The organism is Paracoccus wurundjeri (assembly GCF_030678915.1).
Lineage (GTDB): Bacteria > Pseudomonadota > Alphaproteobacteria > Rhodobacterales > Rhodobacteraceae > Paracoccus > Paracoccus onubensis_A.
In genome coordinates this window covers 1-55,811 of sequence record NZ_JAUUTZ010000021.1, presented here as the reverse complement: position 1 = coordinate 55,811, position 55,811 = coordinate 1, and the positions used below count along the sequence as shown (strand labels likewise).

56 protein-coding genes (1 of these 56 running past the window's edge) are annotated in these 55,811 nt (G+C 61.7%); 27 read left to right on the top strand and 29 right to left on the bottom strand.

Going from position 1 to position 55,811, the window contains the following annotated elements; all coding sequences use genetic code 11:
• The 3 genes in view from addB to tsaE are tightly spaced (each overlapping or abutting the next) and all read right to left on the bottom strand, a layout consistent with a single transcriptional unit that may run on beyond the window.
• Positions 1–540 carry the start of a double-strand break repair protein AddB gene (gene addB, locus Q0601_RS18225; RefSeq protein WP_305291324.1) on the bottom strand. It extends 2,409 nt beyond the left edge of the window, so only the first 540 of its 2,949 coding nucleotides appear in the window; its start codon is at positions 538–540; the stop codon falls past the left edge of the window.
• Entirely contained in the window at positions 533–1,204 is a 672-nt protein-coding gene (locus tag Q0601_RS18220; RefSeq protein WP_305291323.1) for a nucleotidyltransferase family protein, read from the bottom strand. Before Q0601_RS18220 ends, addB begins: the two co-directional genes overlap by 8 nt.
• Complete coding sequence (tsaE, locus tag Q0601_RS18215; RefSeq protein ID WP_305291322.1) at positions 1,189–2,601, bottom strand: tRNA (adenosine(37)-N6)-threonylcarbamoyltransferase complex ATPase subunit type 1 TsaE; 1,413 nt, start codon at positions 2,599–2,601, stop codon at positions 1,189–1,191. The genes Q0601_RS18220 and tsaE overlap by 16 nt, the downstream gene beginning before the upstream one ends.
• Positions 2,602–2,688: 87 nt before the next feature.
• Here tsaE and Q0601_RS18210 point away from each other — a divergent pair, with 87 nt between their 5' ends.
• A complete protein-coding gene (locus Q0601_RS18210) occupies positions 2,689–3,315 on the top strand; it encodes a COG3650 family protein (protein WP_305291321.1) in 627 nt (208 codons plus the stop codon).
• Positions 3,316–3,372: 57 nt separating this feature from the next.
• Here Q0601_RS18210 and rplT read toward each other — a convergent pair whose 3' ends face one another.
• The 4 genes from rplT to pyk form a co-directional block, all read right to left on the bottom strand.
• Positions 3,373–3,732 carry a 50S ribosomal protein L20 gene (gene rplT / locus Q0601_RS18205; protein WP_305291319.1) on the bottom strand — a complete coding sequence of 120 codons (360 nt, stop codon included), beginning with the start codon at positions 3,730–3,732 and terminating at the stop codon, positions 3,373–3,375.
• Positions 3,733–3,749: 17 nt separating this feature from the next.
• The gene (gene rpmI, locus Q0601_RS18200) at positions 3,750–3,950 is read right to left on the bottom strand and encodes a 50S ribosomal protein L35 (protein ID WP_119752081.1); all 201 of its coding nucleotides are present in this window, start codon (positions 3,948–3,950) and stop codon (positions 3,750–3,752) included.
• Positions 3,951–4,089: 139 nt separating this feature from the next.
• Positions 4,090–4,395: a hypothetical protein gene (locus tag Q0601_RS18195; protein ID WP_305291316.1), complete on the bottom strand. Its 306-nt coding sequence runs from the start codon at positions 4,393–4,395 to the stop codon at positions 4,090–4,092.
• Positions 4,396–4,428: 33 nt separating this feature from the next.
• Entirely contained in the window at positions 4,429–5,874 is a 1,446-nt protein-coding gene (pyk, locus tag Q0601_RS18190) for a pyruvate kinase (protein WP_305291315.1), read from the bottom strand.
• A 113-nt stretch (positions 5,875–5,987) separates the two neighbouring features.
• Between pyk and Q0601_RS18185 the strand changes: the two genes are divergently transcribed.
• On the top strand, positions 5,988–6,728 hold the full coding sequence (locus Q0601_RS18185; protein WP_305291351.1) for an N-formylglutamate amidohydrolase: 741 nt from the start codon (positions 5,988–5,990) through the stop codon (positions 6,726–6,728).
• Positions 6,729–6,735: 7 nt separating this feature from the next.
• Here the strand turns inward: Q0601_RS18185 and Q0601_RS18180 are convergent, their stop codons facing one another.
• Positions 6,736–7,566 carry a DUF2268 domain-containing putative Zn-dependent protease gene (locus Q0601_RS18180; RefSeq protein WP_305291314.1) on the bottom strand — a complete coding sequence of 277 codons (831 nt, stop codon included), beginning with the start codon at positions 7,564–7,566 and terminating at the stop codon, positions 6,736–6,738.
• Here Q0601_RS18180 and Q0601_RS18175 point away from each other — a divergent pair.
• Positions 7,559–7,720, top strand: coding sequence for a hypothetical protein (locus Q0601_RS18175; RefSeq protein WP_305291313.1), 162 nt, complete (start codon positions 7,559–7,561; stop codon positions 7,718–7,720). The genes Q0601_RS18180 and Q0601_RS18175 overlap by 8 nt on opposite strands.
• 9 nt (positions 7,721–7,729) lie before the next feature.
• Here Q0601_RS18175 and Q0601_RS18170 read toward each other — a convergent pair whose 3' ends face one another.
• The 4 genes from Q0601_RS18170 to Q0601_RS18155 all read right to left on the bottom strand — a co-directional run bounded on the left by Q0601_RS18170 (position 7,730) and on the right by Q0601_RS18155 (position 13,332).
• A complete protein-coding gene (locus Q0601_RS18170) occupies positions 7,730–10,384 on the bottom strand; it encodes a DNA translocase FtsK (RefSeq protein ID WP_305291312.1) in 2,655 nt (884 codons plus the stop codon).
• Between the two features lie 17 nt (positions 10,385–10,401).
• The gene (locus Q0601_RS18165; protein WP_305291311.1) at positions 10,402–11,595 is read right to left on the bottom strand and encodes an aminotransferase class I/II-fold pyridoxal phosphate-dependent enzyme; all 1,194 of its coding nucleotides are present in this window, start codon (positions 11,593–11,595) and stop codon (positions 10,402–10,404) included.
• 221 nt (positions 11,596–11,816) lie between these two features.
• On the bottom strand, positions 11,817–13,154 hold the full coding sequence (locus tag Q0601_RS18160; RefSeq protein ID WP_305291310.1) for an amidase: 1,338 nt from the start codon (positions 13,152–13,154) through the stop codon (positions 11,817–11,819).
• A gap of 1 nt (position 13,155) precedes the next feature.
• A complete protein-coding gene (locus tag Q0601_RS18155; RefSeq protein ID WP_305291309.1) occupies positions 13,156–13,332 on the bottom strand; it encodes a DUF1674 domain-containing protein in 177 nt (58 codons plus the stop codon).
• A 66-nt stretch (positions 13,333–13,398) separates the two neighbouring features.
• On the opposite strand from Q0601_RS18155, the gene Q0601_RS18150 reads away from it, so the two are divergent.
• From Q0601_RS18150 to Q0601_RS18120, 7 genes are all read left to right on the top strand, one after another.
• Positions 13,399–14,655, top strand: coding sequence for an RsmB/NOP family class I SAM-dependent RNA methyltransferase (locus Q0601_RS18150; protein ID WP_305291308.1), 1,257 nt, complete (start codon positions 13,399–13,401; stop codon positions 14,653–14,655).
• A gap of 92 nt (positions 14,656–14,747) precedes the next feature.
• On the top strand, positions 14,748–16,337 hold the full coding sequence (purH, locus tag Q0601_RS18145) for a bifunctional phosphoribosylaminoimidazolecarboxamide formyltransferase/IMP cyclohydrolase (protein ID WP_305291307.1): 1,590 nt from the start codon (positions 14,748–14,750) through the stop codon (positions 16,335–16,337).
• Positions 16,337–16,975 carry a signal peptidase II gene (gene lspA / locus Q0601_RS18140; protein WP_305291306.1) on the top strand — a complete coding sequence of 213 codons (639 nt, stop codon included), beginning with the start codon at positions 16,337–16,339 and terminating at the stop codon, positions 16,973–16,975. Before purH ends, lspA begins: the two co-directional genes overlap by 1 nt.
• Positions 16,976–17,010: 35 nt before the next feature.
• Positions 17,011–17,535, top strand: a complete 525-nt coding sequence (locus Q0601_RS18135) for a DUF3035 domain-containing protein (protein ID WP_305291305.1) — start codon at positions 17,011–17,013, stop codon at positions 17,533–17,535.
• A 387-nt stretch (positions 17,536–17,922) separates the two neighbouring features.
• Positions 17,923–19,335: a circularly permuted type 2 ATP-grasp protein gene (locus Q0601_RS18130; protein ID WP_305291304.1), complete on the top strand. Its 1,413-nt coding sequence runs from the start codon at positions 17,923–17,925 to the stop codon at positions 19,333–19,335.
• 15 nt (positions 19,336–19,350) lie between these two features.
• Positions 19,351–20,307 (top strand): alpha-E domain-containing protein, encoded by a 957-nt coding sequence (locus tag Q0601_RS18125; protein WP_305291303.1) that lies wholly within the window; start codon positions 19,351–19,353, stop codon positions 20,305–20,307.
• A 3-nt stretch (positions 20,308–20,310) separates the two neighbouring features.
• Complete coding sequence (locus tag Q0601_RS18120; RefSeq protein ID WP_305291301.1) at positions 20,311–21,120, top strand: transglutaminase family protein; 810 nt, start codon at positions 20,311–20,313, stop codon at positions 21,118–21,120.
• A 104-nt stretch (positions 21,121–21,224) separates the two neighbouring features.
• Here Q0601_RS18120 and Q0601_RS18115 read toward each other — a convergent pair whose 3' ends face one another.
• Both Q0601_RS18115 and Q0601_RS18110 read right to left on the bottom strand, forming a co-directional pair.
• On the bottom strand, positions 21,225–22,697 hold the full coding sequence (locus Q0601_RS18115; RefSeq protein ID WP_305291300.1) for an NAD-dependent succinate-semialdehyde dehydrogenase: 1,473 nt from the start codon (positions 22,695–22,697) through the stop codon (positions 21,225–21,227).
• Between the two features lie 106 nt (positions 22,698–22,803).
• Complete coding sequence (locus tag Q0601_RS18110) at positions 22,804–23,265, bottom strand: Lrp/AsnC family transcriptional regulator (RefSeq protein ID WP_119752087.1); 462 nt, start codon at positions 23,263–23,265, stop codon at positions 22,804–22,806.
• A 140-nt stretch (positions 23,266–23,405) separates the two neighbouring features.
• Here Q0601_RS18110 and ald point away from each other — a divergent pair, with 140 nt between their 5' ends.
• A complete protein-coding gene (ald, locus tag Q0601_RS18105) occupies positions 23,406–24,524 on the top strand; it encodes an alanine dehydrogenase (RefSeq protein WP_305291299.1) in 1,119 nt (372 codons plus the stop codon).
• Positions 24,525–24,847: 323 nt separating this feature from the next.
• On the opposite strand, the gene mscL is transcribed toward ald, so the two are convergent.
• Positions 24,848–25,279: a large conductance mechanosensitive channel protein MscL gene (mscL, locus tag Q0601_RS18100; protein ID WP_305291298.1), complete on the bottom strand. Its 432-nt coding sequence runs from the start codon at positions 25,277–25,279 to the stop codon at positions 24,848–24,850.
• A 157-nt stretch (positions 25,280–25,436) separates the two neighbouring features.
• On the opposite strand from mscL, the gene Q0601_RS18095 reads away from it, so the two are divergent.
• Complete coding sequence (locus Q0601_RS18095; protein WP_305291297.1) at positions 25,437–26,339, top strand: ornithine cyclodeaminase family protein; 903 nt, start codon at positions 25,437–25,439, stop codon at positions 26,337–26,339.
• 170 nt (positions 26,340–26,509) lie between these two features.
• Here the strand turns inward: Q0601_RS18095 and Q0601_RS18090 are convergent, their stop codons facing one another.
• From Q0601_RS18090 to Q0601_RS18075, 4 genes are all read right to left on the bottom strand, one after another.
• Positions 26,510–27,208, bottom strand: a complete 699-nt coding sequence (locus Q0601_RS18090) for a 5'-nucleotidase, lipoprotein e(P4) family (RefSeq protein WP_305291296.1) — start codon at positions 27,206–27,208, stop codon at positions 26,510–26,512.
• Between the two features lie 193 nt (positions 27,209–27,401).
• The gene (locus Q0601_RS18085) at positions 27,402–29,357 is read right to left on the bottom strand and encodes a vWA domain-containing protein (protein WP_305291295.1); all 1,956 of its coding nucleotides are present in this window, start codon (positions 29,355–29,357) and stop codon (positions 27,402–27,404) included.
• Positions 29,354–29,890 (bottom strand): RNA polymerase sigma factor, encoded by a 537-nt coding sequence (locus Q0601_RS18080; RefSeq protein WP_305291294.1) that lies wholly within the window; start codon positions 29,888–29,890, stop codon positions 29,354–29,356. Before Q0601_RS18080 ends, Q0601_RS18085 begins: the two co-directional genes overlap by 4 nt.
• Before the next feature lie 211 nt (positions 29,891–30,101).
• A complete protein-coding gene (locus tag Q0601_RS18075) occupies positions 30,102–30,920 on the bottom strand; it encodes a sulfotransferase family protein (protein ID WP_305291293.1) in 819 nt (272 codons plus the stop codon).
• A gap of 167 nt (positions 30,921–31,087) precedes the next feature.
• On the opposite strand from Q0601_RS18075, the gene Q0601_RS18070 reads away from it, so the two are divergent.
• Both Q0601_RS18070 and Q0601_RS18065 read left to right on the top strand, forming a co-directional pair.
• On the top strand, positions 31,088–32,665 hold the full coding sequence (locus Q0601_RS18070; protein ID WP_305291292.1) for a DUF5928 domain-containing protein: 1,578 nt from the start codon (positions 31,088–31,090) through the stop codon (positions 32,663–32,665).
• 11 nt (positions 32,666–32,676) lie between these two features.
• On the top strand, positions 32,677–33,060 hold the full coding sequence (locus Q0601_RS18065; RefSeq protein ID WP_305291291.1) for an HIT domain-containing protein: 384 nt from the start codon (positions 32,677–32,679) through the stop codon (positions 33,058–33,060).
• Between the two features lie 43 nt (positions 33,061–33,103).
• Here Q0601_RS18065 and Q0601_RS18060 read toward each other — a convergent pair whose 3' ends face one another.
• On the bottom strand, positions 33,104–34,027 hold the full coding sequence (locus Q0601_RS18060; protein ID WP_305291290.1) for an ABC transporter ATP-binding protein: 924 nt from the start codon (positions 34,025–34,027) through the stop codon (positions 33,104–33,106).
• 133 nt (positions 34,028–34,160) lie between these two features.
• On the opposite strand from Q0601_RS18060, the gene Q0601_RS18055 reads away from it, so the two are divergent.
• From Q0601_RS18055 to Q0601_RS18045, 3 genes are all read left to right on the top strand, one after another.
• Positions 34,161–34,349: a zinc-finger domain-containing protein gene (locus Q0601_RS18055; RefSeq protein WP_305291350.1), complete on the top strand. Its 189-nt coding sequence runs from the start codon at positions 34,161–34,163 to the stop codon at positions 34,347–34,349.
• Positions 34,350–34,567: 218 nt separating this feature from the next.
• Positions 34,568–36,568: a PAS domain S-box protein gene (locus Q0601_RS18050; RefSeq protein ID WP_305291289.1), complete on the top strand. Its 2,001-nt coding sequence runs from the start codon at positions 34,568–34,570 to the stop codon at positions 36,566–36,568.
• Positions 36,565–37,158 carry a response regulator transcription factor gene (locus Q0601_RS18045; protein ID WP_305291287.1) on the top strand — a complete coding sequence of 198 codons (594 nt, stop codon included), beginning with the start codon at positions 36,565–36,567 and terminating at the stop codon, positions 37,156–37,158. Before Q0601_RS18050 ends, Q0601_RS18045 begins: the two co-directional genes overlap by 4 nt.
• Positions 37,159–37,179: 21 nt before the next feature.
• On the opposite strand, the gene Q0601_RS18040 is transcribed toward Q0601_RS18045, so the two are convergent.
• From Q0601_RS18040 to Q0601_RS24885, 4 genes are all read right to left on the bottom strand, one after another.
• Positions 37,180–37,482, bottom strand: a complete 303-nt coding sequence (locus tag Q0601_RS18040; protein WP_305291286.1) for a hypothetical protein — start codon at positions 37,480–37,482, stop codon at positions 37,180–37,182.
• Positions 37,479–38,408: a LysR substrate-binding domain-containing protein gene (locus Q0601_RS18035; protein ID WP_305291285.1), complete on the bottom strand. Its 930-nt coding sequence runs from the start codon at positions 38,406–38,408 to the stop codon at positions 37,479–37,481. The genes Q0601_RS18040 and Q0601_RS18035 overlap by 4 nt, the downstream gene beginning before the upstream one ends.
• A gap of 108 nt (positions 38,409–38,516) precedes the next feature.
• On the bottom strand, positions 38,517–39,098 hold the full coding sequence (locus tag Q0601_RS24890) for a DUF6456 domain-containing protein (protein ID WP_441848433.1): 582 nt from the start codon (positions 39,096–39,098) through the stop codon (positions 38,517–38,519).
• 6 nt (positions 39,099–39,104) lie between these two features.
• On the bottom strand, positions 39,105–39,545 hold the full coding sequence (locus Q0601_RS24885) for a helix-turn-helix domain-containing protein (RefSeq protein ID WP_441848432.1): 441 nt from the start codon (positions 39,543–39,545) through the stop codon (positions 39,105–39,107).
• Positions 39,546–39,760: 215 nt separating this feature from the next.
• On the opposite strand from Q0601_RS24885, the gene Q0601_RS18025 reads away from it, so the two are divergent.
• Positions 39,761–40,096, top strand: a complete 336-nt coding sequence (locus Q0601_RS18025; protein ID WP_305291284.1) for a DUF6477 family protein — start codon at positions 39,761–39,763, stop codon at positions 40,094–40,096.
• On the opposite strand, the gene Q0601_RS18020 is transcribed toward Q0601_RS18025, so the two are convergent.
• Positions 40,059–41,636 carry a helicase HerA-like domain-containing protein gene (locus Q0601_RS18020; RefSeq protein ID WP_305291283.1) on the bottom strand — a complete coding sequence of 526 codons (1,578 nt, stop codon included), beginning with the start codon at positions 41,634–41,636 and terminating at the stop codon, positions 40,059–40,061. The two genes, Q0601_RS18025 and Q0601_RS18020, sit on opposite strands and share 38 nt — an antisense overlap.
• Before the next feature lie 265 nt (positions 41,637–41,901).
• Between Q0601_RS18020 and Q0601_RS18015 the strand changes: the two genes are divergently transcribed.
• From Q0601_RS18015 to Q0601_RS17975, 9 genes are all read left to right on the top strand, one after another.
• A complete protein-coding gene (locus tag Q0601_RS18015) occupies positions 41,902–42,573 on the top strand; it encodes an HAD family hydrolase (protein ID WP_305291282.1) in 672 nt (223 codons plus the stop codon).
• Positions 42,570–43,526 carry a sugar-binding transcriptional regulator gene (locus tag Q0601_RS18010; RefSeq protein ID WP_305291281.1) on the top strand — a complete coding sequence of 319 codons (957 nt, stop codon included), beginning with the start codon at positions 42,570–42,572 and terminating at the stop codon, positions 43,524–43,526. The genes Q0601_RS18015 and Q0601_RS18010 overlap by 4 nt, the downstream gene beginning before the upstream one ends.
• Before the next feature lie 207 nt (positions 43,527–43,733).
• Complete coding sequence (locus tag Q0601_RS18005; RefSeq protein WP_305291280.1) at positions 43,734–45,050, top strand: ABC transporter substrate-binding protein; 1,317 nt, start codon at positions 43,734–43,736, stop codon at positions 45,048–45,050.
• Positions 45,051–45,294: 244 nt separating this feature from the next.
• Positions 45,295–46,164, top strand: coding sequence for a carbohydrate ABC transporter permease (locus Q0601_RS18000; protein ID WP_305291278.1), 870 nt, complete (start codon positions 45,295–45,297; stop codon positions 46,162–46,164).
• A gap of 1 nt (position 46,165) precedes the next feature.
• The gene (locus tag Q0601_RS17995) at positions 46,166–46,996 is read left to right on the top strand and encodes a carbohydrate ABC transporter permease (protein WP_305291277.1); all 831 of its coding nucleotides are present in this window, start codon (positions 46,166–46,168) and stop codon (positions 46,994–46,996) included.
• Positions 46,997–47,008: 12 nt separating this feature from the next.
• Positions 47,009–48,010 (top strand): ABC transporter ATP-binding protein, encoded by a 1,002-nt coding sequence (locus tag Q0601_RS17990; protein ID WP_305291276.1) that lies wholly within the window; start codon positions 47,009–47,011, stop codon positions 48,008–48,010.
• 102 nt (positions 48,011–48,112) lie between these two features.
• On the top strand, positions 48,113–49,582 hold the full coding sequence (locus Q0601_RS17985; protein WP_305291275.1) for a mannitol dehydrogenase family protein: 1,470 nt from the start codon (positions 48,113–48,115) through the stop codon (positions 49,580–49,582).
• Positions 49,583–49,740: 158 nt separating this feature from the next.
• The gene (locus Q0601_RS17980; protein WP_305291274.1) at positions 49,741–50,469 is read left to right on the top strand and encodes a molecular chaperone DjiA; all 729 of its coding nucleotides are present in this window, start codon (positions 49,741–49,743) and stop codon (positions 50,467–50,469) included.
• 76 nt (positions 50,470–50,545) lie between these two features.
• Positions 50,546–51,031 carry a hypothetical protein gene (locus Q0601_RS17975; RefSeq protein WP_305291273.1) on the top strand — a complete coding sequence of 162 codons (486 nt, stop codon included), beginning with the start codon at positions 50,546–50,548 and terminating at the stop codon, positions 51,029–51,031.
• Between the two features lie 27 nt (positions 51,032–51,058).
• Here Q0601_RS17975 and Q0601_RS17970 read toward each other — a convergent pair whose 3' ends face one another.
• Genes Q0601_RS17970 through Q0601_RS17955 form a run of 4 tightly spaced genes read right to left on the bottom strand, consistent with a single transcriptional unit; the run spans position 51,059 to position 55,657 of the window.
• Entirely contained in the window at positions 51,059–52,987 is a 1,929-nt protein-coding gene (locus Q0601_RS17970; RefSeq protein ID WP_305291272.1) for a 3'-5' exonuclease, read from the bottom strand.
• Positions 52,984–53,352: a response regulator transcription factor gene (locus Q0601_RS17965; protein WP_305291271.1), complete on the bottom strand. Its 369-nt coding sequence runs from the start codon at positions 53,350–53,352 to the stop codon at positions 52,984–52,986. The genes Q0601_RS17970 and Q0601_RS17965 overlap by 4 nt, the downstream gene beginning before the upstream one ends.
• Entirely contained in the window at positions 53,352–53,840 is a 489-nt protein-coding gene (locus Q0601_RS17960) for a hypothetical protein (RefSeq protein WP_305291270.1), read from the bottom strand. The genes Q0601_RS17965 and Q0601_RS17960 overlap by 1 nt, the downstream gene beginning before the upstream one ends.
• 5 nt (positions 53,841–53,845) lie before the next feature.
• Entirely contained in the window at positions 53,846–55,657 is a 1,812-nt protein-coding gene (locus Q0601_RS17955) for a DUF294 nucleotidyltransferase-like domain-containing protein (RefSeq protein ID WP_305291269.1), read from the bottom strand.
• Between the last annotated feature and the right edge of the window lie 154 nt (positions 55,658–55,811).

The following is a 55,811-nucleotide window of genomic DNA, read 5'->3' as shown; positions in this document are numbered from 1 at the left end:
TGCGATACGCTGACGTGCGGGCCGATCGACAACCGGGCCGTCCAGATGAAAACGGGCGGCGATCCGCAGGAAATCAAGCGCGTTCTGCCAGTGCCTTGCATGGTCGCCAGCGTCGATCGCCTCCAGCGCGTCCGGGCCACAGCCTTCGGTTTGCATCTCGGCCATCAAAGACGCCAGCGATTGCGTCAGTGCCGAAATCGAATGCCCCGCCGCAAGATCGGGGCGGCTTGCCATCAATCGGTCGATCAGTTGCGCAAGTTGCAATCTGCGGGCAAGCGGAGGAGCAAGAGGCCCGTCCCGCAACGCACTGCCCGCGCCCAGATCGTTGACGGTCAGAAGGCGCGGCAGCAGCAGCGGACCATGCGCGTCAAACGCATGCCGAAGCGCGGCAAGTGTCTGCGCCGAATTGGCATAGATCGTGACACGGGCGATCGCCTCGGGCGGCTGGCCCTTCATGCGCCGCAGGAAACCGGCCACGAAATGCCCGGCAAAATCCACTCCGGACGGCAGGGCAAAAAGGCCGGACTCCCACTCAGCCATCCAGCAGGTCTTCCGCCAGCGGGATCGCATCGGGGCGGCCCACATCGCACCAGCCGCCCGGATGCACGACACCGAAAGCACGCCCTTCGGAAATCAGCACGTCCCAGATGCGGTTAAGCGAGAACACCTGATCGGATATTCCGGACAGCCGTTCGGGTCGGATTATATGCGCCCCGGCGAAAACGTAATCGCCCCGCCGCGTAATCCGCCCCGCCTCGTCCATATCGAAATCCCCGCCGCCAAGCCGTGCCGTCGCCCGCTGCACCGGAACCAGCATAAGCAGAGCATCCATCCGCTCGTCCCAGGCGTCGCAAAGCGCGATCAACGGGTTCGGCCCGGTCCAGATCACATCGGGATTCAACGTCATCACCGGCCCCTCGCCCAATAACGGCAAAGCCCTGCGCAGCCCCCCTCCGGTGTCCAGCAGCAGATCGGATTCATCGCTGATCGCGACATCCTGTCCGGCCAGATGCACCCTGATCTGATCGCCCAGATAATGACTGTTGACCACGATCCGGCTGACCCCTGCCCCGCGCCCGGCATGCAATGCCCGATCCAGCAGGGTGCGCCCCGCCACCTTGATCAGCGGCTTGGGGCGGTTATCGGTCAAAGGCCGCATCCGCGTACCCAACCCGGCGGCGAAGATCATCAGGGGCGGGCGCATTGCTGATGTATCCTTTCGGTGACGGCCGCGTCGGGGGCAGGCAATTCCCGCATGATCGCGGCCAGAGGCGCAAGCGCGGGATGGCTTACATTGCGCAGAATATAATCCCAGACATGAGGCATAAACGCCAGATAGCGCGGCTTGCCATCGCGAATGCAAAGCCGCGTGAAAATCCCGATCACGCGCAGGTTCCTTTGCGCCCCCATCAGTGCATAGGCCGCGCGAAACCGGCCTTCATCCAATCCCGTGGCTTTCAGATAACGGGCGATATACTCTGCCTCGAACTCCGCCGAAACCGCGCGGCGGGTATCTTGCAGCACCGAGACCAGATCATAGGCGGGATGGCAGGACACCGCATCCTGATAATCGATCAACCCAAGCGGAGCGTCACCCCGCCAGATCAGATTCTCGGCATGGAAATCCCGCAAGCTAAGGACCGGGGGCATATCCGCAGCCAATTCCGCATGAAGCCGCCCGATGACCGCACCAATTTCCGCAGCCGCGCCCACAGGCACGCCTGCCGCCTGCGGATACCATTCGGCAAACAGCCCGACCTGCTCGGCCATCCGGGGACCGTCCAGAGGCAGGACGAAACCGGGAACCGGCAAATGGTGCAGATCCACCAGAAAATCGGTAATCCGATCATAGACCGGCCGTGCCAGATCGGGGGAGCGTTCCAGCACGCGGGCGACCAGATCATCGCCCAGATCCTCCTGCAGCAGGAACCCCGCCGACAGGTCCCGCGCGAAGATCGCGGGCGCGCCAAAGCCCTGATCGCGCAGCCAATCGGTCATGGCCACAAACCGGCCCACATCGCCCGCCGGATCGTCCATCAGCACAGCGCGGCCCGCATTATTCGTCAGCCGGAAATACCGCCGGGCAGAGGCATCCCCGGCCAGGGGCGCAATCCCTGCATCCGCCCAATCCGTCCCTGCGATGAAACCGGCAAGCTGCACCAACCGGTCGGCCCCCGCCCCGATCAGCGTGATCTGGCGTCGGTCGGGGTCGTCATGCATCCGGATCGAGACGGTCAAGGCATCTTCGGGCAACGCCTCCAGCCGGTCGGGCCATTCGATCAGACAGATTGCATTCCCTTGCGCCTCGTCCAGTCCCAACTCGTCCAACTCGGACGGATCGGTCAGCCGATACAGATCGGCATGCCAGATCTCGGTTCCCCGCGGGTCGTCATAGGTCTGGACCAGCGTGAAAGTCGGGCTGGGCACATCCTCGGCCGCTTCGCCCTGACGCGCGCGGATAAAGGCGCGGGCGAAATGCGTCTTTCCCGCACCGACGGGGCCATCCAACAGGATGGTCTGACCCGGGCGGGCGACAGCGGCCATCAACCGCGCAAGAAGGGCGGTCAGGGCGTCATCGGCAATCAGGCTATGCGTCATCATATGCCGCTTCTAACCTGTGGATTCCCCTATGCAAACGATCTTTACAATGCAACGATCGTCCCGGCGACAACATTAATGAGGTTCTGAATGCTGCGAACTGCCCTTGCCCTTATACTGCTTGCGACACCGGCGCTTGCGACGCCGGAATATATTCTTCCGACCCTGTTCGACGTGACTGGCGTCGAAGCGGATGATGTGTTGAATATCCGCGCCGAACCCAGCGCCAACGCCGAAATCATCGGAACGCTTGCACCGGACGCGACGGATATCGAGGTCGTCGAGGAAGGTTTTCAGGGCAAAAGCAGCTGGTTCAGGGTCAATACCGGGGAACGCTCGGGCTGGGTATCGCAAAATTACATGACACCTCATTACGATGTCTGGAAACAGGATGAACTGCCCGATTCCCTTCGCTGTTTCGGTACCGAGCCGTTCTGGAACGTGAAGACGGAATCCGGCAATCTGACCCTGAGCACGCCCGACGCCGGGGACGATACGCGGCCCATTCAGTCGATTCTGGTCAGCGGCTATTATCTGGAGCCCCGACGGGCTGTGCTTGCCCCCGAGATGACGCTGACCGCAACCCCGGAAATCTGTTCGGACGGGATGTCGGATCAGGTTTACGGGATGGATGCCATGCTGATCCTGCACGGCGAAGAACCGCGGCTATTGTCGGGTTGCTGCACGATTCAGCCACGACATGACGACGCTGATTGATCCAAAACGAAAAAGACCCGCCAGAGGCGGGCCATTTCAATTCGCATCGTGGCAGGATCAGGCCGCGGCTTTTGCCTTTTCGACGATTGCGCCGAAAGCTTCGGGCTCGTTCACGGCCAGATCGGCCAGAACCTTGCGGTCAACCTCGATCCCCGCTTTCGACAGCAGGTTGATGAAGCGCGAATAGCTCAGATCGGCGTCCACCAGACGCACAGCGGCGTTGATCCGCTGAATCCACAGGGCGCGGAAATTCCGCTTGCGGTTCTTGCGGTCGCGGGTGGCGTATTGGTTCGCCTTGTCCACAGCCTGCGTGGCGGTGCGGAAATTGCGCGAACGGGCGCCGTAATAACCCTTGGCCTTGTCCAGAACGCGTTTGTGGCGGGCGTGGGTCACTTTGCCGGATTTAACTCGTGCCATTTTTCAGGTTCCTTCGATCAGCGTGCGTAGGGCATGTATTTCTTGACGATCTTGGCATCCGCGTCCGACAGGACCGTGGTGCCGCGCGCATCGCGAATGAATTTCGTCGTGCGCTTGATCATCCCGTGACGCTTGCCGGCCTGGGCGGATTTCACCTTGCCCGAGGCTGTCATCGAGAACCGCTTCTTGGCGGAAGCTTTCGTTTTCATCTTCGGCATTTTCGTCTCCTTGAGTTCAGAGTGAGCGCGCGACTCGGCAATGCCATTCGGGCCGGCCGCGCGGTTGAAGCGCGTCGTATAAGCCTCATGTGTCGGTTTGGCAAGAGCCCCGACAGGGCCTTTCAGTTTGCGGGGCTTTTCAGTTCGCGGGCGCCTCTGCCCCGTCTTCCGCCTCTTCTGTGCCGGTCCCTTCCGCCGGAGCGGTGTCGGTGCCGGCCGCCCCATCACCCCCGCTGACCCGTTGCCATGCGGAAAGGATGCTTTGCGGCTTGAACGGTTCGGGGCTGTAATAAGCGCCGGCGAACAGCAGCACGATCCCTATGACAAGGGTGATCGCCGCTCCGCGCGGTGGTTGGGTCTGCAAGAGCTGGATGACCGCGGCGATAACCGAGATCACGCACAGCGCCACGCCACCAAGCAGCAGCAGATCAGGCCAGTTCGACATGGGTACCCCCGCAATTCTTCGCTGTCCGCAGCCTTATTCCGGATCCGAGGCGAAAATCAACCGTTCGTCGCAAGGCGCGATACGCAGGATATTGGTCGAACCGGCAACGTTGAAGGGCACGCCCGCCAGAATCACCACCTGCCGCGTCTCATCCGCGAAGCCGTGGTCGCGCGCGGCGCGGGTGCCATTGACGACGGCATCCTTGAAGCGATGCAGCGTCGGTGTGATGATGCAATGCGTTCCCCATGTCAGGCACATCCTGCGCACGACGCTTTCGATCGGGGAAAGCGCCACGATCGGCACGCGGGGCCGTTCACGCGCGACCAGATTGACAGTGGTGCCCGACTGGCTGAAGGCGCAGATCGCGGCAACCTCGGTCGTCTCCGCGACTTCGCGGGCGGCAGTCACGATGGCGTCGGCCACCGAATGAAGTTTCGCATGGCGCGACGCCTCGATGATATGGCGGTAGTTCGGATCCGCCTCGACCGAGCGGGCAACACTGTCCATCGTCGTCACCGCCTCGACCGGATAATCGCCCGCCGCGCTTTCCGCCGACAGCATCACGGCATCCGCGCCCTCATAGATGGCATTGGCGACATCGCTGACTTCGGCCCGCGTCGGAAGCGGGCTTTCGATCATGGATTCCAGCATCTGCGTGGCAACGATCACCGGCTTGGCGGCTGCGCGACAGCGGCGCACAAGCCGTTTCTGGATCGGAGGGACCGAATGCACCGGCAATTCCACCCCCAGATCGCCGCGCGCAACCATGATCCCGTCAGACGCCTTGAGGATTTCCTCGAACGCGGTCACTGCGGCGGGTTTCTCGACCTTGGTCATCACGGCGGCGCGGCCTTTCACCAACGCCTTGGCCTCTTCGACATCGGCGGCGCGTTGCACGAAGGACAGGGCAAGCCAGTCCACGCCCAGCTCGCAGGCGAATTCGAGATCCTCGCGATCCTTGTCCGACAGCGCGGCCAGCGGCAGCACCACATCCGGCACGTTCACCCCTTTGCGATCCGAGATCACACCGCCCGCCGTAACGGTGCATTCCGCGAAATCCTTGCCGCAACTATCGACCCGCAAAGCAACCTTGCCATCATTGACCAGAAGTTGCGCGCCCGGTTCGAGCGCAGCAAAAATCTCGGGATGCGGCAATTGGACGCGCCCCGAATCGCCCAGAGTGGCATCAAGGTCAAAGCGGAACCTGTCGTCCGCTTTCAACTCGTGCCCGCCATCGGCAAACGGCCCGACGCGCAGTTTCGGCCCCTGAAGATCGGCAAGGATCGCAATCGGACGTCCGGTTTCCGCCTCGATCTCGCGAATCGTGGCGTGGCGGGCGCGGTGATCGTCATGGCTGCCATGGCTCATGTTCAGACGAAACACATCCGCACCGGCGTCGAACAGCGCCCGGATCATCTCCTTGCTGCTGGAGGCTGGGCCAAGCGTGGCCACGATTTTCACGTTGCGATGTCGTCTCATACCGAATTCCTTGCAGGTTTAGCGCTATCTATGCCGTAAATACTGCCCCGCGGCAACTGGTGTCCATCCATCGATTGTCCTAAACAGCGTTCCGCATGAACAGTAACATGACCATGACAGAACAAGCCTATCGGATAACCGGCGAAGACAGACCCTCGCGCTGGCTGATCACCTGTGATCATGCTACGAATCGGGTTCCCGAATGGTTAAACGGCGGAGATCTGGGTATCGCACCCAGCGACATGGCCCGGCATATCGCCTTCGATATCGGCGCGGCGGGGCTGGCCGACAGACTGGCGGCATTGCTGGACGCGCCCGCGATCTTCTCGGATTTCTCGCGTCTCGTGATCGACCCGAATCGCGGCGAGGATGACCCGACCCTGCTCATGCGGCTTTATGACGGCACAGTGATCCCCGCCAACAAACATGCCGACCGGGCCGAGCGCGAGCGCCGCCTGGACCGGCTGCACCGCCCCTATCACAATATGCTTGAACATCTGGCAGGGCGGCACCCGGACCGCTGCATCTGCGCCATCCACAGCTTCACGCCGCAATTGCGCGGCCGTCCGCCACGCCCGTGGCAGGTCGGCATCCTCTATTCTCATGACGACGCACGGCTTGGCCCGGCAATGGTTCAGGCCTGCCGGGACGAAGGATGGATAACCGGAGAGAACCAGCCTTATACCGGCCATCTGGAAGGCGATTCGATTGCCCGCCACGCGCTGGCGCATGGCCGCCCGAACATGCTGATCGAGATCCGGAACGACCTGATCGAGACCGAAGCCGGTCAAACCGAATGGGCAAAGCGTCTTTCGCACGTGATGCCGCAGGTGCTGGCCGCCACCGGACTTTAAAGGCCGGTCAGCCCTCCTTGTCCTCAGCCGGACCGCTTTCGCCTGTGCCGGCAGCCTCGGCCCCGGTTCCCTTCGCCGTGGCCTCGCCCCCCGCATGCTGTTGTTCCGGGGCTGCGCTGTCTTCGTCCGCGGCATCGGGTGCGGGATCGGACTCAGGATCGGGGGCGCCATCCTCCTCGGCAGGATCATCGCCTGCCGCAGCCTCTGCACCGGCCAGGCGGCGCATCGCAGGACGGAATTCTTCGGCTTTCACATAGGCGAGCTTCACCGCATCCATATCCGGAAAGCGCGAGAGATGCTCCGTGATCAGCATATGCCCCAGTCCGTAACCCGTCCATCGCCGCAGATCGCCGCTGCCAAAGAACCAATGCGCATGGTTATAATCCAGCCGCGCCCATTTGTTCATCGCGGCACGCGCCACCCGCGCGGCGGGTTTGACAGCATCCCAGGGATCGGGCTTGCCCCCCAATACCTGAAGGGTGAAATGGCCCGCCAGCCCTTCACTGACCAAGGCTTCGCCAAGCGAATTCCCGTAACCCGGGCCGTCCCAGCGTAGCAGATGATGAAATTCATGCACCAGCGTGCGGATCAGCAGAGGGGCCGCGAAACGCGCGGGGTCGACCGTGATCTCGATCAGGCCGGGGGACGGAGCGCGGCCGCCGACACCCCATGCCGGTATGCCGCCTCCGGGCTGGGCCTTGATGACAAGATCGAAATCCGGCAGTTCGGCATGGGCCGATGCCGCCGCGACGGCCTCGCGCGCCGCCAGCCGGATGTCGGGAAGTACGTGCGTCAAACCATGACGCGCATTCAGCATGTGAATATGCCAGATGGTCACCAGAAACCTTGCCTCGCTGCAAATCCTTCCGCCGTTGAAACACGGTTTTCCCGCCGGTTTCAACTGCCGGGACAAGACAGGGGCGGCAAGTATTCGCCGCCCCTTCCCGATCTCGCCGCACGGCATCGGTGAGGAATACCACCGGCAGCCATGATGCGGCCCCTTAAATCTCGGGCACCAGCACTTCGCGTTTGCCGACGTGATTGGCGGTCGAGACCACGCCCTGATCTTCCATCTGTTCGACCAGACGAGCGGCCTTGTTATAGCCGATCGCCAGCTTGCGCTGGATATAAGAGGTCGAGCATTTCCGATCCCGGGCGACGATCATCACGGCCTGATCATAAAGCTGATCGTCGCCGTTTTCACCGCTGCCAAGCCCCAGCACCGCGTCGATATCCCCGGCCTTCTCATCATCCGGCCCTTCGATCACGCCGGATTTGTAGGAGGGCGGCCCGAAGCTTTTCAGATGGGTCACAACCTCTTCGACCTCTTCGTCGCTGACGAAGGGGCCGTGGATCCGGGTGATGCGGGCACCGTTGCCCATATACAGCATGTCGCCCTGCCCCAGAAGCTGTTCGGCCCCCTGCTCGCCCAGAATGGTGCGCGAGTCGATTTTCGAAGTGACCTGGAAACTGATCCGGGTCGGGAAGTTCGCCTTGATCGTGCCGGTGATGACATCGACCGAGGGGCGCTGCGTGGCCATGATCAGATGGATGCCAGATGCCCGCGCCATCTGCGCCAGACGCTGGATGCAAGCCTCGATCTCCTTGCCGGCGACCATCATCAGATCGGCCATCTCATCGACGATCACGACGATATAGGGGAACTTCTCGGGCTGGAATTCCTCGGTCTCGAAAATCGGCTCTCCGGTATCCTCGTCGAAGCCGGTCTGGACGGTGCGCTTGAACATCTCACCCTTGGACAGCGCCTCGCGGACGCGGCCGTTATAGCCTTCGATATTGCGGACGCCCATCTTGGACATCTTGCGATAACGGTCCTCCATCTCGCCGACGACCCATTTCAGGGCGACCACGGCCTTTTTCGGATCCGTGACCACCGGCGAAAGCAGATGCGGGATGTCGTCATAGACCGACAGTTCCAGCATCTTCGGATCGATCATGATCAACCGGCACTCATCCGGGGTCAGCTTGTACAGCAGCGACAGGATCATCGTGTTGATCGCCACCGATTTCCCCGAACCCGTCGTCCCGGCGATCAGCAAATGCGGCATCTTGGCAAGATTGGCAATGATCGGCTCGCCCCCGATATCCTTGCCCAGCGCAAGCGGCAGCGGCTGCTTGCCGTCACCGAAGGCCCGCGCCGACAGGATCTCGCGCAGCAGAACAACCTCACGTTTGGCATTGGGAAGTTCGATCCCGATCACGCTGCGGCCCGGCACAGTCGAGACGCGGGCCGACAGGGCAGACATCGAGCGGGCGATATCGTCCGCAAGCCCGATCACCCGGCTGGCCTTGAGTCCCGGAGCTGGCTCAAGTTCGTAAAGCGTGACGACCGGGCCGGGACGCACCTCGGTGACCTGCCCTTTTACGCCGTAATCATCCAGCACCGCTTCCAGCATCCGGGCGTTTTCCATCATCGCCTCTTCCGAAAGCTGCAACCGCTCGATCGTCGAGGGCGCGGTCAGCAGGGCCAGAGGCGGTTTTTCATAAGCCGAGTCCGCTTCGTCGAAACGCAATTGCGGCTGTGCCTCGGATTGGGCCTGACGAGACGCAGAGGTCTTGCGTGCCGGCGGTACCACAACACGCTTTCTGTCCTGACCGAAAGGCACCGGTTCCGCCACATCCGGCATATCCGCGTCATCTTCTGCCGTCAGCGGAGGCTCGGCCCGGGTATCGTCATCTGCGCCACCCCGCACCAGCCGCGAGGTCACCGCAGCCAGCACCGAGTCCTTGAGCGTGCGGTTGCGGATCGCATCCGAGATGCGGCCCCGCACTTCCTCATCCGTGGGGGCATCGCCGTGATAATCCGCGTCACGCTCGACCAGTTCGGGCTCCGGCAGATCGCCCGATTGCTGGAAATCCGCGTCCATTCCGCTGTCTTTCCGGCGGCGGAACAACCCGCCACGTGCGGTCGCCGCCTGCGCCTTTGGCACGGCAGCCCTGCCGCTGCGACGATCCCGCGCGCGCTGCGCCAGCCCTGCCGATACGGAAGCGCCCCGCCCGACAATGCGCATCGCGGCATCATAGGCCGTCACCAGCCCGATCAGGAAGCGCCGCCACAAGGCGCGAAGCTCTTTCAGATCGAAACCAAGGACGAATGCGGAAATGATGACGGTTCCGGCGGCCACCAGCAGAGCGGCGATCTTGATGCCGATCTGCGCCTTGACCGGGATCACATTCAGCAATGCGCCCATCACCATATCGCCGAAATGACCGCCCATCCCGTAACTTTGCTGCCATTCCGCGTCCGGTACCAGCGAGCTGCAATAGACCGAGGCGACCGCGACCGCGATCGGCAGAAAGATCGCCCTCATGATCCGCTCTTCGCCCCGGTGCAGCATCAGCCGCAAGCCCCAGACGAACGCGCCGACGACAAGCAACCACGACCCCTTGCCCGCGATCATCATCAGCGGCGATGAAATATAGGCTCCGAAACCGCCCAGCATGTTCTGCGCGGGCTGATCCGTCGCGGCAAGGAAGCTGGGATCCTCGGCGGTCCAGCTTCCCAGCATCATCGCGATCAGCACGCCGACGACAATCAGCCCGGCCCCGGCCAGTTCCTTGCCGCGTCGCTCCAGCGCGGCCTGCGTGCTCTGGTCGAACAGCGGATTGCGATGTTTCGCCTGCCAGCTTGCCATTCCGTTATTCCCCGCTTTCAATCGTCGTCATACAAAACATCACGAAGCCGGATCAGTGCGGCCTCGGTTTCCTCGGGCGGCAAAACCAGCGCAACCCGAACAAAGGATTGGCCCGGATTTTCGCCGTTCACGTCACGCGAAAGATAGGCCCCGGGCAGAACCTGTATCCCCGCATCCGCCCATAGCTTCCGGGCAGCGGCCTCGCCATCCGCGGCTGGCAGCCAAAGAAAGAACCCGCCTGCCACTGGCCGGTAACCGGGAATATTCCCTAACACCCGGTCGGCAATCTGGTATTTCTGCTGATAAAGTGCGCGGCTGGCCGTGACATGATCCTCATCACGCCACGCGGCTTCGCTGACGGCCTGAGCGGGCAGCGACAAAGGCGCGCCCGCATAACTGCGCAGCCTGCGGAACTGGGCGATATTCGCAGCACTACCCGCTACGAAGCCGGAACGCAGCCCCGGCAGGTTCGAGCGTTTGGACAGCGAGTTGAACATGACTACGCGATCCGCCAGCCCCAGTTCCGTCGCCACGGCCAATGCGCCGGGTGGCGGGGCATCGCGGTAAATCTCGGAATAGCATTCATCCGCCAGGATCAGGAAATCATGCTTTTCGGCCAGCCCGATAAGCGTTTCCAGATAATCCCGATCCGCAATCGCGCCCTGCGGATTCGCGGGTGAACACAGATAGGCAAGCACGGTCCGGTCCAGCAATTCCGCCGGCAATCCGGCATAATCGGGCAGATTTCCCGTCGCGGGTGTTGCAGAGACAAAGACCGGCTCGGCCTGCACCGCTGCCGCCGCGACGGCATAGACCTGATAGAACGGGTTGGGGATCAGTATCGCGGGCCGCTGACCGTTTTTCTGCTCGGGGCACAATGCCAGGCCCGCACTGAACAGACCTTCACGCGTACCGTTAAGCGCCATGATCCGCTCGGGCGCGATATCAAGATCATAGCGGCGGCCCAGCCAGCCCCCGATCGCATCCAGCAGCCCCGGCGTTCCCTCGTTCACCGGGTATTTCGCGAATTCCCCGATATGGTCGGCCATAACCTGCGCCACGAAACCGGGCATGGCGTGACGGGGCTCGCCGATGGTCATCACCACCGGAGCCTCGCCGGATTTCAACTCCGGCTGAATATCCGACAACAGCGCCCGCAAACGCGGAAACGCGTATTCCGGCAGGTTCGAGAACCGCTCGGGAATTGCCATAACTGCCTCGCTTCCGGGGTCTTACGCCCCTTGATTACCTGCAACATTAGCGTGATCGCAGGCTTGCGTCCAGTAGAAGGGGGCAGATCAGGGCAATTTATCGGCTCATATGGATGCAATCGCGCGACACCGATTCGGAGAATGCCGTGCCGTTATCAGGCAGGTGACATCACACAGGCAGGCCCCCCGGATGCCGGTGCGGCCCGCCCGGAAATCACGGATCACGCCTGACGCGCCGCCAATGCATGTTCCATCCCCGCCAAAATCCGCAACAGATGCCGGTCGCGCCCCGCATGGCCCAGTGCCATGATCCCGCAGCCACGCTGTCCCGTGGGAAGCGACGCGGCAGGCAGGCCCAGCATATTGCCAAGCCGGGTATTTCGCAGGGCCAGCTGATTTGCACGGACGAAATATTCCTCGTCCTCCTCCAGCCGAGTGGCGTCGGGTGGCAGGATCGCACAGCTTGGCAGCAGGATCGCATCAAAGCCGGCGACTTTCGCGCTCCATTTCCGGCGCAACCGGGTCAGCTTTTCCCAGGCGGCGATATAATCCGCCGCACTGATCTGCCCCCCGCCACGGAAACGGTCGAGAACCGGCTTATGCATCAGTTCCGGCGCATCCTCGATCTGCGCACGCCAGATGCCATAGGCCTCGGGTGCGACGAGCAACCGCGCCAGTCTCAGGATCTGCGCAACGGAATCGAGACTGGCATGGGTGATCCGGGCACCGGCACGGGCAAGCCGCTCGACCGCGTCGGTAAATGCGGCCACCGCGCCTTCTTCAGCGTCCTCGAACGGTGCGCCGTCAAGCACCATCAGGCGCAGCCCTTTGGCGCTGGCGCCTTTCAGATCGGTGACGGCATTGCCAGTCAGGACCGCCATGATCTCGGCGCAATCCTCGACCGAGCGGGCCAGCGGTCCGGCCACATCGAACCGACGACACAGCGGCACCACCCCTTTCAGGGAAAGTGCACCATGCGTCGGCATGAAGCCCACAATATCGTTCCAGGCCGCAGGCAAGCGGATCGAGCCGCCGGTATCCGAGCCGATCGACGCCGCCGCCAGCCCAAGCGCCACCGACACCGCAGCACCTGACGACGATCCGCCCGGAGCGCGCGCCGGATCGCCGGCATTGGGCGGTGTCGCCGTCGTCGGGTTCAGCCCCAGCCCGGAAAAGGCCAGTTCCGTCATATGCGTCTTGCCCAGGCAAACCAGACCTTCGCGCGCCGCCTGCGCCAAGATCGTCGCGTCATGCGCGGGCACCCTGCTTTCCAGAAGCCGCGAACCCGCCTCGGTCGCGGTTCCGCCGCTGTCGATATTGTCCTTCCAGCTTATCGAAACACCGTCAAGCAAGCCTCGCCGAAGTTCCGAACGGGCGCGATCATGTGCGGCGATGGCTTCGGAGCGGGCGCGGGCTTCGGTCAGTCTCGCATAGATGCGCCAGCCATCGGGATGCGCCTTGGCCGCGGCCAGATAAGCCTCGGCCTGATCCAGCGGGTCAAGCAGACCCGCCATGATCGCCCTGCCCTGCTGGACCGCCGTCGCCTTCAGCCAATCCATCCTAGAAATCCACCGCGAGGCCGTTCTTTTCGTAATCGCCGAAACGCACCGGCTCGGGGCCATCCCTGCCTCCGTATTCCTTTGGCAACGCAGCCTCCTTCGCGGCAGCCTTGCGGCGTTCCTCTGCTTCGGCCAGTGCGCGTTGCGCGGCAGGCGGCAATTCGGGTCGATCACTCATGGAAACATCCCCTGATCAGGCGTAAGGATTATGTCTTGTGACAAGATTTAGGCGAAGGAAAGCGTTTTGGCAAAAACTGTCCGGGATTCGGCGCGAAAAGGTGCCCTGCGGCTGTTATCGGCGGTACAGGTAGGACAAAGCCTGTCCGATCAGGCCGCTTCCCTGCAATCCTTGCCGCCGGCGGATCAGGCCCGCGCCGCACGTCTTGCCGCCGAGGTTCTTCGCCACCGCGACCGTGCGGACCGTGTGATTGCCATATATGTCAGCCGCAAACCGGCACCGCAGATCGCCGATATCCTGCGGCTCGCAACGGTAGAAATGCTGGAACTGCATGCCGCCGCGCATGGCGTCGTCGATACCGCTGTCGGCATGACGCGCGGGCTTGGCAAACGCGGACAGGCCGCCGCAGGCATGGTGAATGCGGTGTTGCGCAAGATCTCGCGGCATGAAGGCTGGGCGGAATTGCCGCCGCAACGGATGCCCGACTGGTTGCGCCGCTCTGTCGTCCGGAGTTTCGGCAAGACAGCCGCGTCAGCCATCGAGGCGGCTCATCAGGCGGGTGCTCCGCTGGATCTGACGCTGAAACCCGATGTGGCCGTGATCGAAGGCGGCACGCTTCTGCCAACCGGATCCGTGCGGATTGCGGGCTCGGTGCAGGTTTCGGCCCTGCCGGGCTATGCCGAGGGCGATTGGTGGGTGCAGGACGCCGCCGCTGCCTTGCCGGTGCGCCTGCTTGATCCGGTCGCGGGCGAGCGCATCGCCGATATCTGCGCAGCTCCCGGCGGCAAGACATTGCAACTGGCGGCGGGCGGCGCGCAGGTGACAGCCGTCGATATCAGTGCGGCACGATTGAAACGGGTGGCCGAGAATCTGACCCGCTGTGGACTGCAAGCCGAGTTGATCGCAGCGGATGCGCTTGACTGGCAGCCCGAAACGCCACCTGACGCAATCCTGCTGGACGCCCCCTGCTCGGCCACCGGGACGATTCGCCGCCATCCCGACCTGCCCTTTCTGCGTGACGGCAGCGGGATTGCGGAACTGGCTGCGCTGCAATCGCGCCTGCTGGACCACGCGCTTGCGCTTCTGCGCCCAGGCGGCAGGCTGGTCTATGCCGTCTGTTCGCTTTTGCCCGAAGAAGGAGAAGCGCAAATTCCGGCTTTGCTGAAACGCCACCCCGGCCTGAAGATCGAAGCACCGAACCTGCCCGGCATCGATCCCGGCTGGATCACGCCCGAAGGCGGTCTGCGCCTGCGCCCGGATTACTGGCCGGAGCGAGGCGGAATGGACGGGTTCTACATGGCGCGGATCAGAAAGCTGCTTTGACCGGAGAGCCAAAGCGAACCGATACGCGCAACGCACTGGACCTTCTGCCTTCGGGACGTTACTTGAGCGCCAAACCATATGCGAGGCCCCATATGTCCCATTCTGTTGCCCTGAAACGCGCATTGATCTCGGTTTCCGACAAGACCGGACTGATCGAATTCGCCCGGAAACTTGCGGCACGCGGGATCGAGATCCTCTCGACCGGCGGCTCGGCCGGGGCCATGCGCGAGGCGGGGCTGACCGTGGTGGACGTGGCCGATGTGACCGGCTTCCCTGAAATGATGGACGGCCGCGTCAAGACGCTGCACCCTGTGGTGCATGGCGGTCTGCTGGCACTGCGCGACAATGAAGAGCATCTGGCGGCGATGGAAGCGCATGGCATCGGCCCGATCGACCTTCTGGTGGTGAACCTCTACCCGTTCGAGGAAACCGTGGCCAAGGGCGCAAGTTACGAGGATTGCATCGAGAATATCGATATCGGCGGCCCGGCGATGATCCGGGCGGCGGCGAAGAACCACGGTTTCGTCAATGTCATCGTGGATGTGCAGGATTACGACGCGCTTCTGGCGGAACTGGACGCCAATGACGACCACACCACGCTGGAATTCCGGCAACGCCAGGCGCAGATCGCCTATGCCCGCACCGCCGCCTATGACGCCGCCGTATCGACCTGGATGGCGCAGGCAATCGACGATGACACCCCGCGCCGCCGGGCTTTTGCGGGAACTTTGGCGCAGGGATTGCGCTATGGCGAAAACCCGCATCAGGCGGCCGCTTTCTACGTGACCGGCGAAACCCGTCCCGGCGTTTCGACCGCGAAACAGTGGCAGGGCAAGGAACTCAGCTACAACAATATCAATGACACGGATGCCGCCTTTGAACTGGCGGCCGAGTTCGATCCCGACGAAGGCCCAGCCTGCGCGATCATCAAACATGCCAATCCCTGCGGCGTGGCGCGCGGCAAAACGGCGATCGAGGCCTATAAGCGCGCTTTCGACTGCGACCATACCTCGGCTTTCGGCGGTATCGTCGCATTGAATCAGCCGCTTGACGGACCGACAGCCGAAGAGATCGTAAAAATCTTCACCGAGGTCGTCATTGCGCCGGACGCGGATGAGGACGCAAAACGCATCTTCGCCGCCAAGAAGAACCTGCGGCTGCTGACCACCGGCGGGCTGCCCGATCCGAAAGCCGGGGGCATGACCTTCCGGCAGGTCGCGGGCGGCTTTCTGGTGCAAGGCCGCGACAACGGTCATGTCAGCCGCGATGCCTTGCGGATCGTGACCGAGCGTCAGCCCTCGGATCAGGAACTGAACGACATGCTTTTCGCATGGACGGTCGCCAAGCATGTCAAATCCAATGCCATCGTTTACGCCAGGGATATGGCGACTGTCGGCATCGGCGCGGGCCAGATGAGCCGCGTCGACTCGACCCGGATCGGGCGGCGCAAATCCGAGGATATGGCCGAGGCGCTTGGCCTGCCGGCGCCGCTGACCGAAGGGGCGGCGGTCGCCTCTGACGCGTTCTTTCCCTTTGCCGACGGCATCGAGGCACTGGCCGAGGCGGGCGCAAAGGCGGTGATCCAGCCCGGCGGCTCGATGCGCGACGATGAGGTGATCGCCGCCGCCAACCGCTTGGGGCTGGCGATGGTCTTCACCGGACAACGGCACTTCCGTCACTGATGGCTGGCGAGATCAACCCCAAGGGCGAGGGCGGCAAGCTTCGGGCCCCGCGCAAACCCAAGACCGCCCCCGCCCCGGTCCGGGCGGATATGCGGCTGACGGGCTGGATCGTGGCCGCGATCATCGCGCTTGATCAGGCGTTGAAATATTGGGTCGTGCATATCCTGCGACTGGACCGGGTGCAGGAAATCGACTTGCTGCCGCCCTGGCTCAATTTGCGCATGGCATGGAACCCCGGCGTGAATTTCGGGCTGTTCGCCTCGGACGAGTCGGCGATGCGCTGGGTCCTGATCGGCATTGCGATTGCGATTTCGCTATGGGTCTGGCTCTGGATCAGACGAAGCGCGCCCGGTCTGCTTGCGCGGATATCTGCCGGATTGCTGATCGGTGGGGCACTTGGGAACGTGATCGACCGTCTCACCTATGGCGCGGTTGCCGATTTCCTGAACATGTCGCTGCCCAATTGGCAGAACCCCTACAGTTTCAACGTCGCGGATATATCGATCTTCGCGGGCGCCATCGGGCTGGTTCTGATGCCGCAGAAGAAACCGGAACCGGAAAAACCGGCACGAAGGCCACGCCACAAGGGTTCCGCGACCGACAAAACCGACAAGACCCGTGACGAGCCTGAAAATTGAGGTTAGAAAGGGGCAAATGGCAAAAGGGGCAGATCATGCGGGTCATCTCGCTGACAATCGGAATCGCGGTATTTGCGGGCTTGGCCGGCTGCGGCAATAACGCAAGGCTGATGAACCTGACCGCTGGTCAGAATTCACCGGATGAATTCGCCATTCTGCCGACCCGTCCGATTTCGATGCCTCCCGATCTGGCGCTGTTGCCCACGCCCACGCCCGGGGGATCGAATATCACCGATCCCACGCCCGAGGCGGATGCCGTCGCGGCGCTTGGCGGCAATCCCGGCGCATTGGCGGATCAGGGCGTCGCCGCCTCGGATCAGGGGCTGGTGGCCTATGCCTCGCGCGGGGGAAGCGACCCGGCGATCCGCACGACGCTGGCCCAAAGCGATCAGAAATGGCGCGCGCGAAACCAACCCCGCGTGCTGGAGCGTGTGGCGGGAAGCAGCACCTATTATCGCGCCTATCGCCGGCAATCGCTTGATCCTCTGCCCGAACTCGAACGCTGGCAGCGCGCGGGCGCACGCACGGTCACGGCCAATCCCGCCCCCGCCGAGGAGTGACCGGCACCCAAACCGCGCAACCATATTCCCGATCCACCTAAAACACGGAACCGGATCGCGCCCCCCCCTTCTTCTTTGTCCAAATACCTCGGTGGTCGCCGGCGGGCCGCGCCGCTGGTTCAAGGGACCTGTCGGCGACGGGTTGGCCCCCGGCCGTCGCGGGACGCAAATAGCCGGCGTTTCCGATCCAACGCGACCCGCTCTGATTTCCGATCTGCACAATTCATCAACGAAAACCCGCTTTTCCCCTGCGTCTGGCAGGCAATTCCTTTATGTTCGGACTTGTGACCGCGACCGGTATATTCCCCTATGGACATCGGGCAAACCGTCTCCAATCATGGCAACCATGAAGTCCCGCAAGGGTTATGGTTGTTCTGAGTTCGGGGGATGATGGTGCATTACAACGAAATGTTCGAGGGCGAGGCCGTCCGTGAACCCTATGCTCGGCTGAGCGAATGGGTCAGGACGATGCCAGAGGATTTCCGGCAGATGAAACAGGCCGAGGCCGAGGCGCTGTTCCGGCGTATCGGCATCACCTTTGCCGTTTACGGCGAAGGCGGCGATCCTGACCGGCTGATCCCCTTCGACATGATGCCCCGTGTCTTCGAACAGGCCGAGTGGCGCAGGCTTGAACGCGGCATCAAGCAGCGCGCCCGCGCCCTCAACGCCTTTCTGCGCGATGTTTACGGCCGGGGTGAGATCATCCGGGCGGGGCGTATCCCGGCGCGGCTGGTCTATCAGAACGAGGCCTATGAAAAGGCGGTTGCCGGTTTCGTGCCGCCGCGCGGCGTTTACAGCCATATCATCGGCATCGATCTTGTCCGCACCGCCAAGGACGAATTCTTCGTGCTTGAGGATAATTGCCGCACGCCTTCGGGCGTCAGCTATATGCTGGAAAACCGCGAGATCATGATGCGCATGTTTCCGCAGCTTTTCCGCAAGAACCATATCGAGCCCGTGGATCAGTATCCCGAGCTTCTGCGCCGCACATTGGAATCCGTTGCTCCGGCGAAATGCCAGGGCCGCCCGACCTGCGTGATTCTGACACCGGGCCATTTCAACAGCGCCTATTACGAGCACAGCTTTCTTGCCAACCTGATGGGCCTCGAACTGGTCGAGGGCGCCGATCTGTTTGTCGATGGCGAATTCGTCTATATGCGCACAACACAGGGGCCGAAGCGCGTCGATGTGATCTATCGCCGGATCGACGATCCGTTCCTTGACCCGCTGTGCTTCCGGCCCGATTCCATGCTTGGCGTGCCGGGCCTTATGGATGTCTATCGCTCGGGCGGGGTGTCTATCTGTTCGGCACCGGGCGCGGGCGTAGCGGACGACAAGGCGATCTATACATTCGTCCCCGAAATGATCCGCTTCTATCTGGGCGAGGAACCCCTGTTGAACAATGTCCGGACATGGACGTTGTGGAAAGACGACGACTACAGATATGTCATGGCGAACCTGCCCGATCTGGTGGTGAAAGAGGTTCACGGCTCGGGCGGCTATGGGATGCTGGTCGGCCCGAAAGCCGGCAAGGAAGAGATCGAAACCTTCCGCAAGAAGATCGAGGCAAATCCCTCGAATTACATCGCCCAGCCCACGCTGGCGCTTTCGACCTGCCCGACCTTCGTCGAGGAAGGCATCGCGCCGCGCCATGTAGATCTGCGCCCCTTCTGCCTGTGCGGCGACCGGATCGAACTGGTGCCCGGCGGGCTGACCCGCGTGGCGCTGCGCGAGGGAAGTCTGGTCGTCAACTCGTCCCAGGGCGGGGGTGTCAAGGACACCTGGGTCCTGTCGGAATAAGGGGAGGGATCAGCCATGCTCAGCCGCACCGCCTCGAACCTGTTCTGGATGGGCCGCCATCTCGAACGCGCCGAAACCGCCGCCCGCCTGCTGGATGTCGGACAAAGGATCACGCTCCTGCCGAATTCCGATGCGGGTTACCGGAACGAATGGAACTCGTTGCTTCAGGCTTCGGGAACCTCGGATCTGTTTCTGCAGAAATATGGAGAGATCACACAGGAGAATATCGAGGAATTCTTCTTCTTCGACCGCGAAAACCCGTCATCCGTTGTGTCCTGCGTTGAAAAGGCCCGCGAAGCCGGCCGGATCGTGCGCACCGCCCTGACCTCTCAGGTGTGGGACGCGCTTAACGTCACCTATCAGGAATTGCGCAGGATCGAAAAAACCCCGCGCGACAAGCTGGACACCGCGACCCTGACCGATGTCACCACCGGCCATACATCAACCGTGCGCGGTGCGATCAACGCGACGCAACTGCGCAACGATGGCTGGCATTTCATCCATATCGGCTTCGGACTGGAACGGGCGGATGCCACCGCCCGCCTGCTGGATGTCAAATATTTCGTGCTGCTGCCACGGGTCGAATTCGTCGGTTCCGGCCTCGATACCTATCAATGGATGGTCATCCTGCGGGCGCTTTCGGCGCATCGCGCCTTTCACTGGGCCTATGGCGGCGACATCACCGCAGGCGGCGTGGCAGATTTCCTGATCCTGAACGGCGAAAGCCCGCGTTCGCTGATCACCTCGCTTTACGAAACGGTCTGGCATCTCGACGGCCTCGCCCGCCGCTATGGCGATGACGTGCCCGCAACCGCCCGCGATCGGGCGAAGCTGACGCTGGACGCGCTGCAAGAGCGCGATATCGACGCGATCTTCGACGAGGGGCTGCACGAATTCCTAAGCTGGTTCATCGGCGAGATCGCGGCGGTGTCGAACCAGGTGCATCAGGATTATTTCCTGGGAGGGTCCTGAGTCATGAAGCTGCGTATTTCGCATGAAACCACCTATGGCTATGACCAGCCAATCCGCAATCTGGTGCAAAGCCTGCGCCTGACTCCTTCGGTCTTCGAGGGGCAGAAAACCCATGACTGGCGGATCGAGATCCCCGGCGGTATCCGCGGCCCCGGCTTCCGCGACGGTGCCGGGGATTGGGTGGAGGGCTGGACCCTGCGCGGTCCGGCAGAGGAGGTCTCGGTCAGGATCAGCGGCCATGTCGAAACCCGCGACACGGCCGGCGTGCTGCGCGGGCATCGCGAAATGATCCATCCGCTGGCCTATCTGCGTTCAACCCATGCGACCACGCCTGACAAGGCATTGCGGGAAGCCGCGATGTCGCTGAAAACGACCGGCGACCATCTTGAGCTTGCGCATGGGCTGTCGGCCTTGATCGCCGGCACGATTGCTTTCCGCCCCGGCGTCACCGAAACCCATACGACCGCCGCCGAAGCATTCGCCCTGGGTGAAGGCGTTTGTCAGGATCATGCCCATGCATTGATCACCGTCGCGCGCTTGCGGGAACTTCCTGCCCGCTATGTGTCGGGCTATCTGCATTCCACGGCAGATGGTCAGGCACATGAGGCCGCCCATGCCTGGGCGGAAATCCATGTCGGAAATCTGGGCTGGGTCGGTTTCGACGCCGCCAACAGATGTTGCCCGGACGAGCGCTATGTGCGGCTTGGTTCCGGCCTTGACGCTTCGGATGCGGCGCCGATCCGGGGCGTGGCCATGGGTACCGGCACCGAACGGCTGGCCATTCGAGTTCAGGTCGAGGAAATGGAGCAATAACAGCGAGATCTGGGCGTTCTGTGACAGCGGGAGGGCGGCCCGCCCTGCCCGCACCCCTCCCGAGGATATTTGAATGAAGAAGAAATGAAGGTCTGCCGCCGCGATCAGATCGACAGGCAGATATATTTCATCTCAAGAAAATCCTCGATGCCATGACGGCTGCCTTCCCGGCCCAGCCCGGATTGCTTGACGCCGCCGAATGGCGCGACCTCGGTCGAGATGATGCCGGAATTCACGCCGACGATCCCGTATTCCAACGCCTCCTGCACGCGCGTGATGCGGCCAACATCGCGGGCATAGAAATAGCAGGCCAGCCCGAAAATGGTGTTATTCGCGCGTTCGATCACCTCTTCCTCGGTATCGAATTTGAACAGCGGGGCAAGCGGGCCGAAAGTTTCCTCGGTGGCGACCTTCATATCGTCACGCACGCCTGTCACCACGGTCGGGTCGAAGAACAACCCCTCCATCCGCTTTCCGCCGGTGACGACCACGCCGCCGTGATCCAGCACATCCTTGATATGCTCTTCAACCTTCCCGACCGCAGCCTCGTTGATCAGCGGGCCGGTGGTGATTCCGTCCTCCAGCCCGTCGCCGACCTGCAGCTTGTCCACGGCCGCGGCCAGCCGTTTCGCGAATTCGTCATAGACACCGGCCTGCACATAGATCCGGTTCGCGCAGACGCAGGTCTGGCCGTTATTGCGGAATTTCGAGGCCATAGCCCCTTCGACAGCCGCATCCAGATCGGCGTCGTCGAACACGATGAACGGCGCGTTACCGCCCAGTTCCATGCTGCATTTCAGCACCTGATCGGCAGCCTGCCGCAGCAGAATGCGCCCGACTTCGGTCGAGCCGGTGAAGGTCAGCTTGCGCACATTCGGATTCTCGCAGAACTCCTTGCCGATCTCACTCGAGCGGGATGAGGTGATGACCGACAGGATCCCCTTGGGGAAGCCGGCGCGTTCGGCAAGCACCGCCATGGCCAATGCGGAAAGCGGGGTTTCCGCCGCAGGCCGCGCGACAAAGCCGCAGCCCACCGCCAGCGCCGGCGCAGCCTTGCGGGCGATCATCGCATTGGGGAAGTTCCATGGCGTGATGCTGGCTACCACACCGATCGGCTGACGGATCACCGAAAGGCGCTTGTCCGGCATATGTCCGGGAATGGTTTCGCCGTAGACGCGCTTGGCCTCTTCCCCGAACCATTCGATGAAGCTGGCACCATAGGCGATTTCGCCCTGCGCTTCGGGAAAGGGCTTGCCCATCTCGGCGGTCAGGATGCGGGCCAGATCCTGCTGGTTCTCCATCATCAGATCGAACCATTTGCGCATGATCTGCGCGCGTTCCTTGGCCGTGCGCGCGGCCCAGTCCTTCATCGCGGCTGCCGCGGCCGCAATCCCCGCTGCCGCCTCGTCCCGGCTTAGATCGGCAACCTGCGCGATGACGTCACCGCGCGCAGGATTGATCACGTCGAAGGTCTTGCCGTCTTTGGCATCTACCCATTCACCGGCCAGAAAGGCACGGGTTTCCAGCAGCGATGGATCGCGCAACAAGGTCCGGAGATCGGTGGAATGCTTGGTCATGACAGCCTCTTTCTAGCGGAAGTTGCCGGATGATGCACCCGCCGCCGCGTGGTTGTCAAAGGCGGTCATACCTGACAGCGCCGGACGGATAGCTGCCCGGGCCTCCCTAGACCGGGATCGCGGTCGTGCGGAACACCGTGCGCAGCGCGAATGACGAATGCATCTGTGCCACGCCGGGCAGCCGCGCCAGATGCTGGCGGTGAATGCGGGCGAAATCGTCGGTATCCTCGACCACGATCTTCAGCAGGTAATCCGCCGTACCCGCCATCAGATGACATTCCAGCACATCGGGAATGGCGCGCACCGCCCGTTCGAAACGGTCCAGCAACTCATCGGCCTGACCCGACAGGGTGATCTCGACGAAAACCGTGGTCTGGCGTTGCAATTTCCGCGCATTCAGCAGCGCCACGTAATCCTGAATGACGCCGCCTTCCTCAAGCCGCTGCACCCGTCTGTGGCAGGCGCTGGGCGACAGGTGAACCCTTTGCGCCAGTTCGGCATTGCTGATTCGCCCGTGTTTCTGCAGCAGGGCAAGTATCCGGCGGTCTATTGCGTCGATTTCACTCATGCTGGGATAATCTTCGAGAAAGCTGGAAATTTCCAATGATTTCTTTCGAATTTTCACGGCACTGACCCATAGCTTCGCTGCATTTTGCATGGCTCCTGTGGCATCCTGCAGAACATAAAACCTATGGGAGGAGTGTTTAGATGAAAATCGGTTGTCCAAAAGAAATCAAGGCACAGGAATACCGGGTCGGCCTGACCCCGGCCAATGCAACCGAAGCGATCCTGCGCGGGCACAGCGTTCTGGTCGAGACCGGGGCGGGAGAAGGTTCGGGCTTCACGGATGAGGATTACCGGGCCATCGGGGCAGAGATTGCGCCCGATGCGGGTACCGTCTTCAGCAAATCCGAGCTGATCATCAAGGTGAAAGAACCGCAGGCGGCCGAGCGCCGGATGCTGCGCGAAGGGCAGATCCTGTTCACCTATCTGCATCTTGCTCCGGATGCAGAGCAGACCCGCGACCTGCTGGAATCCGGCGTTACGTCGATCGCCTATGAAACGGTGACCGATATGCGCGGCGGCCTGCCATTGCTGGCACCGATGTCCGAAGTAGCGGGGCGTCTTGCGCCGCAGGTCGGATCATGGGCGCTGCAAAAGGCCAATGGCGGTCGCGGCGTGCTGCTGGGCGGCGTGCCGGGCGTGCGGCCCGCCAATGTCGTTGTGATCGGCGGCGGGGTCGTCGGCACGGCGGCCGCCCGGGTCGCGGTAGGGATGGGCGCGAATGTGACCGTCATGGATCGCTCGGTGCCGCGCCTTTCTTATCTGGACGATGTGTTCATGGGCAAGCTGACCACCCAATATGCCAGTGCCGCCGCCACTGCCGAACTGATCACCACTGCCGATATGGTCATCGGCGCGGTGCTGATCCCCGGGGCGGCCGCGCCCAAGCTGGTGACGCGCGAACAATTGTCGATCATGCCGCAGGGCTCGGTTCTGGTGGATGTCGCCATCGATCAGGGCGGCTGTTTCGAGACCTCCCGCGTGACCACGCATCAGGATCCGATCTATGAAGTCGACGGCGTGGTGCATTATTGCGTGGCGAATATGCCGGGCGCGGTTGCGCGTACCTCGACCCAGGCACTGGGCAATGTGACGCTGCCGTTCCTGCTGTCTTTGGCCGATAAGGGCTGGCGTCAGGCAATCACCGACGATCCGCATCTGCGGGCCGGGCTGTCGACGCATCAGGGCAAGCTGACCTCGCCGCCGGTGGGCGTGGCGCAGGGGATCGAGGCGATGACCCCGGATCAGTTGCTGAACGGCTAACGGTGCGACCGCATTCCGGGCGGATACCGGAACCCCGGCAGACCGTATCCGCCGGCGTGACCCCGCACCCGCACGACACGCGGACCGGTGGTTCGTGCCGTTTATCTCGCCGGCGGGCTGTTGGCCGCCCGATAAGGATAACGAATGCAAGACAAGATCGCCGTCGATTCATGGCGGTGGCACTGAAAAGCCTTGCCATCGCAGAGGCACGGTTAATGACGCTGTCAGGCACAACATGTCGCATTAACCTTAACATCACCGATTAAGGTTAATGCGCTAGACAAGGGGCGTGCCCCTGACGAAAAGGCGCGCCCGGGAATATGTCAGCCTCTCGCGGCCAGAAGATCGCGGATCTGCGCCAGCAATTCTTCCTGCGTCGGGCCTGCCGCTTCTTCGGCGACTTCTTCTTTCTTCACCACGGTGTCCCTGACCCGGTTCACCCCTTTGACCAGCAGGAACACGACCCAGGCAACGATCAGGAAATTGATCACGGCCATGACGAAAGAACCATAGGCGAATACAGCCGCGCCCGCTTCACGCGCCGCGGTAAGGCTGAGCCCGTCGGCGACCTCGCCCGACAGGACGAAATACTTGTTGGTAAAATCGACACCACCGGTCAAAAGACCGATGATCGGGTTGATGAGATCATCCACCAGCGACGTGACGATCGCCGTGAACGCCGCGCCAATAATGATCCCCACTGCCAGGTCCATGACATTGCCCTGGGCAATGAATTCCTTGAATTCCTTAATCATGGCTTTTGCTGTCCTCTGTGATCGGCGGTCCCTCCCGCACTGACATAAAGGTTAATCCACCCTTGCGCGACACGCAATTCCCTTGCAACCCGGATGGATACTGCGCTTTTCATTCTGCCCCGATCTGTTCTAGGTTGACGGAAACCAAGGATCGAACATGCAGATCATTACTTCCGAAGCCGAGTCCCGTCTTGACTGGCTTGCCCTGACCGATGCGCTTGCCGAAGGTCACAGCCTGCCCCGGGCAGAGATTTCCGACAGTTTCCTTTATCGCGGCGATGACACGCTGCTGACCCGTTCGGCATGGATCGACGGGCTGGGTCTGGCGGTCAAACCCGCGACGATCTTCCCCGGCAATCCCCAAACCGGCCTGCCGATGGTCAACGGAGCGGTGAATCTGTTCGGTGATGCAAGCGGCGAACTTGTCGCATTGATCGATTTCCACCTTGTCACCAAATGGAAAACCGCCGGTGACAGCCTTTTGTCGGCGCGGCGACTTGCCCGCAAGGACAGCGCAAACGCCCTGATCGTCGGCGCCGGAAATGTCGCCGCCTCGATGATCGAGGCCTATCGCGCGGCCTTCCCGGGCATCCGCATCAGCATCTGGAACCGCACAGCAAGCGCGGCCCGCGACCTTGCCGCACGGATGGATGCAATCGCGGTCGACGATCTGCCCGCCGCCTGCCGCGATGCGGATCTGATCGCCACGACCACCATGGCGACCCATCCCGTGCTGCAAGGCGACTGGCTGCAACCCGGAACGCATCTGGACCTGATCGGAGCCTATCGCCCCGATATGCGCGAGGTGGATGACGCAGCGTTGAAACGCGCCCGGATTTTCGTCGACAGCCGCAGCACCACCATCGGTCATATCGGCGAAATACAGATTCCGCTTGATAACGGTGTCATCGCAAAGACGGATATCGTCGCGGATTTCTATGACCTGTCGTCAGGCGATTATACGCGCCGGTCCCAGGATGAGATCACGATTGCCAAGAATGGCGGCGGCGCGCACCTGGATCTGATGACCGCACGTTACATTCTTGACGCAATGGAATAATTTTCCTCTCGGCCAGATGAACCCAGACGGTCAGAGCCCGTCGCGTTGAAGCGAAAACGCCGGTTACTTGCGTCCCGCGATGGCCGGGGGCCAGCCCCCGGACCCCCGAGGTATTTGGACAAAGAAGAAGCAGAAAGAGGGGAAGCGGATCCGGAGGGGCGCGACAGACTTTAAAGGCTGCGTATCGGCGCGTCCCACGGCAGAAGTTCCGCTTCCATCCATGTGCCATGACCGGCATTCGGAAACACGATCCAGTCTTCGCCGAAGCGCCTTGCATGTTCTTCGGTCAAGCGGTGCTGTTCTTCCAGTGGGCTGCCTGCGAAGGCATCGTCGAAATCATGCAACGTGTCGCCCAGCAGCAATATGATCCTGTGCGATTTTTCGATGGCAATGCGTCGCTCGGCCTTGGGTGGTCCAAGCAGCCGCACATGATCTGCATCCACCTGCGGAAGCCCAAGCCGTGACAAGGTGGCGATCGTGGCGATCTTGTTCTCGTCGAACCTGTCGGAAACATAGAAGATCGTTACGCCAAGCTCATCCGCAAGCTCGAAGAAATCCGCCGCGCCCGGAATCAAATGCGGCTGACCCTCGCGCTCCCATAATTTCCAGATATCGATCTTGTCTTGCCTTGTCGGCCAGCTCATCGCATGGGCCATGACGGCAGCGTTGTCCAGAATCGTCTCATCGATATCAGACACGACCGCCAGCCCTGCGCCCGATCCGCCCGCCGCCTCGACAATGGCCCGCAATCTCAGCGTGGCAAGCGCATAGCATTGCCGCTGCAAGGCTTTGATCTCCGCAGAACGCTGCTGATACCTGATCGCCATCGCATGTTCATGGGGATGATCCAATATGCCTGTTTCCGTCATCGATCCGCCTTGAAAATCCGTGTCCTGATGCGCCCAAGCCCTGAACCATGCCTTATCGGGATGCAAGTTCAAACCTGATTTCCGCTATGCCCCAAACGCTGCCCAAAGCGTCACCGGCACCTGTCCGATCCGATTCCCGTATAGGAAAAGGCCGGACGCATGCGCCCGGCCCCGGCATCCGGACAGGTCCGCTTCAATCCGCCGCCAAAGTCTCGGCAAGGCGCATCAACTGCACCGCTTCATTGCGATAACCGAATTCATCGGCCCCGCGATTGGCCGTGGCAAGGGCAATCGCATCCTCGTATCCCCAATCCTGCAGGAAGGTGGAACCGCGCAGAAGCTGCCCGAAACCTGCAATCGCAGCGGCGAATTCCGCCTCGGAACCGGGATGATCCGTTTCGGTGATCGGGAACTCCATCAGCTGGCTTTCGCTTTCCCCCGGATCTTTCCAGCGCAAACGCAGCAGGCCCAGCTCATCCGATTTTCCCGCCGCTTCGCTGTCCATTTCCTGCCTGGCATAGCGCAACGGATCGGCCTTGCGGGCAGGCGAATCCACCGGTGTCACCTCGTAGATTGCGGTCACGGAATGCCCGGCGCCCAGCTCTCCGGCATCGACGGCATCATTGTTGAAATCCTCGCGCCGCAAGGCACGGGTCTCATAACCGATCAGCCGGTACTCGGCGATCACCGCCGGGTTGAACTCGACCTGAATCTTCACGTCGTCGGCAATGGGGAACAGTGCCCCGGCAAGCTGATCGACCAACACGCGCTGGGCTTCGTTCAACGTATCGATATAGGCGGCCGTGCCATTGCCGTTCTGAGCAAGGGCCTGCATCGTATCGTCCTGCAGGTTCCCCCGGCCAAAGCCCAGCACCGAAAGATAGATCCCGCTGTCACGCTTGTCCGAGATGAAATCGGTCAGGGCGTCCGGGTCATCGATCCCGACATTGAAATCTCCGTCGGTCGCCAGCAGCACGCGCGACACCTCGCCCTCTTCGGACATCTCGCCGGCCAGCCGGTAAGCCTCTTCAAGCCCGCCCTCGCCATTGGTCGAACCTTCGGACTGCAACCCGGCAAGGGCTTTCTCGATCGCGCCCCGGTCCGAGGCAGGTGTCGGCTCAAGCGCAATTCCGGCATTCCCCGCATAGGTCACGATGGCGACCTGATCGTCGGGGTTCAGCTTCGACAGCATCATCCTGAAGCTCTGGGCCAGCAAGGGCAGTTTCGCCGGTTCATCCATCGAGCCAGATGTGTCGATCAGAAAGACCAGATTCAGCGGAGGACGGTTTTCGATAGCCGGCAATTCGCCCTGCATGCCGATATGGACAAGCCTTGTATCGGGGTTCCACGGCGTCTCGAAAACACTGACAGTCGGCTTGAACGGGCTGGCATCGCCCGGGCCGGGGGCGGGATAGTCATAGGGGAAATAATTGATCATCTCTTCGACCCGCACGGCATCGCGCGGCGGCATCTGCCCGGCATTCAGCGACGAACGGACCAGCGTGTAAGAGGCTGTATCGACGTCGATCGAAAAGGTCGAAACCGGATCCTCGGCCACGACATGCAGGGGGTTGTCATCCGTATTCGAGAATTGCTCGGTATTGGCCGGGGGCGGCGCAGGGGCAATATCCGGAGCGATACTGACACGCGCCATCGGCGCAGGCGTAGCGTCACGAAGCTGGGCGTTATAACCGGCGGCCTCATCGGCCAGCGGTCGGGCCAGCGTGGATTCCGCCTGCAGGTCCTGCGCTGCCGGCGCCTCGGTCTTGGCGATGGCAGGCGCGTCGCTGGCGGCTGCTTCCGGCTGCGCAGCGACTTCGGGGCGCGACATATCCGAGGGCGGCGTCATCAGATCGCGTCCGGCGGGCGTGAAGAACAGGGCTCCAACGGCGACAAGCGCGGTCGTTGCGGTCAGTCCGGCAGCGGCGGTTCTGGTCATAAGCATGTCGAAAACTCCTCTGAACACGCCCCGCTTTTCGGAACGTTCAGAGTTTTGACGCGCGGCCGTCCCGGATCCTTGGGTCGCCACGAAGTTTTTCTTGGCAAGCGCCAGATTCTCCGCTCGCCGCACAGGATCGGGCAGCGGCGTCGCGGCTTGCATCGCGCGCTTCAGATCGTCCAGATCCGGATCGTCATGACCGGAGGTCATTGCGCCTCCTCCTTCTCTCTCAATTCGCGCAGGCGTTTCCGGGCTTCGGCGACCCGCCAGCCAACGGTTCCTTCGGGGACACCCAAAATATCCGCCGCCTCGGCATGGCTCAGGCCTTCCAGAACCAGCACCAATGTATCGCGCAGAGTATCGCTGAGATGTCTCATGGCGGCGTGAAGCCACGCGATATCCTGCTGTTCTTCCGCGATGGCACTCTGGCGGCCGAGTTCCCAATCGCCCCAGCCTTCCATTGCCCGCGCATAACGCGACGCCTTGCGCCTGCGGTCCACCGCCGCATTCAGGGCCACACGGTAAAGCCAGGTCGTGACCCTGGCCTCGCCGCGGAAACCCGCCAGTTTCGAGGGCAGCGCGGCGCAGATATCCTGTGTCAGATCCTCGGCCTCGGCCCTGTTGCCGGTCAGACGGAAGCACAGCCCGAACAGCCGGTCATAATTGCGCAACAGCAGAGCCTCGAAGGCATCCGCATCACCGCCGGCCGCCGCCAGAGCAAGATCTTCGTCTGTCACGTTCATGCGCATGTCATAACTTATGACGTCTGCCGGGCACAGGATCTTGGGTTTCTGCGAAAATTTTTTCACCCGGGCGGCATCGTCCCATCAGCACCCATAAGATGCGCGGCGCAGGAACGCCGTCACGACATATTCAAACGGAACAAACAGGGGCGGGATTCCGGCCCGTCCGCGCCTGAATCCCGCCCCTCATTCAGAAGATCCGATCGCCGGTTCAGTAACGGAGCTTGGCGTGAACCTCGTCCAGATCCACCTCGCCGATCGGCATCTTGTTGTCCGGATCGTCGAAATCATAGCGGAACAACAGGAAGTCGTCCTTGTACATTTCCCAGATCAGATGCCGCGACAGGTCGTCGAAATAGGCACTGACCTTATGCGCGCGCTTGGGGCCATGCCCTTCCGATTCGTTGAAGCGCGGCACCTTCTTCAGATCAAGCTTATGGGCGGGTTTCGTGTCGCCCAAAACCTTTTGCATACCCTCATTGAACTTCTCGGTGAAGAAGATCCGGTCATATCTGCCGCCGCTTCCGATGAAGGTCGAGATATGGCCGGACATTGCCGACCAGTGGATATCCGGCTCCATCGGGCGCCGCCAGCGGATCGTGTCCCGCGCGAATAGCAGAAAGCGGCGAAAGCTGGCGATCTGGTCGAAATCGAAGCCGTTCTCGGGGCTGCCGACATCGATGCCGTAGCGCTGGATCAGCTGCGGCACCAGTTTGCCGCGATAGCGCTTGCCGTTCCGCTGAATGCCCGCGATCTTGTCGAAAAAGGACGACAGAATCCGTGTGTATGGATTACGGACACAGGTAAAGGCCGGTGTCTTGTGCCCCAGCACCGCATTCCGGATCGGCTCCTGACTACCATCTTGATTCCATTTATGTAATCCGGTTGTCGAATCGTGGATATCGCCATCGAAGTAACGTCCGTGGTCCGAATAGAACATGATCTGGCCAATGGTCGAACAGGCACATTTCGGAACCACACGGTAGATCAAACTTTCGCTTTCGGTCATCCAAACGCCGGGAAACCCCATATCGCACTCTCTTCTATATCTATTAGTGGGCGCAAATTTACCAAATGGGGGCCATCCGGCTTGCTCGCGCAGTCAAAATTGATACAGACACAAAGCAAACCCTGCGAAGATTTTCAACGCAATAAACGCGCCACGCAATTAATTGACCGCATTACTGCGGGGAACCCATGACAAGAATTGCTTTTATCCTATTGACTCACAAGGATCCCGAAGGGGTCATCGCGCAGGCCAGAAGGCTTTGCGCCACCGGAGATTATGTCTCGATCCATTTCGACGCAAATGCTCCGGACAAGTATTTTCAACGCATACAGGACGCATTGAAGGACGAATCCGGCGTCACATTCGCCGCCAAACGGCTGAAATGCGGCTGGGGGGACTGGTCGCTGGTCGATGCCAGCCTCCTGGCGGTCGAATCGGCGGTCGAAGCTTTCCCGGATGCGACGCATTTCTACATGCTGTCAGGCGACTGCATGCCGATCAAATCGGGGGAATACGCGCATTCCTTCCTCGAGCGAATCGACGGAGACTTCATCGAAAGCTTCGATTTCTTCGAAAGCGACTGGATCAAGACCGGGATCAAGGAAGAGCGGCTGATCTATCGCCACTTCTTCAATGAGCGGAAACACAAGAAACTGTTCTACGCCAATCTCGAATTTCAGCAGCGTTTCCGGCTTCAACGCCCGATTCCTGCAGATCTGCAAATCATGATCGGTTCGCAATGGTGGTGCCTGCGCCGCAACACGGTCACCCGGATCCTAGATTTCTGCAAGCAGCGCAAGGACGTGATGCGCTTCTTCACGACCACATGGATCCCGGATGAAACCTTTTTCCAGACGCTGGTCGCGCATCTGGTTCCCAAAGCCGAGATTCACCGGCGTACGTTGACTTTCCTGATGTTCACCGATTACGGGATGCCCGCGACATTCTATAATGATCACTACGATCTCCTGCTGCGCCAGGATTTCCTTTTCGCCCGCAAGATCAGTGCCGAAGCGCTGGAATTGCGAGAGAAGCTCGGCGCGCTCTGGCAGGCCAGCGGTCAGGAATTCGTGATCTCGGATGAGGGCCCGCGCCTGTTCCGCTTCCTGACCGAGCGTGGCCGGGTCGGGCGACGGTTCGCGCCGCGCTTCTGGGAAAGCGAGGGTAATCTGGGCAGGAATCAGATCGTGCATCTGATTGTCGCCAAGAAATGGCATATCGCCAAACGCCTGACATCCAGGATTCGCGCGCTCACGGATATTCCCGCACTGGATTATCTTTTTGACGAGCAGGACGCGAGCCTGCCCTGGCTTGGCGGTGTCGCCTCCAGCCTGACCAAGCGCCAGCGCCATCGCCGCGCCCTGCTGCGCCTGCTGTTCGACGAATATGACAGCCGGCAGCTGGTCCTGTGCATCGATCCCTCGGCGCTTTCGCTGATTTCGGATTTCGTCAGCGACAAGGCGGAAAGCCGGATCCTCTTCGTCGACAGCGAGTTCGATGACGATTATATGCGCGGTCATATGAACCGGATCGGTCTGGCTGGAAACACAACCCCGGACGATGTGCTTGCGCGGCTGCTTCCGATCGTGCGCGCCGATCTTGAACAGGAATCCGAAAGATTGCGGGACATGAATTTCGAGCATTTCGAAACGATTGCCAGCGCGCAATCTCTTGAACGCAATGCCCTGTCGATCGCGCGCTTTCTGGACGTCGCGCCCGAGATCGCGCAGGATCTGGCAGGCACCGAACATCTTTTCGCAGATTAGACAGGAATTCCATGGCTTTCGACTACGACGACCAGAACATCTTCGCCCGCATCCTCCGGGGTGAAATTCCGAACGATACCGTTGCCGAGAACGACCACGCGCTGGCGTTTCGCGATATAACGCCACAGGCGCCAAGCCATGTCCTGGTCATCCCCAAGGGGAAATATATCAGCTTCGAGGATTTTTCTGCCAATGCCTCGGCGGATGAGATCACCGCGTTCATGCGGCTTTGCGCCGAGGTGATCGCGACAGAAGGACTTGGGCAGGCGAATGGCGGCAACGGCTTCCGTGCCATTACCAATGCCGGATCCGATGGCGTGCAGGAGGTTCCGCATTTCCACCTGCATATCATGGGCGGCCGGATCATGGGGCCAATGCTCAGCCGACGCGGCTAAGGCAGGGAAAAGCGCGCGCGATACGGGCGCGCTGCCCACCGCGTCAGTTGCGGGTCAATTCGACGAAGACATCCTCCAGATCGGGCTGCTCGCTGGCGACATCCCTGATCGGCACATTTGCGCCGCGCAGCGCGTCGATCAACTGATCTGCACGGATTCGCGAGGGCGGATAGCTGATCGCCAACCGCCCGTCGGATCGCCACTCGGGCCGCGCGCCTTCGGGCAAGGCGGGCAGTTCCACCCGCGCGCCGGTGTCGATGACAAGCGTCTTGCCATCGGTGCGGCCAAGTAATTCGCGCGTACCCTGTTTCACGATCAGTTCGCCGTGATTGATGATGGCGATCTCATCGCACATCTCTTCAGCTTCCTCCAGATAATGCGTGGTCAGGATGATCGTCATCCCCTGTTCGTTCAATCTGCGGACATTGTTCCACAGCATCGCGCGCAGGGTGATGTCCACACCCGCTGTCGGCTCATCCAGCACAAGGATCTGCGGGCGATGCACCAGCGCCTTGGCCAGCAGCAACCGCCGCCGCATTCCGCCCGAAAGATTGCGGGCATAGGCATCGGCCTGCCCGGTCAGCCCGACCAGTTCCAGCAATTCATCCGTCCAGCGATCCGCCCTGGGTACTCCGTAAAGTCCCGCCTGCACCTCAAGGCTGGCGCGGGGGCTGAAATAGGGATCCATGTTCAACTCCTGCGGCATGATCCCGATGGCGGCGCGGGACTGGCGCGGGTTCACATCCTGATCGAATCCCCAGATCACCACCTTGCCCGCCGTCTTGTTCACCAGACCGGCAAGGATGTTGATCATCGTCGATTTCCCTGCGCCATTCGGCCCCAACAATCCGAAGATGCTGCCCGAGCGGATATTCAGGTCAACGCCTTTCAGTGCCTCTTTGGCGGGGGCATTGCCCTGTGCGGCATAAATCTTACGCAGAGCGGTAATTTCGATGGCATTTGACATAAAGGAGATCCTTGCAAAGCTTGCGAAGCCGGGCAACGCTGGGATATGTGGGTTAGAACAGAACCCGCCCGCCGCCACAAGAAGGCCAGCCATGACAGAGATCGCCCGTTCCGAAAACCAGACCGCCCCGGAAATGCGCTTGCCCGCGCCGGAAACCGTCACCGTGACAAGCCGCCGGATCGCCTGCGACGGCGACGATGCCCTTGGGCTGGGGCATCCGCGCGTCTGGCTGGCAATCCCGCCGGAAACGGGTTTCGTCGATTGCGGCTATTGCGACAAGCGTTTCGTGCTGGACCAGAACCACACTCACGACGACCACTGAACGAAAACCGCTGAACGGCGGGCACTGAACGGCAAGCCGCAAAGGCAGTATCCGGAAAGGTGCTTCCGCTTGCAAGCGGGGGGCCGTTCCACGACCACGCCTCAACCGAATATTCTTTTGCTTCCCTGTCCCTGCGATCGGCGAAACCGATCGAAATCTTGCGTCATTGCGCATAGTGCCGCTATTCTGCCTTTTCGCAATAGGGAGGGATTGCGGGGGTGAAACGGCGAAAAACAGGGACGGGGAACAGTGCATCCCCGGACGAAACCTGGAGCATTGGCACCCCTTTTGCCCGCCGGCGGCTTGATCTGCTGGCATTGATTCCGCTGATGGCGATCATCGCGCTGGTCATCCTGGTGGCGGGCGTGGTCTGGATCGTCAGCCGGAACGAGGCCGAGCAGGCAAGGATGAAACTGGCCACAGACGCCCTGTGGGTCGAACAGACCCTGCGGCTTCAGATGTCGGTGGACGAGGATATGCTTGCACGGATGGCGCTTGAAGCCGCATCGGGAACCGACCCGGATATACTGGATTCCCGCGCCCGGCTGCATATCGCCTCGAACCCCGAAATTCTTTCGATCATCTGGTATGACAATGCTGGTCAACGTCAGCGGGCCTTGCCGGGGGAAAGGGCTCCGGGCGATGACGCGCTGGTAAAGAGACTCGCGAATAGCAGGACCCGTGGCGCAAGGCCGGTTTATGGCAGCACCAGCGAAGAGGGGCAGGCGACGATGGGGCTTGCCCTGCCGGATGAGGCAGGCTTCGTGACCGCGACCGTTTCGCTACAGCTTCTGCTGCAAAGACATGTTCCATGGTGGATCGCCGAGCAATACGGAGTGCGCATTCGCGACATGGACGGCAAAAGTTACGCCGAAAGACAGTTGCTCGACACCAATCCCGACTCTCCCAGCCACAGGATCAGCTTCGATCCGCCGCTGCATGGCACGGAACTTATGATCACCGCATATGAAGACCAGAAGGGCCTGCGCTCGGCGCTGCTTTTCGGTGCGATCGGCGCGCTGGCGATTTTCGCCATTCTGGCTCTGGCGGTTCTCTATGGCAGCGCCAAGCGCCGCCGCGCCGCCGAAGCGCAGCTTCGCAGCGAGACCGCTTTTCGCAGCGCGATGGAAGAAAGCCTGACGGTCGGCATCCGCGCCCGCGATCACGACGGGCGGATCCTTTATGTGAATTCGGCATTCTGCGATCTGGTTGGCTGGAACTCATCGGACCTGATCGGTCATCTGCCGCCAATGCCCTATTGGCACCCCCAGAAAACCGAGGAAACCCGCGCCCGGCACGAACATCTTGCCCGCTCGGGCACCAAGGCGCAAAGTTTCGAGACCCATTTCCTGCACCGCGATGGCCGCGAGATCGACGTTCAGGTCTACGAGGCACCGCTGATCGATTCCGCCGGGATCCACCGGGGCTGGATGGGCTCGGTCATCGACATCACCGAACAGAAACGCGCCGCCCGGCTGACGCGCGAACAGGACGAGACGATGGCGCGGACCGGCAGACTGGTCACGCTTGGCGAAATGGCCTCGACTCTGGCGCATGAACTGAACCAGCCGCTTGCCGCGATCGCTTCTTATGCGGCGGGTATGTCCAACCTTCTGGACGCCGGCAATACCGATCCCGCTCTGCTGCGCGATGCGACTGGCAAGCTTGGTCATCAGGCCGACCGCGCCGGGCAGATCATCCGCCATATCCAGGATCTGGTCAAAAAGCGCGAGCCCCGCTTTTTCGAAACCCGGCTGGACGAGGTGATCAACGAAACGGTGTCTTTCCTGTCGGCGGATGCCCGTGCGCATCGGGTGGTCATCCAGACCGACCTGCGCCCCGTCTCGGCGCAGCAGGCGGACCGTATCCTGCTGGAGCAGGTGCTGATCAATCTGATCCGTAACGGCATGGAGGCGATGGCCGAAAAGCGTCATGGCGACAAGGTGCTGATCCGACTGTATCCCGACGGCAACCACAGCATGATCGAGGTCGAGGATCAGGGCTGCGGTATCTCCGAAGACATGGCAGGCCGCCTGTTCGAGGCTTTCGCCTCGACCAAGGCGCAAGGAATGGGAATGGGCCTGAAGATCTGCCGTTCCATCATCGAGTTGCACCGCGGCCAGCTGGCTCATCGCCCCGCCGCGGATGGGGGAACCATATTCCTGATCACTCTGCCGCGGGCAGAAGGAAAATCCGAGGGCAAAGCGTGGGCAGCATGATTCATATTGTCGATGACGAGGAAGCGATCCGCGATTCGCTCGGTTTCCTGTTCGCTTCCCGGGGGCTGGCCTCTCGCTGCTGGCCCTCCGGCGAGGCCTTCCTTGCCGCCCAGCCGCTTGAGGATTGCTCCTGCATCATACTGGATGTGCGCATGGGCGATCTGAGCGGCCCCGAGGTTTTCGACCGGTTGCTGGCACAGGAGGTCAGGGCACCGGTGATTTTTCTGACCGGGCATGCCGATGTGCCGATCGCGGTCGACGCGTTGAAGGCCGGCGCTTTCGACTTTCTGGAAAAACCTTTCAACGATAATCAGATCGTCGATCTGGCACTTTGCGCAATCGAAAGGTTCAATGCGACAAAAGCCGAAGATGCCGCCCGCCGTGACATCGCCGCACGCCTCGCCACCCTGTCGCCGCGCGAGGAAGAGGTGATGCGGCTGATGCTGACCGGTGAGTTGAACAAGCAGATGGCGGACCGGCTGAACATCGCGGTCCGCACGGTCGAGGTGCATCGCGGGCGGGTTCTGGCCAAGATGGGGGCAAGGAACGGTCTGGAACTCGCGGCCATGGTCGGCACGGACAACAAGTGACACGCGGCGTAAAGGGCGGGACTATTCCCTTTTTCGACGCACCCTGAGCCATTGCCCGATGGCAAGGGCGGCAATCGTGGAAACAAACACAGGCACGACGACGTAGATCAGAAACAGACCCGATGCAAATTCGGGGCCATATCCACTCTCCGGTCCATTGTGATAAATCCACCATGCCACGCAAAGCAAAACGGCCAGCAGCAGCAATGAAAATGTGACCGCAACCGCAGCAGAAATCCGGCGGCCTATCACGATCCCAAGTAAAAATGGCAGTACAAGAAACCCAAGCCCCAGCATCGCGAGAAGTATTATCTCTTCGCTCATCCTTCCGCATGCCACTCGGCGGCAAGCAGATCATCCCCTGCCCGCCGCAATGTCTCTGCCAGCTCGTCGAACCATCCGTCTGCCGGCGTCGAGCCCCTGCGCAACAGCAGCACCTGCCGTTCCGGCTGCGGATCGGGAAACCGGATCGTGACCAGTCCCGGAGCGGCCGCCAGTTCCTGCAATCGTGCGATTTCGGGAAGGAAGGTCAGCCCCATCCCCTGCGCCGCCAGACGGCAAAGCGTGGACAGCGATGCCGCCCCCAGATTCAGGCGGCCGCCATGCCGGGACAGCCCGCAGACTTCCAGCGCCTGATCCCCCAGACAATGCCCCTCGTCCAGCAACAGAAGCTGGCTTGGGTCCAGCGATTGCGGTTTCAGGCTCTCCGCCCGGGCAGCGAAGCCCGCGATGCGCGTGGAACTTCCCGCCAGAAGAAACCGGTCGATGAACAGCGGCACGGCAACCAGATTGTCCCCCTCGGGCGGGGTTGCCACAACGGCAGCGTCAAGCTGGCCCGATTCCAGTTCGGTCAGCAGACGGTCAGTCATGGCCTCGCGCAGATACATGTCGCGGCCGACATCACTGGCCCGCAGCACCGGCAAAGCCTCGGGCAGCAGATAAGGCGCGACCGTGGGAATCATCCCCAGCCGCAGCTTGCCGCCCTGCCCCGGGCTGTTCAGCCCCTGTTCCAGCCCGGCCATCGCCGCCACCACCTGCCTGGCATGATCCGCCAGGGTCCGGCCACGCGGCGTCAGCACGATGCCGGTCGGCGTGCGCTCGACCAGCTTTCCGCCGACCTGTTCCTCCAGCGCGCGTATCTGCATCGATAAGGCGGGCTGGGTCACATGGATCATCTCTGCCGCGCGCGTGAAATGCCGCTGTTCGGCAAGGGCCAGAAAATAGCGAAGTTGGCGGAAGGTGATGTTCATAAGATGATCTGATCGAATTCCCTATATGCCGAAAGCAAGCTTATTCGGCGTGTCGGTTCCAATCAATCCCCACCCCGGTTACCGCAGAGGCAAGCTCCGGATCCTGCCCTACCCTATCAACCGAGACCGTGGGCCGTAATGCTCCTGATAATGCCGCTCAAGCCGTATCAGGGCCAACTTCAGCCCAAGCTTGCCTGAACGTGCGGGCCAACCCAGACGGCGTTCGGTCATCTCGAGCCCTTCGAGGAAACAGCAGACACGCAGCGCCACGTCTCCCAGTTCCGGTCCCAGGTCGCGCAAGGCCGCCCCCACCCTTTCGCGGGCAGTGCCCGACCCGCCGCTGAATCCTCGTGCTCCGGCATCGATCCCGGCGGTCAGGAACCCTTCCCAATTCTGGGTGACCCGAGGCCCCATCTGCGCCAGTTCGAAATCTTCGCGCAGGCGCTCTCCGGCAGCGACCATGCCAGGGCTCAGAAAGGGCTGCCCATTCGCATCGGAACGCCGTGCCAGAACCTGCAAGGGGCTTTCGGCAAGATTGACCCGCGTCCTGCGAGACCGGCCATCCTTGGGATCGTCAAGAACACGTTCGCCCCATAGCCGGTGCTGATCGGCATGATCCGCCACCTCGCCACCGATGCTTTCGCCTTTCAGCATCCGCCGCAATGCGGCCCGTCCGGCGGGCGTCGGCACATATCGCTAAATCCGTCCGACCGAGCGTGTCTGTGCAATCCAGCCGCGCAGCGCCATGGTCTCTGCCATGTCGCGGCCAAGAACAGCCGTGCGGATATCGTCGCGGGTCACGATCGCGGTCTCGATCCCATCGGTGGTCGCCAGCACCGCCCCCGGCTCGACCAGACGACGCAGGACTTGCCGCAGCTTCTTTTCATCAAGGGGCTGTCCGGGTTGGGCCGAAAGAGCGGAATCGATCAAAGGATCGTCGCGCCGCTCTTCAAAGCGCCGAATCCTCCGCAGCACCGTCGAGGCATGACAACCCAGTTCCCGCGCCAAGGCCCGGATCGGCACGCCTTCCCCGATATGCCGGGTATAAAGCGTCACGTCCTGGGCCTGTTGAGGGGCAGGCCGCCCTGCCCGATCCGTGCTTTCCGCAACTGCCGGAAAATCCTGTTTCTGAATCATGTCATCGCCTCTGTGTTTTGGGCGGACGAGGTTCAGACAACGTCCGCGCAGTATCCTGCCGGCGGGTCGCGCGGCAATTGATAAACCGAGGCGCAACATTCTCTAATAAATCCTAAATAATTCTTTCCCCTGCGTTCGCTGCAAAGCACATTTGCGCAACACCACCTTGGGTTGTGTATTTTCTGTACCTTCATCTTGCAGGGGAATCCACCACCATGAACTCACCCATCGGCTTCGCAGATTTTCAACCCGCTATGAAAAATCAGGCCCCCAGCAGGCCGGGCATCCTGATGCGGGCAGCAAAGGCAGGGCAAAGCGGATGGCAGCGCGGCCGGGATCTGCCCCGGCTGTTGCGCAGCCACAAATGCCCCGGCCATGATCATGCCCTGCAGCTTCTGCGGGCCGAGGAAGAGCGGCTGAACGGGCTACGCATGCTGCGCGCGCCAGCCTATGACATGCAGCGGCACGTCCTGATCATGATCGCATTGCTGGCCGAAATGCGCGCGGCGGCCGTCATCGTCCCCGGAACAGCGATCCCAGAACGCCCCTGACCAATGCCTTTCCCGCCCTTGTGCCCACTTGCCGGGCAAAGCTTTTGCCAAAAGCCTCGGCGATGCTGTCGCTGCGCGAAGACCGCGAAGACCGGGATTTCGTTGCCTTGCGTTCCGGTTCGTAGCGACGGCCCTGCTTGTGTTCGCCGGGGTTCATCTCGAACAGATCATCGTCCGAGCCGGAAGCGGGCTGTTTCTCTTTCTCGGCTTCGGTCGCGGCGTCCTCTGCCCGCTTCGCCAATATTTCCTGCGCGGATTCGCGGTCCAGCGGCGTGTCATATTTTTCGGCCATGGGCGAAGCCTTCATCGTTTCCGCCCGCTCGTCATCGCTGATCGGCCCCAATCGGCTGAACGGAGGACGAATCAAGGTTTTCTGCACGATCCCCGGTACACCCTTCGCCTCTAGCAGCGAGGTCACCGCCTCGCCGGTCCCGACATTCTGGATCGCATCGGCGGTGTCGAAATCGGGATTCGGGCGATAATTCTCGGCCGCGAGCCGCAGGGCCTTCTGATCCTTGGCGGTAAAGGCGCGAAGCGCGTGCTGCACCCGGTTGCCAAGCTGACCCAGAATATCCTCGGGAATATCCGCCGGGTTCTGGCTGATAAACCAGACGCTGACACCTTTCGAGCGGATCAGCCGCGCCACCCGTTCGATCTTTTCGATCAGGGCCTTCGGGGCATCGTCGAACAGAAGATGCGCCTCGTCGAAGAAGAACGCGACTTTCGGCCGGTCGGGATCCCCGACTTCGGGCAATTGCTCGAACAGTTCCGACAGCAGCCACAGCAGAAAGGTCGCATAAAGCCGCGGGGAATTCATCAGCTTTTCGGCGGCAAGAATATTGATCATGCCCCGTCCCGCCTGATCCTGCCGCATGATATCCGCCAGCTCCAGAGCGGGCTCGCCGAACAACCTGTCGCCACCCTGATTTTGCAGCACAAGAAGCGCGCGCTGAATCGCCCCGACGCTGGCCGTGCTGACATTGCCGTATTGCAGCGACAATTCCTTGGCGCTCTCGCCCACCCAGACCAGAATTGCCTGCAAATCCGCAAGATCCAGCAGCGCGAGCCCCTGTTCGTCCGCAACGCGGAAGGCAATGTTCAGTACCCCTTCCTGCGCCTCGGTCAGGTCCATCAGGCGCGACAGCAAAAGCGGCCCCATCTCGGCCGGTGTAGTCCGGACCGGATGTCCCTTTTCGCCCCAGACGTCCCAGAACGTCACCGGAAAATCCTGATAATCCAGCGTCAGCCCGATCTTATCCGCGCGCTCGCTGAATGCGTCCTTCAGCTTGGCGTCTTCGCCGCCCTGGCGCGACAACCCGGCAAGATCGCCCTTCACATCCGCCAGAAACACAGGCACACCAGCCAGAGACAGGCTTTCAGCCAATGTCTGCAGGGTCACAGTCTTGCCGGTTCCTGTCGCCCCCGCGATCAAACCGTGACGGTTGGCATATTTCAGCAGCAGATTCTGCGCCGCGCCATAATCGGCACCGCCACCCCCGACAAAGATCGTTCCTGCTTCGCTGTCAAGAATCTGTGTCATGTTTCCCTCGTTCGTCATTGGCCCTGTCGCCTTTTCCAGACTGACAATACAATCTTAACCCGGCTGTGCCAGCATGGTTCTGTTCCAGGGTTCTGCCTGTCCCGGAATGCCTTCCTGCCGGGATGGGGGGCCTTTTGGCGCGGCATTTCACGCCCCGGGATCCGTTTCATCCGCCAGCAACCTAATCCATATGCCGTCTTTTCCATTGACAGCCCTGTTTCCATCCGGCCTTTTCCGGTTGGTCTGTTCTTTCGAAGGATACCCGATGCGGATAGAATTGGTCATCTTCGACTGTGATGGCGTCATCGCCGACAGCGAGCTGTTATCCGCCAGCGTCCTGATCGAGACACTGGCGGAAACCGGCCTGATCCTTGGTGCCGAAGATGTCCGGCGCGAATTTCTGGGCCGCAGTTTCCCCACCGTCGCCCGTGTCATCCGCAAGAATTTCGGCCACCCTCTGCCGGAAGATTTCGAAGCGGAATACCGGCGCCGTCTGCTGCTGCGTTTCGAAACGGAACTGCGACCGACCCCCGGATTTCAACAGATGCTTCAAGCCCTGCATCTGCCCAACTGCGTGGCCACCTCATCAAGCCCGCCACGCGTTGAACGCACCTTGCAACTTGTTGGTCTTTCGGAATTCTTCAACGGAAGAATCTTTACCGCCAGTCAGGTCGCCCGCGGCAAACCAGCCCCCGACCTGTTCCTTTTCGCGGCATCCCGGATGGGCGTAAAGCCCCCGGTTGCCATCGTCGTCGAAGACAGCACCCCGGGACTGGAGGCCGCACAGGCCGCAGGCATGAAAGTACTGGCCTATCGCGGTGGCGCGCATCTGCGTGAAACTCCGCTCGAATTGCCGCCCGGAATAGCCGGCTTTGACAACTGGGCGGATTTCCCTCACCTCTTGAGGCAGATGGAAACCACCGGGGAACTCAGGTGAGCACAGGACGATTCGCGCCGGGATCAAGCCGATTGGACGATGCCGCACGTGCCGGCTGGCTCTATTACGTGGCGGGCAATACGCAGGACGAAATCGCCCGCAAACTCGGCGTCAGCCGCCAAAGCGCCCAGCGTCTTGTCGCCATGGCGGTCAGTGAAAAGCTGGTCAAGGTACGGCTGGATCACCCGATCGCGCATTGCATGAACCTGGCCAGGGCCCTGACCGACCGCTATGCGCTTTGCAGTTGCGAAGTTGTCCCCTCGGATCCCGGCGCGCCGGACCTGCTGACCGGCATCGCCATCGCTGCGGCCACGATTCTGGAAAAGACGCTGAAATCGCCCGAGCGCCGGGTGATCAGCCTTGGCACCGGGCGGGCGTTGAAAGCCATGGTCGAACAGACCCCCCGCATGTCCTGCCCGCAGCATGTCGTCGCCTCACGTCTTGGCAACATGATGTCCGACGGCTCGGCATCGCCCTATAACGCCACGATCCATCTCGCCGAGCGGATCGAGGGCCCGCATTACCCCAACCCCCTGCCCGTCCTTGTCAGCGATCCCGGTGAACTGGCCGCCATGCAACAACAGGAGGCGGCACGAAATACCATCGAGCTGTGCAGGAATGCCGATCTGTCGGTAGTGGGCATCGGGCAGATGGACCGGACAGCCCCGCTTTTCGTCGACGGTTTCGTCTCCGCCACGGAAATGGACGAACTCGCCCACGCCGGCGCGGCGGGCGAGATTACGGGCTGGGTCTATGACGGCGACGGCACGATTATTGATTGTAATTTCAACCGCCGCGTCGCATCCGCCCCCTTACCCAAGGGCTCGGAGCGCCCGTTGATCGCCGTAGCCTCGGGTGAAGGCAAGCTCGCTGCAATCCGTGGCGCCCTGCGAGGGCAGCTGGTCAACGGGCTGATCACGTCCGAGGCCACGGCGGAACGGCTGCTGGCCTGATCCCTTACTGCCCTCTTTCCGTCATCGAATCCCGATCTTGCCCTGCCGTTCCGTGACCGGAACGGGAATTTCCTGTCATTCCAATTACATGAAACCGGATCATAGTCCTGAATTCGCGGGTCGCATTTGATTATTGACAGAATCTTCTTCATTTGCGAATATTTGCCCATCGATAGGGCATTTGCTCAAATCGTAAGGGAGGACAACATGACCACGAAATTTCGCATCCTCATGGGTGCAACGGCGCTTTGCGCCTCGGCCGGCATCGCGGCCGCTCAGGACGTCACACTGACCGTCGCCACCGTGAATAACGGCGATATGATCCGCATGCAGGGGCTGACCAGCGAATTCGAAGCCGCCAATCCCGGCATCAAGATCGAATGGGTGGTTCTGGAAGAAAACGTTCTGCGCGAAAAGGTCACGACCGATATCGCCACCAATGGCGGTCAGTATGATGTTATGACGATCGGTACCTATGAAGTGCCGATCTGGGGCAGACAGGAATGGCTGAAGCCCCTTGAAATGAGCGCCGAATACGATGTGGACGACCTGCTGCCCACGATCCGCGAGGCGCTTAGCGTGGACGGCACGCTTTACGCCGCCCCCTTCTATGGCGAAAGCGCCATGGTGATGTACCGCACCGATCTGATGGAACAGGCCGGGCTGGAAATGCCCGACGAGCCGACATGGGATTTCATCCGCGAGGCCGCCGAAAAGATGCATGATCCCGATAACGGCGTCTATGGCATCTGCCTGCGCGGCAAGGCGGGCTGGGGCGAGAACATGGCGCTTCTGACCTCGATGGCGAATTCCTTTGGCGGCAAATGGTTCGACATGGAGTGGGTCCCGCAATTCGACCAGAAACCATGGCAGAACGCGATCACCTATTACGTCGATATCATGACAAATTTCGGCCCTCCCGGCGTCTCGACCAATGGCTTCAACGAGAATCTGGCGCTGTTCCAGACCGGCAAATGCGGCATGTGGTATGACGCCACCGTCGCCGCCGGCTTTGTGACCAACCCGATCGATTCAACGGTCGCCGACAAGGTCGGCTTCGCTCAGGCTCCGTCAGCCGAAGGCGGGCAGAAGGCCAACTGGCTTTGGGCATGGACGCTGGCGATTCCGGCCAGTTCCGAAAATGCCGAGGCCGCGCAGACCTTCATCGAATGGGCCACAGGCAAGGGCTATACCGAACTCGTCGCCGAAAAAGAGGGCTGGATCGCCGCCCCTCCGGGCACCCGCACCTCGCTTTACGGGAACCCGGAATATACCAAGGTCGCGCCCTTCGCCGAAATGACGCTTGCAGCCATCAACTCGGCCAATCCGGGCAGCCCGACAGTGGACGAGGTTCCCTATGTCGGCGCGCAATATGTCGCGATCCCGGAATTCCAGGGCATCGCCACCACCGTCGGTCAGCTTTTCTCGGCCGCGGCCTCGGGGCAAAGCAGTCCGGAAGAAGCGCTCGCCGCCGCACAGGCAACCACAACACGTGAAATGAGCCGCGCGGGCTATCCCAAATAGCCCGGCGCTCCGCGCAACCATCCCGACCGGAACGCTCTCCCCCGGTCGGGCCAACCCTCCTTTCACGCCGGTTCCGCCCAACGACGCCCGCCCCCGCCGCTTCTTCTTTGCATAAATACCTTTCCGGGGGCCGCCGACGCATCTCGCCTCCCGGTTCCACAGGCCGGCCGGCGACGGCGAAACGGCCCCAGGGGCCCCACGGAACGCCACAGGCATGACCGGCTCAAACTGAAGGAACTGTCGCATGGCCACGCAACGTGCACATAAGGCGGCGCGGCTGATGATCTCACCGTCGGTGATCCTGCTGCTGGCATGGATGATCATACCGCTTGGAACGACGATCTATTTCTCGTTTCTCCGCTATAATATCCTGACCCCTCCTCCTTCATGGACGGGTGTAGAGAATTACACTTATTTCCTGACCGACCCCGCCTTTATTCCAGCGCTTGTGAACACGCTTGTGCTGGTACTGGGTGTGCTGATCATCACGACCGTGGGCGGAATCCTTCTGGCTCTGCTGCTGAACATGGATTTCTGGGGCCAGGGCATCGTCCGTATTCTGGTGATTTCTCCTTTCTTCGTGATGCCGACCGTTTCGGCGCTGGTCTGGAAGAACATGTTCATGCACCCGGTCAACGGATTGTTCGCGCATCTCTTCCGCGCCGTCGGGCTGCAACCGGTCGATTTCCTGTCAACCATGCCGCTTCTGTCAATCATCATCATGGTCGCCTGGGCATGGCTGCCTTTCGCCACGCTGATCCTGCTGACCGCCCTGCAATCGCTGGACAGCGAGCAGATGGAGGCGGCCGAGATGGACGGCGCGGGCTGGCTCAGCCGGTTCATTTACCTGACCCTGCCGCATCTGACCCGCTCGATCACCGTTGTGGTGCTGATCCAGACGATCTTCCTTCTGGCGGTCTTCGCCGAGATCTACGTGACCACCGCGGGCGGCCCCGGCTATGCCTCCACCAATATCCCGTTCTTCATCTACAACCTGTCGCTCAAGCAATTCGACGCGGGCATGGGTGCCGCCGGAGGCGTGATCGCCGTCATCATTGCCAATATCGTCGCCTTCTTCCTGATGCGCGCCGTCGGCAAGAATCTGGAGCTGTGACATGGCGAGGAAAACCACCACGGGCCAGCGCGCCCTGATCACCGTCGCCGCCTGGGGCATCGGGCTGCTGATCTCCTTCCCGATCATCTGGACGATCCTGACTTCGTTCAAGACCGAGGCCACGGCCATCGCCTCGCCCCCGGTCTGGTTCAATTTCGACTGGACGCTTCAGAACTATATCGATGTCAATACGCGCTCGGATTACCTGCGCTATTTCTGGAACTCGGTCGTGATCGCGGTCGGTTCCACCCTGCTGGGACTGGCGGTCGCCATTCCTGCGGCATGGTCGATGGCGTTCCAGCCGACCAAAAACACCAAGAACGTGCTGATGTGGATGCTGTCCACCAAGATGATGCCGGCGGTCGGGGTACTGGTGCCGGTCTATCTGGGGCTGCGCAGCATGGGATTGCTGGATACCCGTATCGCCCTTGTGACCATCATGATGCTGATGAACCTGCCGATCATCGTCTGGATGCTGTTCACCTATTTCCGCGAAATTCCGGGCGAAATCCTTGAAGCCGCGCGGATGGACGGCGCCAATCTGCGCAATGAGATCATCTATGTGCTGACCCCCATGGCTGTGCCGGGCATCGCCTCGACGCTGCTACTGAACGTGATCCTCGCATGGAACGAGGCATTCTGGACGCTGAACCTGACCACAACGAATGCCGCGCCTCTGACGGCCTTCATCGCCAGCTTCTCGTCGCCTCAGGGACTGTTCTACGCAAAGCTCAGCGCGGCCTCGACCATGGCCATCGCACCGATCCTGATCCTTGGCTGGTTCAGCCAGAAACAACTTGTTCGCGGCCTGACTTTCGGCGCGGTGAAGTAAAGGAAACCTGTCATGGGAAACATTACTCTTGAGAATGTCGCCAAGCGTTTCGGCGAAGTCGAGGTCATCCCGCCGCTGGACCTGAATATCGAGGATGGCGAATTCGTCGTCTTCGTCGGCCCCTCGGGCTGCGGCAAATCCACGCTGCTGCGCCTGATCGCGGGGCTAGAGGATGTGAGCGGCGGACGTATCCTGATCGATGGTCAGGACGCGACCGAGGCATCGCCCGCCAAGCGCGGTCTGGCGATGGTGTTTCAATCCTATGCGCTTTACCCGCATATGTCGGTGCGCAAGAATATCGCCTTTCCGATGAAGATGGCGGGTATGCCCGAGGATGAGCAGAAACGCCGGATCGACGCCGCCGCGACGGCATTGAACCTGACCGATTATCTGGACCGCCGTCCGGGGCAATTGTCGGGGGGCCAACGCCAGCGGGTCGCCATCGGGCGCGCCATCGTGCGCGAGCCATCGGCCTTTCTGTTCGACGAGCCGCTGTCCAATCTTGACGCGGCGCTGCGCGTGGGGATGCGGCTTGAGATCAGCGAGCTGCATAACCGTCTGAAAACCACGATGATCTATGTGACCCACGATCAGGTCGAGGCAATGACCATGGCCGACAAGATCGTCGTGCTTCAGGCGGGCCGGATCGAGCAGGTGGGCAGCCCGATGGAACTGTATCGCAACCCGCGCAACGTCTTTGTCGCGGGCTTCATCGGCAGCCCGAAGATGAATCTGCTGACCGGCCCGACGGCGGCGGAATTCGGGGCCGAAACCATCGGCATCCGGCCCGAGCATATCGGCGTCTCGACCGAGAGCGGCAAATGGAAGGGCCGGATCGGCGTCAGCGAGCATCTGGGTTCCGACACGTTCTTCTATGTCGAGGGAACCGGCATCGCCGATGCGATCACCGTCCGCGCCGATGGCGAAATCGACCTGTATCACGGCGACGACATCTGGCTGACCCCGCAAGAGGACAAGCTGCACCGTTTCGGCAAGGACGGCAATCGTATCTGACCTGGTCCCTGTGCGCGGGCGGGAGCGGATTTGTCCGCTTGCGCCCGCCAATCCCTCACTCTGCCCGGCATGGTTCCGGGAGTTCGGACGAAAGGCTTCGTCATGGCTATGGCTCTGGCACAATCGACACTGAACGATCTCGCCCCCGATGTCGTCCATCCGGGCTATGACCGCGCAGGACTCCGGCCCGGTATCCTGCATGTCGGCATCGGCAATTTTCACCGCGCACATATGGCATGGTATCTTGACCGGTTATTCGCGCAGGGCGAGGGCCACGACTGGGCCTTGATCGGCGCAGGCGTCCGCCCGGGCGATGCATTGATGCGCGAAAAGCTGCAAAAGCAGGACTGGCTGACCACTCTGGTTGAACTGGATCCAAAAGGGCTGAATGCCCGCGTCATCGGCTCTATGGTGGATTTCGCCAAGGTCGAGCCGCAAGCCGTCATTGCCGCGATGTCCGATCCGGCGATCCGGATCGTGTCGCTGACCATCACCGAGGGCGGTTATTACGTGGACGCCACTACCGGCGGCCTCGACACCGATCACCCGGATATCGCGCATGACGCGAAAGGTCCCGCCCTGCCCCGGACGGTTTTCGGCATGATCCTGTCCGCGCTGCGCAACCGGCGTAAGGCCGGCGTCGCGCCATTTACCGTCATGTCCTGCGACAATCTTCCGGAAAACGGCCATGTCTGCGCCCGCACCGTGATCGGATTGGCCGGGCTTTCCGACCCCGCCTTTGCGAATTGGGTGCAGGAGAATGTGGCTTTTCCCAATTCGATGGTGGATTGCATCACCCCCGCCACCTCGGACCGCGAACGGGCATTGGTGCGCGACAGTTTCGGCATCGAAGATCCGGTTCCGGTGGTCTGCGAGCCCTTCCGGCAATGGGTGCTGGAGGATAACTTCCCGCAGGGCCGCCCGCCGCTAGAAATGGTCGGCGCGGAATTCGTCGCAGATGTCAGCCGCCATGAATTGATGAAACTGCGCATCCTGAATGGCGGTCACGCGGCCATCGCCTATCCTTCCGCGCTTCTGGGGCATCATTTCGTCCATGACGCGATGGCCGATCCGCAGATCGAGGCATGGTTGCGCGCGCTTGAAATCCGCGAGATCATCCCGACGCTCACCCCGATCGAGGGTGTCGGTTACGGCGATTATCTGGAACTGATCGTGGACCGTTTCGCCAATCCGAAGATCGGCGACACGATTGCGCGGCTTTGTCTGGACGGATCGAACCGGCAGCCGAAATTCATCCTGCCGACCGTGCAGGATGCGCTTGCGGATGATCGCGCCATCGACGGGCTGGCGCAAGAGATCGCCTTCTGGTGCCGCTATTGCGAACGTACGGATGAGCAGGGTCAGGAGATCCCCCCGAATGACGACAATCACGACGTGCTGCGCGAATTCGCGCTCGCATCTCGCCGAAATCCCGTCGCCTTCCTTGGGAACCGAACGGTTTTCGGCCCGCTGGCCGACGATACACGCTTTCAAGAGGCTTTCGCGCGCAAACTGACCCTGCTTTACGAACAGGGGACCCGCGCGGCTCTTGATACCTATCTCGCCGGGTAATTATCCGGCGAGGCGCGGGCGGTTGTCCTCCTTCCGCCCGCGCGAAATTCCCTTCGGTCCGGTATGGCCGCCCGACTCATGAAAAATTCAACTAAAAGCCGATCATCTTGATAATCCCGGCACTATCGCTGCACGTTCATAGCCGCTAATCTGAAGACATGGATACGAGCCCGCATCAACCCGTCTGCCCCAACCTGCCAAAGCCCCGCAGCTTCTGGCAGCGAATCGGTGATCGGCTGGCAGCATTGCTGGGCCGGCAGCGTACGGCCATTCCGCCGGAACGCTCGGTCGCGTTCACGATCGCGGTGATCGCCCTTGGCGCGAAACTCGCCAAGGCGGACGGCGCGATTGCCCGATCCGAGGTTTCGGCATTCCGGCGCGTGTTCATCATCCCCCGGGCCGAGGAAAAGAACGCCGCCAGGGTCTTCGATCTGGCCCGGCAGGATGTGGCGGGGTTCGATGCCTGGGCACGTCGCATTGCCGCGATGTTTCCCGCCGGCGATCCGGTTCTGGCCGATGTGATCGAAGGTCTGTTCATCATCGCGCTCGCGGATGCCGATCTGCACGAGGCAGAATGTGACTTTATCAACGAGGTCGGGCGCATTTTCGGCCTGTCCAAGGCCACGGTGACCGCGATCCGTGCGCGTCACGACCCGAAGGCAGGCTGTCCGCCCTGCGAAATCCTAGGCATTGCCCCCGATACACCGCTGGCCGAAGCCCGGAAACATTGGCGCAATCTGGTCCTTGAAGCCCATCCCGACCGCGCCATCGCCCGCGGCCTTCCGCCCGAGGCCGTCCGCCTTGCAGAATCCCGCACCCGCCGGTTGAACGAGGCATGGGAAAACTTCCGCGCCATGCAGAAACCCATGGCCGCAAGTCAGGGATAAGCGCGAAATCACGCCGGCCTCGATATGCGGCGCTCTTGCAGAAACCGCCTGCATCTCCCATCTTTCAGCAATGCAGTTGCGCAGTCTGACCCTTGCCGTCCCGCTTGTTCTGGCAGTTTTCGCCGGCCAGTCCGCCCATGCGCAGGATGCGCCCGATATCTGGCAGCCCCCGATGCAAGGCGATGAAGCGCCACGGAATACGCTGCCGAATGACGGAACATCTCAGGATGACGGCGGCGATCCGATCGAACGCGGCATAGGTTCATTGCTGGAAAACCTTCTGCGCGACATGGGGCCCGAACTGGACCAGCTTGGGCAGGACATGTCCGGCGCATTCGAGAATCTGACCCCGATGCTGAAGGATTTGCGGGTGCAGATCGACGATCTACGTAATTATCAGGCACCCGAGCGGCTGGAAAACGGAGATATCATCATCCGGCGCAAGGCAGAGGCGCCTCCACCTCCGCCGATTGACGAAAATCTTCCGGATTCCGACATTCCCGAACCACGGCCCAGCCCCGGATTGCCGGTCGATCCCGACGCGCCGGAATTCGAACTCTGAACGTTTCGGGCGTCACCGGATCTTTCTTCAACTCCGGGAGCCGTTAACGTCACGGATCAGGCGGCGGTGTTTCCGCGCCTCGGCCCTGACATCCTCGAAACGGGTGATCCCCTTGGCCTCCAGCGCAGGGATCAGGCTCAGAAAAATTTCGGCGGTCGCCCGGGCATCGCCCATGGCGGTATGTCTTTTTTCAGGCGGGATGACGATCCCCAGACGCTCGGCCAGCGCATCCAGCGTATGCGATACCGAACCGCCCCAGATCATGACCGACAGCAGAACCGTATCCAGCACCCTGTTGTCGAAATCCGGCCCCTTGCCGGTATTGCGCAGCATTCCCATGTCGAAGGGCGCGTTATGGGCGACCAGCACCGCATCCTGCGCGAAATGGTGAAATGATGTCAGTGCCATATCCGGGCCGGGCGCGTCCGCGACCATTGCGTCGGATATCCCGTGAATCGCCGTCGCGCGCGGCGGGATCGCGCGGCCGGGATTGACCAGCGTTTCGAAGCTTTCACCGGTCAGCCTGCCGCGCGCGATCCGCAACCCCGCGATCTGCACCATGCGGTCGCTGTCCTCAAGCCCGGTGGTTTCGGTATCGAAAACGACACAAGTCAGATCGGCCAGCCGCGAGGATGAGGCCCCGCGCGATGCCAGACCGAAATCATAGGTCAGCCCCGCAACCTCTTCCGTCGCGCCCATCAGTTGCAGGGGCAGAACCAGACGAGAGCCGGACGGACCGGATTCCGGCCAGATACCGGTTTCATGAGCCGCCAGAATCTCGGCCCCCGTCAGGTCAGGCTGCCCGGGATCGGGTCTTTCGGACAGCCATTCGTCCAGACGATCCACCGGCAAAGCCTTCCCCGCCCATTCAAGCAGCAGGTGCAATTCGGATTGACCGGTCATTCTTGCCTGCACCCACAGATTGCCGACCTCATCCGAAAGCCGGCCATTCAGGAACCGTAAAAGCGCATTCATGGAGGCCGCCTCTGCCTGAACCGCCTGCTGCGGCAAATCGCCCCGCAGCGTCAGCCCGGCAACGAGTTCGTGCGGCATCGCACGCGCGACAGCCGCACCGCCGGTCATCGAGTCCGTCAATTGCCGGGCAGTGGCCGCCAGTCCCTGACCCTCGGCGCGTATCGCACGCGCCAGATCCTGCGGGATCGGCCCCTCCAGAGCATCAAGCATGGGCACAAGCGTCGCCGCGTGGCGCCGCAATGCCTCTAACGCCTCATGTGGTGCGGGACCAGTGGACAGGCGCTCTTGCAGAACCAGCAGGATATTCTCGCCGATATGCCTTATCCGGCCGGAAAGACGCATCCCATCATGGGCCAGACAAGCCAGATCGGTCGCCCCGGCCCCTGTCTCCAGACGGGCAAGCGCAGCCTCGATCACAGCCGGGGCGATTTGCGGCGACAGTTTCCGGTCAAGCGCCAACCCCGGCAGGAACCGGGCAGCGGCAGCGTTATAGAAGATCACGCGCCCCTTGCTATCGGCCATTATCGCGCCCGCACCGAAATCGGCGAAGATGGATTCCAGCGTTTCCTTTTCACGCTGCAATTCCACCCCCTGAGCCGCCACCGCCTCGTCCAGAGCCTCTTGCGTGCGGGACCGTTCCTCGACAGCATCGGCGATTGCCGGACCCAGATCGCCCAGATACCGCGCCCGCATCACATCCGGAGGACGGCCGGTCCGCATCGAACCGGCAAGCCCCTCTATCGGCTGAACGATATGATGATCGACAAGCAGCCACAGCACGGCTGTCCCTGTCAGGATACCGAAAAACTGGATCACGCCCGTCCGTATCAGCACATCCAGCGTGTCACCCGATGCCATGACCTCACCCGGCAGCCGCCGCGCCTCGGCCCATAGCGACAGACCGGACCCGGCCAGCAGCAGCACGGCAAAGCCCGCGAACAGCAGCAGGACACGCAGCCGCAGACCGACCCGGCGTTTCATTTCCGCTCCAGCAGGCGCGCCATTTCGGCCCGGAGTTCGGACAGTTCAAACGGTTTCGCAATGAACCCGTCCGCGCCAAGCGCCAGCCCCTTGCGGCGCTCGACCACCGAACCGCGCGCGGTCATCATCAGCACCCGGATATCCTTCAAGGCCGGATCGGCCCGCAGATCCTGCACGATCTGATAGCCCGAAACCTCGGGCAGCATCACATCCAGCAATACCAGATCCGGGGATCGTTCGCGGATCTGCTGAATCGCTCCGGCCCCGGTCGCCAGCCGCGCATGGCTGTGTCCGTCACGGGTCAGCAGGAAATCCAGTGCGATGGCGATATTTTCCTCATCCTCAATCACCAGAATATCCGCCATTATCCGGCCTCCCCGGCGCAAACGATGGCGATAGCCGGATCATCATCCGCCTTTTGCCAGTCGCCGCCAGCAACAGAGATCATGCCTTTCGCGCAATCGAAATTCTGCCGTACGATCACCGTCGGGCGGCGGCGCTCGATCAGCATGATCTCTGCTTGGCGGATATCTTCCCCGGCATCGGTGATCCTGGCGGGGTCCAGCGCCGCGAAACGCACGATAACGGGCGCGACATAGGTCCAGGGCGCCCACAGATAATTGTCTTTCCCCACCAGCAGCATTTCCGCACCGGCCGGCAATTGTTCTTTCGTGCGGCTGAACCAGCTATAATCGTTCCAGACCGAATATCCGATCATGGCCAGTCCGATACTTGCGGGCAGAAGCCACCGGGGCAATGCGAACCCGGCCTTGCGCGAGGCATGCATCAGGGCAAAGATCAACGCCCCGGCCCCGATCCCCGCGATAATCGCACCCAGCAATTCGAACGACATGGCGTTCATCCCGGAATCCCCCTTCCATGGCTCACGGCCGCTTGCATTCCCCTGACGACGACGAAAGCGTCCCGCAGATGGCTGCGCTCGAAATCGGGCAGATCGGCAGGTGACAGGAAATTGTCGGGCGCCCGCCCGGACAGGATCAGAGCAGCCTGATTTTCAAGCCGCGCCGTCTGGATCAGGTCATAGGCCGCGATCAGATCGCGCCCGCCACTGCCGGAAATGATCCCCTTCGCCTCGGCATCCTGCAGCCTTGCCCGCGTGTTCACCGGCGTCAGCCTGCCCTGAAGCCCATAGACCCGCGCCAGATCATTGACCGGCACCACCCCGCCAAGCTTCATGTCGATGTGATCGCGATACGCGCCATGCCGGATGGTCGCAAAGCCGCCGATCAGCCCCAAAGGCGGGCGATGCCTGAGCGCGTTCGAAATCATATGCGCCACGAAGATCGAGTTTCGCGCCGCCAGTTCAAGCGTCTCGGTCTGCAGCCCTCTCAGCAACGAGGCATCTCCGCCGATGGCCCGCAGATCGAACATGACCGATGCGAGCATCTGCGCCTCGGGATCCGGGCGGGCGATCCAGTCGCGGAAATAGCCGCGCCAGACATTGCGGGGCTGCCGCCAGCGCGGATTGACCGCCATCATGTCGCCGGGACAGTAAACATAACCGCATTCGTTCAGCCCGTCGCAGACAAACCGCGCGAAGCCTTCGAAATAGGGATCCGCCGGATCGCTCCCTTCGGCCAGTATCAGGCAATTATCCTGATCGCTGATCCCGGTCTGCTCCTGCCGGCCCTGACTGCCGCATGCCGCCCATGCCCAGGCGGCGGGGGCAGGACCAAGCCGCGCCTCGGCCATCTCAAGCAATCGGCGGGTCACGGCATCGGTGATATCGGTGATCATCCGGGTGACGATCTCATGCCGTTGATGCGCCCGGGCCATCTGCGCCAGCAGTCCGGGAATGCGGCCGGTCGTCTCGGCCATCTCGCCCACCGTCTTCGCCTGCGCGATATCGCGCAAAAGCGCCGAAGCGGATACCGCCTGCACCCGGGTCAGATCGGTCTGGCTGATCATCCCCACGAAGCGCCCGTCATCGACGACCGGCAAATGACCGATGCCGCGTTCGAACATGATATTCAGCACATCGAGACCAAGCGCCGAGCTTGGCAGACTGACCGGATCCGGGGTCATCACCTCTGAAACCGGCGCCTGCGGATCATAGCCCTCGGCAACGACGCGATTCGACATGTCGCGGATCGTGACAACCCCGGTCAGCCGCCCATCATCCATGACGATGCCCAGACTGCTGATCCGCGCGTCGCGCATCATCCCTGCCGCCTCGATGATCGGCGTGTCCGCGCCGCAGCTTCGCGGTTTCCCCGACAGCAACTCCCCGACCTTCATCATCGCCGCATCCGAGGCCCGCATCACCGCCCGGCTGCCGCGATCGAAAAACCGGGCGAAACCCGGATGCGCTTCCATCAGCCGCAGCAATTCCCGCCGTGGCAGCATCAGGATCACCGCATCCGAAACCGCGCTGGCCGATGTCACGGCACGGCCATCGCGCAGCAACCCGCGTTCCCCGAAAGAGTTGCGCGGCCCCAGTTCGGACACCGACTCGCCGTTGCGGTCACGTACCTGAACCACGCCGCTTTCGATCAGAAACAAGCCCTGCAATGCCTCATCGATGTCGTAAACCGTCTCTCCGGCGGCATATTCCCTGCGACCGAAGAAACCGGCGACACGCGCCAATTCGTCCTGTGGCAGGCTGTCATAGGGATGAACCGTGGCGATAAAATCGGAAATCCCGGTCATGACCCTTCTTCTTTGCCTAAATACCTTGCGGGGGTGGGGGGGGGGCCCCCCCCCCCCCCGGGACTTGGTAAAATAGCCGCAGCAACCCCCGCCCCCCTGGGGCCCCCGCCGCCCCCGCCCACAGACACAAACACCCAACCCGCGGCCGGCCTGG

What these genes read in the sequence shown, in the direction of transcription:
- Q0601_RS18195 (WP_305291316.1), bottom strand. Translation starts at nt 4,395, where the DNA reads ATGTCGAACTGGCCTGATCTGCTGCTGCTTGGTGGCGTGGCGCTGTGC.
- Q0601_RS18110 (WP_119752087.1), bottom strand. Translation starts at nt 23,265, where the DNA reads ATGAGTGAAATCGACGCAATAGACCGCCGGATACTTGCCCTGCTGCAG.
- Q0601_RS18070 (WP_305291292.1), top strand. Translation starts at nt 31,088, where the DNA reads ATGACAAGAATTGCTTTTATCCTATTGACTCACAAGGATCCCGAAGGG.
- Q0601_RS18185 (WP_305291351.1), top strand. Translation starts at nt 5,988, where the DNA reads ATGACAGAACAAGCCTATCGGATAACCGGCGAAGACAGACCCTCGCGC.
- Q0601_RS17970 (WP_305291272.1), bottom strand. Translation starts at nt 52,987, where the DNA reads ATGAAACGCCGGGTCGGTCTGCGGCTGCGTGTCCTGCTGCTGTTCGCG.
- Q0601_RS18120 (WP_305291301.1), top strand. Translation starts at nt 20,311, where the DNA reads ATGAAGCTGCGTATTTCGCATGAAACCACCTATGGCTATGACCAGCCA.
- Q0601_RS18165 (WP_305291311.1), bottom strand. Translation starts at nt 11,595, where the DNA reads ATGGCAATTCCCGAGCGGTTCTCGAACCTGCCGGAATACGCGTTTCCG.
- Q0601_RS18090 (WP_305291296.1), bottom strand. Translation starts at nt 27,208, where the DNA reads ATGACGGAAACAGGCATATTGGATCATCCCCATGAACATGCGATGGCG.
- Q0601_RS18160 (WP_305291310.1), bottom strand. Translation starts at nt 13,154, where the DNA reads ATGGATTGGCTGAAGGCGACGGCGGTCCAGCAGGGCAGGGCGATCATG.
- lspA (WP_305291306.1), top strand. Translation starts at nt 16,337, where the DNA reads ATGGCTGGCGAGATCAACCCCAAGGGCGAGGGCGGCAAGCTTCGGGCC.
- Q0601_RS18035 (WP_305291285.1), bottom strand. Translation starts at nt 38,408, where the DNA reads ATGAACATCACCTTCCGCCAACTTCGCTATTTTCTGGCCCTTGCCGAA.
- purH (WP_305291307.1), top strand. Translation starts at nt 14,748, where the DNA reads ATGTCCCATTCTGTTGCCCTGAAACGCGCATTGATCTCGGTTTCCGAC.
- Q0601_RS17980 (WP_305291274.1), top strand. Translation starts at nt 49,741, where the DNA reads ATGGATACGAGCCCGCATCAACCCGTCTGCCCCAACCTGCCAAAGCCC.
- Q0601_RS18005 (WP_305291280.1), top strand. Translation starts at nt 43,734, where the DNA reads ATGACCACGAAATTTCGCATCCTCATGGGTGCAACGGCGCTTTGCGCC.
- Q0601_RS18075 (WP_305291293.1), bottom strand. Translation starts at nt 30,920, where the DNA reads ATGGGGTTTCCCGGCGTTTGGATGACCGAAAGCGAAAGTTTGATCTAC.
- Q0601_RS18025 (WP_305291284.1), top strand. Translation starts at nt 39,761, where the DNA reads ATGAACTCACCCATCGGCTTCGCAGATTTTCAACCCGCTATGAAAAAT.
- Q0601_RS17990 (WP_305291276.1), top strand. Translation starts at nt 47,009, where the DNA reads ATGGGAAACATTACTCTTGAGAATGTCGCCAAGCGTTTCGGCGAAGTC.
- Q0601_RS18085 (WP_305291295.1), bottom strand. Translation starts at nt 29,357, where the DNA reads ATGACCTCCGGTCATGACGATCCGGATCTGGACGATCTGAAGCGCGCG.
- Q0601_RS18210 (WP_305291321.1), top strand. Translation starts at nt 2,689, where the DNA reads ATGCTGCGAACTGCCCTTGCCCTTATACTGCTTGCGACACCGGCGCTT.
- Q0601_RS18020 (WP_305291283.1), bottom strand. Translation starts at nt 41,636, where the DNA reads ATGACACAGATTCTTGACAGCGAAGCAGGAACGATCTTTGTCGGGGGT.
- Q0601_RS18060 (WP_305291290.1), bottom strand. Translation starts at nt 34,027, where the DNA reads ATGTCAAATGCCATCGAAATTACCGCTCTGCGTAAGATTTATGCCGCA.
- Q0601_RS18065 (WP_305291291.1), top strand. Translation starts at nt 32,677, where the DNA reads ATGGCTTTCGACTACGACGACCAGAACATCTTCGCCCGCATCCTCCGG.
- Q0601_RS18115 (WP_305291300.1), bottom strand. Translation starts at nt 22,697, where the DNA reads ATGACCAAGCATTCCACCGATCTCCGGACCTTGTTGCGCGATCCATCG.
- Q0601_RS18045 (WP_305291287.1), top strand. Translation starts at nt 36,565, where the DNA reads ATGATTCATATTGTCGATGACGAGGAAGCGATCCGCGATTCGCTCGGT.
- rpmI (WP_119752081.1), bottom strand. Translation starts at nt 3,950, where the DNA reads ATGCCGAAGATGAAAACGAAAGCTTCCGCCAAGAAGCGGTTCTCGATG.
- ald (WP_305291299.1), top strand. Translation starts at nt 23,406, where the DNA reads ATGAAAATCGGTTGTCCAAAAGAAATCAAGGCACAGGAATACCGGGTC.
- mscL (WP_305291298.1), bottom strand. Translation starts at nt 25,279, where the DNA reads ATGATTAAGGAATTCAAGGAATTCATTGCCCAGGGCAATGTCATGGAC.
- Q0601_RS18125 (WP_305291303.1), top strand. Translation starts at nt 19,351, where the DNA reads ATGCTCAGCCGCACCGCCTCGAACCTGTTCTGGATGGGCCGCCATCTC.
- Q0601_RS18015 (WP_305291282.1), top strand. Translation starts at nt 41,902, where the DNA reads ATGCGGATAGAATTGGTCATCTTCGACTGTGATGGCGTCATCGCCGAC.
- Q0601_RS17995 (WP_305291277.1), top strand. Translation starts at nt 46,166, where the DNA reads ATGGCGAGGAAAACCACCACGGGCCAGCGCGCCCTGATCACCGTCGCC.
- Q0601_RS18155 (WP_305291309.1), bottom strand. Translation starts at nt 13,332, where the DNA reads ATGAGTGATCGACCCGAATTGCCGCCTGCCGCGCAACGCGCACTGGCC.
- Q0601_RS18170 (WP_305291312.1), bottom strand. Translation starts at nt 10,384, where the DNA reads ATGGCAAGCTGGCAGGCGAAACATCGCAATCCGCTGTTCGACCAGAGC.
- Q0601_RS18040 (WP_305291286.1), bottom strand. Translation starts at nt 37,482, where the DNA reads ATGAGCGAAGAGATAATACTTCTCGCGATGCTGGGGCTTGGGTTTCTT.
- Q0601_RS17965 (WP_305291271.1), bottom strand. Translation starts at nt 53,352, where the DNA reads ATGGCGGATATTCTGGTGATTGAGGATGAGGAAAATATCGCCATCGCA.
- rplT (WP_305291319.1), bottom strand. Translation starts at nt 3,732, where the DNA reads ATGGCACGAGTTAAATCCGGCAAAGTGACCCACGCCCGCCACAAACGC.
- Q0601_RS17955 (WP_305291269.1), bottom strand. Translation starts at nt 55,657, where the DNA reads ATGACCGGGATTTCCGATTTTATCGCCACGGTTCATCCCTATGACAGC.
- Q0601_RS17960 (WP_305291270.1), bottom strand. Translation starts at nt 53,840, where the DNA reads ATGTCGTTCGAATTGCTGGGTGCGATTATCGCGGGGATCGGGGCCGGG.
- Q0601_RS18130 (WP_305291304.1), top strand. Translation starts at nt 17,923, where the DNA reads ATGATGGTGCATTACAACGAAATGTTCGAGGGCGAGGCCGTCCGTGAA.
- Q0601_RS18000 (WP_305291278.1), top strand. Translation starts at nt 45,295, where the DNA reads ATGGCCACGCAACGTGCACATAAGGCGGCGCGGCTGATGATCTCACCG.
- Q0601_RS18220 (WP_305291323.1), bottom strand. Translation starts at nt 1,204, where the DNA reads ATGCGCCCGCCCCTGATGATCTTCGCCGCCGGGTTGGGTACGCGGATG.
- Q0601_RS18080 (WP_305291294.1), bottom strand. Translation starts at nt 29,890, where the DNA reads ATGAACGTGACAGACGAAGATCTTGCTCTGGCGGCGGCCGGCGGTGAT.
- Q0601_RS18055 (WP_305291350.1), top strand. Translation starts at nt 34,161, where the DNA reads ATGCGCTTGCCCGCGCCGGAAACCGTCACCGTGACAAGCCGCCGGATC.
- pyk (WP_305291315.1), bottom strand. Translation starts at nt 5,874, where the DNA reads ATGAGACGACATCGCAACGTGAAAATCGTGGCCACGCTTGGCCCAGCC.
- Q0601_RS24885 (WP_441848432.1), bottom strand. Translation starts at nt 39,545, where the DNA reads ATGATTCAGAAACAGGATTTTCCGGCAGTTGCGGAAAGCACGGATCGG.
- Q0601_RS17985 (WP_305291275.1), top strand. Translation starts at nt 48,113, where the DNA reads ATGGCTATGGCTCTGGCACAATCGACACTGAACGATCTCGCCCCCGAT.
- tsaE (WP_305291322.1), bottom strand. Translation starts at nt 2,601, where the DNA reads ATGATGACGCATAGCCTGATTGCCGATGACGCCCTGACCGCCCTTCTT.
- Q0601_RS18135 (WP_305291305.1), top strand. Translation starts at nt 17,011, where the DNA reads ATGCGGGTCATCTCGCTGACAATCGGAATCGCGGTATTTGCGGGCTTG.
- Q0601_RS18095 (WP_305291297.1), top strand. Translation starts at nt 25,437, where the DNA reads ATGCAGATCATTACTTCCGAAGCCGAGTCCCGTCTTGACTGGCTTGCC.
- Q0601_RS18175 (WP_305291313.1), top strand. Translation starts at nt 7,559, where the DNA reads ATGGTCACCAGAAACCTTGCCTCGCTGCAAATCCTTCCGCCGTTGAAA.